Below are 57,671 nucleotides of genomic sequence, written 5' to 3'. Positions count from 1 at the left end.
CCATAGTTAGAGCACCGTCTTCAAACTCATAATTATCATTAAAAGACGATGCTTTTAGTGATAATTCAATTTCTGATGCCGCTAAAGCTTCAGGAGAAATCAATTCGTCTATACCAAATTTAGTAAATCCTACCTCTTCCTTATGGTTAATAAACTCTGTATTTGATATTCTTGCAATGGTGCGTTTAGATCCTAATTGCTTAGCCAACACACAGGTTGTAATATTTGTAGTTTCAGAAGCAGTAACAGCTATTAATAAATCACTATTATATACACGTGCTTCTTTCAATATAGCTATAGAAGTAGCGTCTCCCCTAATAACTTTAATATCTAAATGGTTATCGGCGTAAGATAAACTTTCCTTATTAGTGTCTATTAATGTAATCTCTTGAGATTCATAAGACAATAACTTAGCTAAATGAAATCCAACTTCACCAGCTCCAGCAATAATTATTTTCATGTGTTTATTTCAATTGCTTTTTATTTTATCACATGCAACTTCCTTATAATAATCTCAATGAGATAAATAAATTTCAATCATGGAAGTTTCATCATTTACTTATCATAAAAAGTAAAACAAATATAGTATAAAATACATATTGCTACATGAAATAGACTCATATAATTATTTAGATTCCTATAGTGTAATGCTTTTTTAAAAGTTTATATTTGTGCAAAATTTATAGATTTGTCAAAAATTAAGCCCTACAAAAACAGCGATTTAGGTAAAAAAGAACAAGTTACAAAGATGTTCGACACCATTTCTGGAGATTACGATGGTTTAAACCGCGTTATTTCTTTTGGAATTGATATTAAATGGCGAAGGAAAGTAGTTAAAATAGTTAAAGAAAATAGTCCTGAAACTATTTTAGATATTGCTACAGGAACTGGTGATTTAGCTATTAATTTAGCTGAAACTAATGCTAGCAAGATTATTGGTTTAGACATTAGTAGTGGTATGTTAGAGATTGGTAAAGAAAAAATTAAAAAGAAAGGTTTAGAATCAAAAATAGAAATGATTTTAGGGGATAGTGAAAATATGCCTTTCAAAGACCATACTTTTGATGCTGTTACAGTTTCTTTTGGAGTTCGTAATTTTGAAACCTTAGAAAATGGGCTAAAAGAGATTTATAGAGTACTAAAACCAAATGGTACTTTTGTTATTTTAGAAACATCTATTCCTACCAAATCACCTTATAAACAAGGCTATAAATTTTACACCAAAAACATTTTACCTCTTATAGGAAAACTATTTTCAAAAGACAGAAGTGCTTATAAATATTTATGCGAATCTGCATCTCTTTTTCCTTATGGAGAAGCATTAAACAATATTTTACGTAAAACTGGGTTTATTAATGTTGAAGATTTGCCACAAACTTTTGGTGTAGCAACAATTTATAAATCATCTAAGTAATTATATGAAACGCTTTTTTGCATTACTATCATTTTTATTGATCATTCAAACATCCAATGCTCAACTTTTTAAAAGAGAAAAAGTAACCTATGACGCAAATCAAGGACGAGGAACAACTGATAACGATTTGTTTCGTTGGGGATACTATTTAGGATTTAACAATTTTGATTTCAATTTTGATTATAATGAAGATTTACGTGATATCTATGTAAAACGAAGCCCTGGTTTTAATGTAGGTTTGATAGGGAACTTAAGAATAAATGGTTTTTTGGATTTACGTTTAGAACCTGGATTAGTTATTACAACTAGAGAATTAAATTATAGTGAAAGCCATTTTGAAGATGCTATTACTGTAAGAAAATCAGATTTAATAAGAGAGGTTAAATCAACTTATGTACATATTCCTTTATTATTAAAAGTTTCTACCAAGCGTATTAACAATTTTAAACCTTTTATTGTTGGTGGTTTTTCTACAGCTTTAAATTTATCTAGTAATCAAGATAACCCTGAGGATAATAAAAATGCTCAATTTAGGACTAAAAAGAATCCTTTGTTTTATGAGCTTGGTTTTGGTATTGACTTCTATCTTTATAATTTCAAATTTACGCCTTCTATACGTGGTGTTTTTGGTCTTAATGACGAACTTGTAAGAGATAATGATCCTAATAGTCCTTGGACTAGTAATATTTCTAGTATGAAAACTCGTGGCGTTTTTATAAACTTTACGTTTCAGTAGTTTTTATTAGAGTAAATATAAAAGTCATCTTTAGTAGAAAAATGAAGATTTAATTAATAACTTCATATTTTATGGATATACCAGAATTTCTGTATCATTATTACGAAATAGAACAAGGTCCTTTTAAAAATATTACTCAAAATAAATTTGAAAAAGCTCAAGACATTCAAAATAGGATTTCAACTGGATTCAATAGTAAAAGACCTTCAAATTATATAGATTTAAGATTCTCATTAGAAAAAAGATTAAAAAAAGGGTTTATAGATAAAGGAGGTAAACCCAAAAGAGATGACCCTTTTTATTTTACTTTAGGAAAATGTAATTGGATGAAATCTTGTTTTGAAAATCCAGGCACTATAAAAATCCCTTTATCAAATTTTAATTCAAAACAGATTAGTTTTACTTACCCTGACAGTATGGTGTCTTTTCAAATTTATGATGAACCTAAACTTTCTTTATATAAAAAAGCATCTAATGGACAGATATACCTATTGAATGAAATAAGTGATTTATTAGACAAATACGGGCTTCCATCCGAAGAAAAATGGCAATCTCAAGAAAACATGAAATACGACAGATATATTGAAGCACAAGTATGGGACGATTTTTTAATTGATAAATACCAACAAAAACCTTAAAAACCAGAATATTATTAACTAAAAACCCTAGCTAAATACATCTACCTGTTTTTATCGTCTCTTAAATTCACTCAATAAAATAGCTGTTGCAGTTGCCACATTTAAACTTTCAGTAGCTTGTAAAACTCCAAATCTAGGAATAGATACTTTTTCATTGATAATAGCTTCCACTTCTTTTGACACACCGTTTGCCTCATTACCCATAACTAAAACACCTTCTTGTTTTAGTTCTTTGGTGTATACTTTTTCCCCTTCCATAAAAGCACCATATACAGGAACTCTAACATCCTTTAAAAATGTAACCAAATCAACATAGCTTATATTAACTCTTGTGATAGATCCCATGGTAGCCTGTATAACTTTAGGATTAAAACAATCTACTGTTTCTTTACTACATATTAAATTCTTAATACCAAACCAATCACAAAGTCTAATAATAGTTCCTAAATTACCTGGATCTCTTACTGCATCAAGAGCAACAATAAGCCCATTATAATCGATGTATTTTTCTTTTGGTACTTTAAAAATAGCTAATGCTTTATTAGGCGTTGTTAAAAAACTAATACGCTTTAAATCTAATTCAGAAATTATAACTTCATCTTTGGCATCAATATTGAATGATTCTGTAGTATATAATGCGTGAAGCTCCCATTTAGAAAGCAGCAATTCTTTTATTGTTTTAACACCTTCAACAACAAAAAGGCCATGTTGTAGCCTAAATTTTTTCTGCTTTAAACTCGTTATTAATTTAATTTGGCTTTTAGAGAGCATACTGTGTTTTTAATTTTTTATAAAGAAAAAGAAAATATTAGTAAGATTCGCCTATACATAAATCATTTAAATATTTTTTTCAACGTAAATAGCGTATTTTTGAAACTACTAATCATAATCTCATTATTTATTTCTTTTAACAAAATTAATTTTGTTAAACTATAACTTAAATTAACTGTAATTTCATTTGAAACAACAACTTTCAAAAATACTATTTTTAATATTTATTACAAGATTCGTAATTTCTTGTGATACTGTAAAAAGAGTTGCCGACAATGAATATTTACTTACTAAAAACTCAGTAATAATTAATGATAAAAAAGACAATACTGAGGCGATAAATAATCTAATATATCAAAAACCAAATAGTAAAATCCCTCTTTTTGGTACACCGTTACGTTTACATTTATATAATACAGCTCGCCCTAATAGGGATTCTCTTTTTGAAGTTTGGTTGGATAAGAAACCTAAACGAAGAGAACGTTTCACCAAAAGATATTCAAAAAAACAAGTTGATAAATTAAAAAAATCTGTTCTAGCATTTAATAATTGGTTAAGAAAAACAGGGGAAACTCCTGTCATTTTAGATGAAGAAAAAGCTAAAAAATCCATAAAACGCCTTCAAGATTACCATATAAATAATGGATGGTTTGATGTTAAATCAACTTATAGCATCTCAAAAAAAGACGATAAACGTGCCGAAATTGAATATCAAGTTGAAACAGGCAAACCCTTTATTATTGATTCTATAACAGAAACAATTAAATCACCTGTAATAGATTCTATATATCAAAATATAAAAAAAGACGCCTTAATATTAACCAACCAGCAGTATAGAACTTCAAACTTTGAACAAGAACGGAAGAGAATATCAAATAAACTACGAAACTCTGGGGTCTATCACTTCAACCAAGACTACATATCTATGGTCATGGATAGTATTGGCACTGATAAAAAGTTTAATGTAGATATTAAAATTCAAGATAGAGCCATAAGAACTCAAGACTCTATAAAACATGAGCCTTTTAAAGTTTATACCATAAAAGATGTTAATATCATTACAGATTACACCTTCGAAAATAGAGGTAAGCCATTTCTAGACTCCATTATATATAATGGCTACAAACTCTATAGTTATAATAAAATACAATATAGACCCGAAGCCTTAACTGATGCTATCTTTATAAATCCTGGATCTATTTTTAAAGATATAGACCGCACTAGAACATACAGACACCTTAATGAATTACGTACCTTCAAGTATCCTAACATCGAATATATAGAAAACCCAGATAACACCCTTACCGATACTATTAGACTAACCCCTTTAAAAAAATTCAGTTTAGGATTTAGCGCTGATGTTTCTCAAAGTAACATTCAATCTGTCGGATTTTCATTAAACCCAAGCTTGCTTATTAGAAACATTTTTAGAGGTGCAGAAACTTTTGAAATATCTGCGATTGGGTCTATAGGTGCTTCAAAAGATAAAAATAACCCTGACGACCCTTTCTTTGATATTAATGAATATGGGATAGATTTTAAGTTAACAATTCCTAGATTATTTTCTCCATTTAATACTGAGAATATTGTTCCTAAATACATGTCTCCTTCTACGCAAATTAGCTTAGCTACTACAAGTCAAACCAACATAGGTTTAGATAAGCAAACCTTTAGTGGTACATTTAATTATAATTGGTACCCTAATAAAAGAGTAAGTAATAGATTAGATTTATTCAACATACAATATGTTAGAAATTTAAATACAAACAATTATTTTGGCATATACCAAAACTCATATAGAGCATTAAACCAAATAGCTAAAGATGTTAATTATATTGATTCAGATGGTGATTTAGAAAAAACTAATCTAACCAACTCATTTATAAATGATGCATTAAATAATAGCTTTGCTACAGGAGTAAACAGCACACAATTACGAACAATTAACAATATTAATGAGCGAAGAGAAAGATTAACAGAAGACAATCTAATTTTGTCTTCTAGCTTTAATTTTATAAATGATGAGCGCACAAATTTATTTGATGAAGACTTTTCAATTTTTCGTTTTAAATTAGAGCTAGCAGGAAATTTACTAGCAAGCTCTTCTAAATTATTAGGCTTAAAAAAGAATAATGATGATCGTTATGAGCTTTTAAATGTAGCTTACTCTCAATTTGTAAAAACAGAATTTGATTATACAAAACATTGGGATTTAGGTAATAAAAATATACTAGCTCTAAGAAGTTTCTTGGGTATTGCCATCCCCTATGGTAATTCTAACAGCATACCTTTCTCTAAAAGTTTTTTTGCAGGAGGTCCCAACGATAATAGAGCTTGGTCTGCATATAGTCTTGGACCAGGGAGCTCTGAGACAACTAATGAATTTAATGAGGCTAACCTGAAATTTTCATTAAGTATAGAACAACGCTTTAATATATTAGGCGATTTAAATGGGGCTATTTTTGTTGATTCTGGTAATATTTGGAATGTATTAGACAATGTTGAGGATGAAAACGCAACATTTACCAATTTTGATTCTTTAAAAGATATAGCCATTGGTTCGGGGGTAGGTTTGCGTTACGATTTCAGCTTTTTTGTGTTTAGGTTTGATATTGGTTTTAAAACCTACGATCCTTTTTACAGAGAACAAAATAGATGGTTTAATGATTATAATTTTTCGAATGCAGTATATAACATTGGTATAAACTATCCTTTTTAATTAATCTATCTACTTTGTTTTACGAAAGATAACTCCCTGTAACACCAAGCTAAGTATGTTAAAACTTATTTTTTAATCATAACTTTACTATAACGTTTTAGTATCCTATAATGTTTTCAAATCCCCAAACAACAACTAATTATTCAAAAATTGATTACTTTTGATACCTTAATATTCACAAATTAATTAAAAATGGGACACAATATAAAACCTGGAGTTGCTACAGGTCAAGAAGTACAAGCTATATTTAACCTTGCCAAAGAAAAAGGATTTGCATTACCAGCTGTTAACGTAATAGGTTCTGATACCATTAATGGTGTATTAGAAACAGCAGCGTCATTAAACGCACCTGTTATTATTCAGTTTTCTAATGGTGGAGCACAATTTAATGCAGGTAAAGGGCTTAGCAATGATGGACAAAAAGCTGCTATTGCAGGTGCCGTTGCGGGAGCTAAACATGTACACACTTTAGCAGAAGCTTATGGTGTTCCAGTTATTTTACATACAGACCACTGTGCTAAGAAATTATTACCTTGGATAGACGGTTTACTTGATGCCAGTGAAAAACATTTTGCTGAAACAGGAAAATCACTTTTTAGTTCTCACATGATTGATCTTTCTGAGGAGCCTATTGAAGAAAACATTGAAATATGTAAAACCTATTTAGAGCGTATGAGTAAAATGGGTATGACATTAGAAATAGAATTAGGTATTACAGGTGGTGAAGAAGATGGAGTAGATAATAGTGATGTAGATGATTCAAAATTATACACACAACCAGAAGAAGTAGCTTACGCTTACGAAGAATTAAGTAAAGTAAGTCCTCAATTTACTATTGCAGCTGCATTTGGTAATGTACATGGGGTATACAAACCAGGAAACGTAAAATTAACACCGAAAATCTTAAAGAACTCTCAAGAGTATATTTCTAAAAAATATGGTGTAGGTGAAAACCATATTGATTTTGTATTCCACGGTGGGTCTGGATCTACAGTAGAAGAAATACGAGAAAGTATTAGCTATGGTGCAATAAAAATGAATATTGATACTGATTTACAATATGCATTCATGACTGGTATTCGTGATTACATGGGTGAAAAATCTGAATATTTAAAAGCTCAAATAGGAAACCCTGAAGGGGAAGATGTACCAAACAAAAAATTCTATGATCCAAGAGTTTGGTTACGTGAAGGTGAAAAAACATTTGTAGAACGTTTAAAAAAGGCGTTTGAAGACTTAAATAATGTAAATACTTTATAGAATAAAAGTATTTTTTATTATAAATTTTTATTAAAGACTCTACGATACGTAGAGTCTTTTTTATTTTAACATCACTAATAATCAATACAGTAACATTTTATAAAGATTTAAAAAAACAAAAAATACTGTGGCATTACCTCAAAATTAAAAAAAGGCTTAATTTTGTAACCAGACTTTTATTTTTAGTTTACTTTTATTAGCAGTAATCTTATAAATAATTATTAGGCTAATTACAGTCGAAAGATTGTAACCAATAATATAATGAACAATGCTTTATTAAGCATTGTGAACCTAACTAAAATGTTAAAAGATTTTCTTGTATAAGAAAACACAAAATTATAAATCACTATGGCTTGGTTTAAAAGAAAAACAAAAGGTATAACAACCACTACCGAAGAGAAAAAAGACACACCAAAAGGATTGTGGTATAAATCTCCAACAGGCAAGATTGTTGATGCAGAAGAATTAGAAAAAAACTTCTACGTAAGTCCTGAAGATGGCTACCATGTTAGAATAGGAAGTAAAGAATATTTTGAAATACTTTTTGATGATAATAAATTCAAAGAATTAGATGCTAACTTAGAATCTAAAGATCCTTTAAAATTTGTAGACACAAAAAAATACCCTGAGCGTTTAAAAGCAGCTCAAGCTAAAACCAATTTAAAAGATGCGGTACGTACAGCTGTTGGTAAATCTAAAGGAAAAGATTTAGTTGTAGCCTGTATGGATTTTGCTTTTATTGGCGGATCTATGGGAAGTGTTGTTGGTGAAAAAATTGCAAGAGCAGCAGATTATTCGTTAAAAAAGAAAATACCATTAATGGTTATTTCTAAATCTGGTGGCGCTCGTATGATGGAAGCTGCATTATCTTTAATGCAATTAGCAAAAACATCTGTAAAACTAGCACAATTAGCAGATGCTCAAATTCCGTATATTTCGTTATGTACAGATCCTACAACTGGAGGAACAACAGCATCATTTGCTATGCTTGGTGATATTAATATCGCAGAGCCTGGAGCTTTAATTGGTTTTGCTGGACCAAGAATTGTAAGAGATACTACTGGTAAAGAGTTACCTGAAGGTTTCCAAACCTCAGAATTTTTATTAGAACACGGTTTCCTTGATTTTATAACATTGCGTAAAGACCTTAAAGACAAAGTAAATCAATATGTTGATTTAATTTCAAATCAACCATTGCGAGCATAATATTAAAAGCAACTTATTAGTCGCTTTTTCTTTTTATATAGATTTTATTGAAAATCATTAAAAATTACTATATTTGCCGCTCGAAAGAAAGGCTTTCGTGTACATAACAATCATTTACAATAATATTAGAATGTATTTAACAAAAGAAGCAAAAGAAGAACTTTTTGCAAAACACGGTAAAGACGCTAAGAACACAGGTTCAGCTGAGGGGCAAATTGCATTATTTACTGCAAGAATTAATCACTTAACAGAACACTTAAAAAAGAATCGTAAAGATTTTAACACAGAGCGCTCTCTAGTAAAGTTAGTAGGTAAAAGAAGAAGCTTACTAGATTACTTAACTAAGAAAGATGTCTTAAGATATCGTGCCATAGTAAAAGAATTAGGATTAAGAAAATAATTTAAAAAGAGGCTTTTATAGCCTCTTTTTTGTTTTGCGTTAGGGATTGAGGTATTGTTGAAGCTCCTCGCAGAGAGCGACTACCGAAAGCCCGACCTTTAGGTAACGCCAATAATATATAAAGTATAACTCGAGCGTAAGAGTTTAAATTACGCATTGAAGAAGCTAATTATAGTTTTTCATTGGTCACACACAACAACTACACAACAACACAACGACCATTGTTTAATTAGAATTAAAAAAAATTTATGATTCCAAAAGTTTTTAGAGAGGTCATAGACCTAGGAGACGGTAGAGAAATTTCTATCGAAACTGGAAAATTAGCAAAACAAGCTCATGGTAGTGTTGTAGTGCAATCTGGAAAATGTATGTTATTATGTACTGTGGTTTCCAATTACAAACAAGCTGATGTAGATTTCCTACCTTTAACGGTAGATTATCGTGAAAAATTTGCATCAGCAGGACGTTACCCTGGAGGTTTCTTTAAAAGAGAAGCTAGACCTAGTGATGGCGAAGTATTAACGATGCGTTTAGTAGATCGTGTATTACGTCCATTATTCCCAAAAGATTACCATAGTGAAACTCAAGTTATGATTCAATTAATGTCTCATGATCCTGAAGTTATGCCAGATGCTATGGCTGGATTAGCTGCTTCTGCGGCTATACAATTATCAGATTTCCCATTTGAATGTCCTATCTCTGAAGCTAGAGTTGGTAGAATTAATGGTGAGTTTGTAATCAACCCAACACGTGCGCAATTAGAAGAATCTGATATTGACATGATGATTGGTGCTTCTGCCGATTCTGTAATGATGGTAGAAGGTGAAATGGATGAGATTTCTGAAGAAGAAATGACTGAGGCTATTAAATTTGCACACGAGGCTATTAAAGTACAATGTGCTGCTCAAGTTGCATTAGCTGAAGCCTTTGGTAAAAAAGAAGTGCGTGAATACGAACCAGAAAGAGCTGATGAAGATTTAGCTAAAAAAATACACGATATGGCATACGATAAAGTGTATGCTGTTGCAAAAGCTGGTTCTTCTAAACATGAAAGAGGTGCTGCATTTGCTGAAATTAAAGAAGAGATTAAAGCTACTTTTTCTGAAGAGGAACAAGAAGATTTTGGTGGATTAATTTCTAAATATTATAGCAAAGCTGAAAAAGCTGCTGTTAGAGATTTAACATTAAATGAAGGCTTACGTTTAGATGGACGTAAAACGGATGAGATTAGACCAATTTGGTGTGAGGTAGATTACCTTCCATCTACGCATGGCTCTTCTATATTTACACGTGGAGAAACTCAAGCTTTAGCTACTGTAACTTTAGGTACTAGTAGAGAGGCTAACCAAATAGATATGCCATCTTACGAAGGTGAAGAGCGTTTCTATTTACACTACAACTTCCCTCCTTTTTCAACTGGAGAGGCAAGACCTATTCGTGGAACTTCTCGTCGTGAGGTAGGACACGGTAACTTAGCGCAACGTGCTTTAAAAGGTATGGTGCCAAAAGATTGCCCATATACTGTACGTGTGGTTTCAGAGATATTAGAATCTAATGGTTCTTCTTCTATGGCTACAGTTTGTGCTGGTACTATGGCCATGATGGATGCTGGTGTAAAATTAACAAAACCTGTTTCTGGTATTGCTATGGGATTAATTTCTGATGCAGATTCTGGAAACTATGCTGTTTTATCTGATATTTTAGGTGATGAAGATCACTTAGGAGATATGGACTTTAAAGTAACAGGTACTGTAGATGGTATTACAGCTTGCCAAATGGATATTAAAGTAAAAGGATTATCTTATGAAATCCTTGTAAATGCTTTAAAACAAGCACGCGATGGTCGTTTACATATCTTAGAAAAATTAACAGATACTATTGCTACGCCTGCTGAAGATGTGAAACCTCACTCTCCAAAAATGATTACTAGAAGAATTCCTAACGAATTTATTGGTGCTTTAATTGGTCCTGGTGGAAAAGTAATTCAAGAATTACAAAAAGAAACTGGAACAACCATCGTTATTAATGAAGATCCCGTTACAGAAGAAGGTATTGTTGAAATTTTAGGTGTAGGTAGTGAAGGTATTGATGCTGTACAAACAAAAATAGATTCTTTATTATTTAAGCCTCAAGTTGGCAGCATTTACGAAGTAAAAGTGATTAAGATGCTTGACTTTGGTGCAGTTGTAGAATATACTGATGCTCCTGGAAACGAAGTATTATTACACGTTAGTGAATTAGCTTGGGAACGTACTGAAAATGTATCTGATGTTGTAAACATGGGTGACGTTTTTGATGTGAAATACTTTGGTATAGATTCTAGAACACGTAAAGAAAAAGTATCTAGAAAAGCAATCTTACCAAAACCTGAGGGCTATGTAGCAAGACCACCAAGAGAAAATAATGATCGTGGTGGACGTGATAACAGAGGTAGAGATAATCGCGGACGTGATAACCGTCGTGACGATAGAAAACCTAGAGAGAATAAAAAAGAAGATTAAATTCTTTTTATATCATATTAAAACCCGATAGATTTAAAATCTATCGGGTTTTTGTTTTATACTCAAATTCTACTATTAAAGAGTTTGGTGTTGCAGAAATAAAAAGATAAAAAAATATTAATAAAAATAAGTAAGGAGTAATAATTTTAATAAAACTAAACCATTAATATATAATGAAAAAACGAATGGAATTAAGAAAAAATAATTTCTTATAATATATAGCAGGACGATAAGTTTTAATATAAAAACGTATTAAAACTTCATCTTCTATTCTGGTTAATTTATCTTAAAATAAAACCTATTGGAATAATAAATTTGAAAATCAAAAGAACTTAATAATAAAGTTCCTTTTAAATCGTAAACCTTAATTTTTTATCCAATTAATTTATTCTCATTAGTAATGGTAATAAATCATCGCTTAAATTAATTTGGAGATAGTAATCTCTATTCATTAATAAGTAGGATTTTACAATTGATTCTCTTATCAACCACGCACCTACATCTCCGTATGAATCTATATTTTTTTAAAATACTTTAATCCATAAGAAATAACTCTACGGACTACTTGTTTCTACTTTATTAAAAATTTACCATTAAGCCTTAGTTATTAACTCCACTTGAATTCTATTTTATTTATCATCAGCTTTAATTCTAAAAAATCTAAAATGTAACTATCCTCGTAAACTATGTAAATCAATTACTAAATAGATTTCATGAAAACAGAAAAGATTATTTCTAAACAGCAAACAAAAACTAACACAAATATCTCCAATAATATTTTTTATTTAATTAATTCTTTTTTTCATAGTAAATATATTTCATTAAAAAAGCCAAAAGACTTATGGGGAGGAATAGTTTTATTATGCACTTTTCTACTAATGATTGATGCCGCTTATTTAGCTTATATATTACGAAATGACTTTAGCAAGTTTAATATAGAACGTATGAACTCTACTTTAGGATTAACGTTTATAGTCATAGCTGGAATATTATCTTTATTTAAAGTTAGTTTTTTTATTTACACGTTATATAGATACATTAAATACAAACCTGTAGCATCGGTAAAAGATAAAGAGTTACCAACTTGTACAGTAATAGTTCCTGCATATAACGAAGGTAAACAAGTTTGGGATACTTTAATGAGTTTAGTAGATAGTGATTATCCAAAAGAAAAACTACAATTAATCGCTATTGACGATGGTAGTGCGGACGATACTTGGAAATGGATGCAAAATGCAAAAAAAAGCTTAGGTAACCGTTTATCAATATATCAGCAACCTGAAAATCAGGGGAAACGTCATGCTTTATATCGTGGTTTCAATCTAGGTAAAGGCGACATATTTATAACGGTAGACAGTGATTCTATTGTAAAATCAGATACTTTAAGAAATTTAGTAAGTCCTTTTATTTCCAATAAACAATGCGGAGCTGTAGCTGGAAATATTAGAGTTTTAAATACAAAAAAAGGCTTACTTCCTAAAATGCTTAATGTAAGTTTTGCTTTAAGTTTTGATTTTGTACGTTCTGCAGAAAGTAGCCTTAATTCTGTACTTTGTACTCCTGGTGCTCTAGCTGCATACAAAAGTGACGCTGTTTTTGCTTGCCTGCCTGAATGGATAAATCAAACCTTTATGGGGCATCCATCTGACATTGGTGAAGATCGTGCTTTAACGAATATGATTTTAAAACAAGGCTACCATGTATTATTTCAAAGAAATGCTTACGCATATACCAATGTTCCAGAAAAATATCGTGGTTTATATAAAATGTTTATTCGATGGAGCCGAAGTAATGTTCGTGAAAATATAGAGATGTCCAAATACGTTTTCAAGAATTTCAAAAAAGACACTAAAATTGGAACACGACTTTTATTTATAAGTCAATCATTAGAAATAATAATGAGCTACCCCTTCTTATTATTTATGATATTCTTCGTTTTAACACATCCTTTACTTTTTATAAGTTCGACTATTGTGAGTATATTAATACTTTCAACTTTCCCTGCTATATTTTATGCCAAACATTATAACTTGTCAGAATCTTTTTGGGCATATACATATAGTATCTTATACACATTTTCTTTATTTTGGATTACACCTTATGCCATTGCTACAGCTAATAAAAGAGGTTGGTTAACACGCGATTTACCAGAAATAAAATAATCCCAATTTAATTTTCGTTTATATTTAAGCCGCTTCGAAGTAAATTTGAAGTGGTTTTTATTTTCAATAACTAATATCTTTTCAACCAATTAAAGTGTTTTTCTATGATATCTTGTTTGTTTTCATTAACATACTCTATGAGTGATTTTGCTATGGTTGACATATTCTTTGAACTCAGCCAAATCAAATTCCAATTGGTTACAATAGGTAAACCTTTTACTGGTATAATCTGCAAATCACCAATAGTAATAGCGTTTTTTATACCAATTAAAGGCATTATAGAATATCCCAATCCTGAAATTACAGCTTGTTTTAAAGCTTCGTTAGATGTTAATTCCATCTTTTTGTAGGTAGATATCTTCTTAGAATCTATAAACTGTTCCATTGCCAAACGTGTTGCAGATCCTTGTTCTCTATATATAAGCGGTAACTTTTGAAACTCTGTTTGATCTAAATATTTTCCTTTGTATTTATAATCTTTTCCTCCAACCATAAACAACTCATTTTTCATAAGTTCAATACTATTGATTTTTAATTTTTTTGGCATAGTTGAAACCATAGCAAAATCGACTTCATTATTTTCTAAAGCCTTAATTACTGACGCTTTATTAGTAACATCCATAACCAAATCAACTCCTCTATGTTTATTTATAAAATCTGATATAAAATAGGGCATTACGTATTTAGCTGTAGAAACAATAGCAACTTTTAATTTACCTGCTAATTCTCCTTGATAAGACAAGGCTTTATAATCTATAGCTTTAACTTCTTCCATAATCTTTCCAGCTGCTTGAGCTACTTCTTCACCAAATTCTGTGATATAAATGCGTCTTCCTACAACTTCAAATAATGGAATTTTAAACTGTTCTTGAAACTTCTTTAATTGTATAGATACTGCTGGTTGAGTTAAATACAAAGCTTCAGAAGCCTTTGTTACACTTTGTAATTCTGTTATTTTTAAAAAAATCTCTAATTGATGCAATGTATAATTCATAAACAATACTTATATATTTCATAATAAATATAAATAAAAATATATGAAATATAAATATAAACTTTGCACAAAATTATAAACCAACTAACAATCTCATTTTATATGGATTTACATTTACTAGCAGATAATCTTACTAATCCTGCCTTACTCTTTTTCTTTCTTGGAATAATTGCTGTGCAATTAAAAAGTGATTTAAAAATCCCTGAAAATTCATCAAAATTCATATCCCTTTATTTATTATTAGCTATTGGCTTTAAAGGAGGGCAAGAACTCTCTCACAGTGTTTTCACCTTGGAAATAATATGGTCATTATTATTTGGTCTTTTTTTAGCTTTAATTGTTCCTATTTACACCTATTATATTCTTCGAAAAAAATTTAGTATCGAAAACTCCGGAGCCATTGCTGCTTCTTATGGATCGGTAAGTGCTGTAACGTTTATCACAACTATAGCATTTCTAGAAATGCAACAAATTCCATTTAATGGTCATATGGTTGCTGTTATGGCGCTAATGGAAGCACCATCTATAATGATTGGATTATTATTGATTATGATTTCAAAAGGAAATAAAGGCAAGTCTGATGTTCCTATTAAAACAGTATTACAACATTCTTTATTTAACGGAAGTGTTCTATTAATTATAGGAAGTCTAATTATTGGTTTTTTAGCAAGTGATGCTCAAGCAGAAGGTATCAAACCTTTTACTACAGACATTTTTAAAGGCTTTCTAGCTGTATTCTTACTAGACATGGGAATTACCAGTGGAAAAAAACTATCAGACCTTATAAAGAAAGGCTGGTTTGCTTTAATATTTTCTATAGTGATCCCTGTTATAAATGGCTCACTTGTAGCAATAATTAGTGGGTCTTTTATTGATAATACAGGAAATAGATTATTATTTGCAATACTCGCAGCAAGCGCCTCTTATATTGCTGTACCAGCAGCAATGAAAATAGCCGCACCTAAAGCAAATCCTAGTCTCTATATACCTATGGCGCTAGCGATTACATTCCCTTTTAATATTACATTAGGTATGCCACTATATTTATTCATCATTCAAAATACATATTAAAAATAAAGGAATCAAAACCAAAGTATAAATAAAACAAAATAATCATGGAAACAATTTTAAAATCATCAAAAGACAACAAAATCGTAAAACAAAACATCAAACTTGTAGATGGCCTTTTTACCCCTTCTGATGCATCAGACATAGTAAACTCTGTTTTAGATGTAAAAATAAATCATCATAAATTAAAAAGGCTCTCAATAACTGAAGGTAATTCCAAAGATCTATGCGAATACGACAATGGTAGAATAACTGAGCTTATTGATGCCAAACTTGATGCTAAATCATTTTTTAGCGATGCTAAGTTAAAAGGGAAAAAATTAAAAATTGAAGGCACTATTTCTATATCAATTCAAGATTAAAAACCATTCATATAGATTAATAACTAAGCTTCATAATTACGAGATTATGAAGCTTTTTTACTAGATAGGTAAACAAATTTTAAATATTTAGTAAAATTAGTAACTAAAATCATCTCAAAATGTGACTTTTAAAAGTTATTAGGGTCTAAAAACTAGAAAACAAAAAATAATTTAAAACTTTTTTGTAACATTATTAGACATATATACGTATAACCATTGAATGCCCTTAATATTCACTAACAAAATTACAGGAGAACATTAAATGAGACAACTTAAAATTACGAAGCAGGTAACCAATAGAGAAACCGCTTCGTTAGATAAATACTTACAGGAAATTGGAAAGGTAGACTTAATTACCGCAGATGAAGAAGTTGAATTAGCTCAACGTATTAAGGCTGGTGATCAAATCGCTTTAGAAAAATTAACAAAAGCTAATTTACGTTTTGTTGTATCGGTAGCTAAACAGTATCAAAATCAAGGTTTAACGTTACCAGATTTAATTAATGAAGGGAACTTAGGTTTAATAAAAGCTGCACAACGTTTTGATGAAACACGTGGTTTTAAATTTATATCTTATGCTGTTTGGTGGATTCGTCAGTCAATTTTACAAGCTTTAGCAGAACAATCTCGTATTGTACGCTTACCTCTAAATAAAATTGGCTCTATAAATAAAATTAATAAAACATTTGCCTTTTTAGAGCAAAGTCATGAACGCCCTCCAAGTGCAGAAGAAATAGCCAAAGAGCTTGACATGACTATCAATGATGTTAAAGAATCGATGAAAAACTCAGGACGTCATGTAAGTATGGATGCGCCTTTAGTTGAAGGTGAAGATTCTAACTTATACGATGTACTAAATAGTGGTGAATCTCCAAACCCTGATAGAGAATTATTACACGAATCTTTACGTACTGAAATTGAACGTGCTTTAGAAACATTAACACCTCGTGAAGCAGATGTAATTCGCTTATACTTTGGCTTAGGAAACCAACACCCAATGACTCTTGAAGAAATTGGTGAAACATTTGATTTAACACGTGAGCGTGTAAGACAAATTAAAGAAAAAGCTATAAGAAGATTAAAACACACTTCTAGAAGTAAAATATTAAAAACTTATTTAGGTTAGTAATTTATTATTAATAATTACGACTAAATTACAGTAGCAAACAGTTACTCATAACTGTTCGTTTTTTGATTGATGAAAGAACCCTCGGCTGATTACCGAGGGTTTATTTTTTCTATTCGCAAATAGCTTTCCAAAGAAAAAGACTTTAGTATCTTTGCAAAAAATTAAAATTAATTATGTCTTCTAAATTAATAGCTCCCTCAGTTCTTGCAGCAGATTTTGCAAACCTTCAACGTGATATAGAAATGGTTAACAATAGTGAAGCAGATTGGTTTCATATTGATATTATGGATGGCGTATTTGTTCCAAACATATCATTTGGAATGCCTGTTTTAAAAGCCATTACTGAACATGCTAAAAAGACTATTGATGTACATTTAATGATTGTTGATCCTGACAGATATATAAAAACTTTTGCTGAATTAGGTAGTGATGTACTTACTGTCCATTATGAAGCTTGTACTCATTTACACAGAACATTACAGGCTATTAAAGCTGAAGGAATGAAAGCTGGAGTAGCTCTTAACCCGCATACAAACATTAATCTTTTAGAAGATACTATTAATGATCTTGATTTAGTATGTATTATGAGTGTTAATCCTGGTTTTGGTGGACAAAATTTTATAGAAAACACATACAATAAAGTAAAACAACTAAAAGAATTAATAGTACGCAAAGGTGCAAATACTCAAATTGAAATTGATGGTGGCGTTACCGATAAAAATGCTAAACGATTAGTAGATGCTGGTGCAGATGTATTAGTTGCTGGAAGTTATGTCTTTAAGAGTAGTAACCAACTAGAAACTGTGAAAGGTTTAAAAGCAATTGCTAATTCATAATTCATTTATCTGTTATTATTTATGGGTTTAAAGGTGAAGCATCTAAAAACTCCCATTCCATTTGATGATGATTATCTGTTTGAATCCATGCTTTAGTTTTAAATAACCAATAACGACCAGTGCCTGTTGTTTTTAAATGATCTGCTTCAGTCGTTTGGTCAAATAATAATTCGGCCTTACCGGTAAGCTGAAGTGTTCGTTTTTTTTCAAAATCAATAAATAATAAACCAGCATTTTTATTCTCTAGGATGTTGCCTAAAGTATTATACATCTTGTTCCCTTTATAATCGGGGATCTTTAAAGTATTGTCATCTAAAACCTCAACAAAACCTTCCTTCCCGCCTCTATGAGATGCATCTAAGCTATTAGTGCTATCTACTGTGCCTACAAATAGTGTATCAGATTTAGTTATCCAATCTATATGTAACTGAGATAATGATTCTCCTGATTTAATTGAAGGCGCATTAGCTTCTAGTATTTTTGATACTGCGGATAATCTTCGCTGTATGTATTTTGGACAATTAGGGTAAGCTTCTTCAATATTTAACCCTATACCTATAGCATTAGTAATTACTTTTCCATTAATACGATATCTACGTCTTGAACTAAATTCAATAAAAAGAGAACCTACATTTGGGTTCTCTTTTATATTATCGTAAAAAATATCTGTATCTGAACTTGTTATTTTTTTACTTCTAAAAAATAGATTTGTTAAATCTGGAACTTCAACAAAACCAATTTCTCCTACTAAGAGCGAAATCCACACATTGTTATTAATATCCATGCTACTAATAATACAAGAATTCTGATTTTCTATAAATGCTGAAGCTCCTGGAATGATTGCATTATTAATCATTCTACCTGCTCTATCAGCTATTTTTTGTTCTCCAAATTTTTCTTGTATCTTGAGTTCTCCCTTATGATATGTATGTCCCATTGTTCTTAATTTTTTAAAAAATGAGAATCGAATACCCTTCTTTTTGAAGCTTGACCATGCTTGGTAAACCTGCCGTACCTGGGATGTTATTTCCTGTAATCAAATCTAAACCTGATGGATTTGCTCCCCAAACCTCAGAACATGCTGCAGAAACGCCCTCAATTTTATCTTCAATAAGTTTATAAATCTTATGACCTGGATGTGCTTCGTTTTGAAGTTGTTCTGGCCATCTTGTTGCCGTACCATGAAATAATATTTTCACATCTTCTCCTGCTGTTTTAAAATCATATGCTGCTGCTAACCCATTTAATAATCTTCCAGTAGCTTCATCAGTTCCAATCTTTGGATCTGAAAGTATAATAATTGCTGTTTTACTCATTTTAAAATATTTATAGTTATTTACCGAATATTCGGTATAATTAATAATTAAATTTTTTTACTCTATATACAAGTTTCTTAAATCCTTTAATGCTTCTTGAAAAGGTATTAAACTTGACATTGCCTTTGTAACAACTAAACTCCCCTGTATTAAAACTAAACTTTTATTAGCCTTACTTTTTGCTTCTTTTTTAGTAGACCCGAAATCAATACCTAACAAAGTAAATGCATCTATCCATATATTCATACTAAATTTTATTTGGTCACCAAACAATTCTAACCCAGAATCCATAGATAATACTCTTAGAATACAGGAATTTTTTCCTCCATCATATACTTCATTAATATTTTCTAAAACAGTATTTAAACGTATATCAGCAGAAACATTTTTGTCAGCCAAAACTTGATATATATTATTAGTTATACCTTCCGTTATATAAGCCAAAACTGCACTTCCAATTTCTTTTTTTCCATTGGGGAAACGGTGATATAAACTTGCTTTTTTTAAACCAGAAGCGTTTGCCAAATCATTCAAACTTGCCCCTTCATATCCATTAAAACGAAATACCGAAATCATATTTTCTAGTAAAACATGATCTGCAACTTTTTGTGGTCTCATAATTCAAAAATATAAAATAAATTCAAATATACCAAACGTTCGGTAATTAATTTGTAAAAAAACTAATAACAAGCAAAATTAAAATTTAGCATCTGCTTTACTTTAGAATAAATTTCAGGGAATTCAGCTTTAAAATCATTAGGTGTCTCAATGAAATTTTCAATAATAACAGCCAAAAATTCAAATTGATTTGTGAAGGCATATGCTCTAAAATAATCTGATGCTATTAACTCTTTTCTTAAAGATTCATTTGTAGATAATAATTGAGACAATTCTTTAAAAGAATTATTAAAAATAATTGAGCTTACATCTCTTTTATCCTTACTGTTGAGATGTATAGCATGTGTGAATTCGTGAATTCCTAAATTTAAATTGTCTTTATCATCATGAAAACCTAGCTTAAAATCTTCCCATGATAATACTAATGTTTTTAATCCTGGATTAAATTCTCCTTTATGAAAAGCTTTATTAGTGTTAGAATAAAATACTTTGGGATACACAATAATTTTTGAAATAAAACCTATATAAAAATTGCGAAAACCAAATGTAAGCATAACTGCTGTTGATGCAATTAAAACCTTGACTTCATCTGTTAAAGAAACATTTTCTCTTCCAATAAATTCTTTATCCTCAATAAACAACGATACTCGATGTTCAAAATACTTTTTCTCTTTCTTAGTAAGTCTTTTATAAAATGAAAATTGATTTTTTAAAATACTTTTTTGTTCTAAATTAAGTTCTTTTAAATAAAAATAAAAATGATTATACAAAGGCTTTTTATACATTAGCACATACCCTCTTTCTATTACTTTAAAAATAAAAAAAAGAAGTATAACTAATAAAACTCCAAAGATTATTTTGTTTTTTATATTAAAATCTTCAAAAATAAGAATAGTCAAATTAAAGGTTATTAGTTAATTTAGGATAAAAATACGTTAATTATATAACTCGAAATAAAAACTTATAAAATAAAAAATCCAGCGAATTTAAAATTCACTGGATTTTAATTTGTTACAAATAAATATTAATTTTTTAAATTAATATTTATTGTTTTAAAGCTTAAAGAATCTCTTAGTAGAAACTATATTTCCTTCTTGGAAAACTTTTGCTACATAAATACCTTTAACTAAACTACCAACAGTTATAGAGCTAGCATTTTTCACAGACAAGATATTTTGCCCTAAAAGATTATAAATCTCTATTTTTTCAATAACTTTAGGTGTATTTACATTTAATACATCATTTGCTGGACTAGGGAATAATTTAAGACTTGCATCATCCTTAGTTATATCGCTAGATGATAATGTTGGAGTAAAAGAAATTTCATCTATAAATATACTACCAGTAATTGCAACTGCACTACCAGTAGTAACATCTCTAAATTGGAAATCAAGCCCTGTTACCGTTCCAGTCCAATCTGGAGAATTATCAGCAGCATCTGTAATTAAAAAATTATAGGTTTTATAATCTGTATCTCCAGCTGTGAAATCTGGTTCCATTAATAACCAAAAATTACCTGAATCTCGAGCTCTTAATCTTAATGATGTTGCGTTAGATGTATTTTTCATAACAATTTTCATATATACATTTGTACCAGCATCAATATCTCCAGTTTGATCAATTCTAGGGAAATTTCCTGACAAAGGAACAAACTCCATTACAGATCTTCCAGATTCTGTAGTAGCCGCTACCGTATTAGAGCTAAATGCTACAAATCCATCAAGACCACTATCAAAAGTATAAGATTGGGCATTTAATTGAGTGCTTAACCCAGCAAAAATAAGTAAAGCAAAAGCGCTTTTAAGTAATTTTTTTTTCATAATATTAGTTAAATTTTAGTTTATTAACGGAATAAATGTATGAAAAAATAGTTAAAATCATATAGTTTTAACTATTTTTTTAACTATTCTTGAATTTATTGCTTAATTATTTGTTTTGTTGAAATAAGATTATCTTCTTGATAAATTTTGGCAATATATACTCCTTTTAATAAACTAGCTACATTTAGTGTTTTACTATTTTTATTAGCTAATACTTTTTGTCCTAAAAGATTATAAATCTCAATTTTTTCAATAGTATTTGTACTAATTACATTTAATTGCTCATTTACTGGACTAGGAAATATTTTAATGCTTACATCTTCTTTAATTACGTCATTAGATGATAATGTTGGAGTAAATGAAATTTCATCTATAACGATTGATGTTCCTGTAATTGGCATTCGCTGACCAGGTATTCTAAATTGAAAAAAAACATTTGATAGATCGCCAGTCCACTCAGAATTTTTTATTTCAAGCGTATACGTTTTTAATTCAGATGTATTAGTATCTAGAGTTATAGGAACTGACCATATAGCTCTAGGAGTACTCTGAATTTTCAACCTTAAATTTGTTACGTCTGTATTATTTTGCAATCTAATAGATAAAAATTTATTATTAGTTGCATCTATAATACCTGATTGGTCAACTCGCATAGAAGTAGGTACAAGATCACTTGGGTCTGGCATGTTAAAAATCATCACCCCATCTGTGCCTACCATATCAGCTTGCTCGACCGTACTAAATTCCGTGTGAATTACGAAGCCTTCTACATTATTAGCTTCTGAAAACTTATAAGTTTGTGCTGTCATTGTGTTGGAGCCAATAATAGCAGATAAAAAAATGATTTTTTTTAATAATTTAGTTTTTTTCATGTTTATTTTAAATTGTTAGTTTCTCAAATCTAACATATATAACTACTAACAGAAAAAAATAAATGTTATTAAAAACATAAAATAATACGACATCAACAAAAATTCATTTATTTGTAATTAAAATCCCTAAATTAACTGTTATTTTCTTGCAAATAATCCATTATTCAACAAGTAAACCAAATTATAGTTTTTTGTTATTCGTAACCACAAAGAAATTCGAAACTCTAAACCTAAGAGTCGAAATTTAAAATTATTTATATAAAACCTGATATCAGGTTTTGACAAAGTCTTATAATATACTAATTAGAAACTCCAGAATATTCTTAAAAACTTGAATTCGATTAATATTTAGTAGATTTTTTGTAGTAAAAAAGGTCGGCTTTTATCAAATTAAAGCATTTAAATTCATTTTTTTTATCTAAAAATCTATTTAAGATATTCTACTCTAAAATTACAGAAACATTTTTATCCTATTGATGAATTTTGTAAAGAATATAACCAAATAATTGACACCCCATTTTAGGTAATCCTATTCCAAATTTATCTTCTTTTAGATTCTTATAATATATCCTTACCATGCTAATTAAAATAATCATTTCGTTCATAAATGATGTCTCTTCGAATGAAAAGCAAGTGATAAATTTCAAAAAAACTTTCAAATAAAGATGTTTTAGCCAGAATAAGCATTATTAGAAACTGAAAGTCAAGCTAATATAATCGTATTAAATTACCTACAAAATTCATGAAATATTTTGTTTTTTTTTGAAAGAAAAAACCTATTATTGAAGCAAAAAAAACCTACTTAAATAATCAAAAAAAAACAATGAATTCGAGAACAAAACTCCATCTAGCACAACAAGAAATTTATTATGGTCAAATGATGGATCCTACAAGTCCTTTACACAATACAGGTGGCTATTCTGTTTTTAAAGGCGATTTAGATACTAACTTATTTAAAAGTATAGTCTATGAATTATCCAACTATTTTGATGTATTTTCTATTCGATTTGACCTTTCCAAAGATAAACCGTCTATTTATTTAGACAATCAGGTTAAAAAAATAACTTTACAAGAAATAGATTTTTCTTTACAAGAGAACCCTAAAAAAACAGCTAAGAGTTGGATACAAAAACAATTTGATACTGCTTTTGACTTGCAGCAAGAAGAATTGTATAAGTTTGCTCTTATTAAAATAGCTAAAAATGAATACTGGTGGCTACATTATTTCCATCATATAATCATAGATGGATTTGGTTTTACTATAATGATTAATCATGTTACAGAAGAATATGATAAAATATCTAAAGGAGGTCAACAATCTAACTTAATATACCCTTCTTATTTTAAAGCCATACAAAAGAATATTGAGTATTCAGAGTCAAGTCAATATACTAAAGATGATACTTATTGGAAAGAAAAATATGCTATTGTTCCTAAATCCATTGTTAAAAACAAAAAAGAAAATTCTGTAGAAGGTGGAGAAAGGTTCTCTTTATCTGTATCTCCATTAGACAGAGCTTTATTTGATAGGTTAACAGAACAAACAAAAGCAAGTCTGTCACAATTTACAATAGCTGCTCTCTTACTATACTTAGGTAAAACAACAGACCAAAAAACATTTAGCTTAGGAACCCCTATTCACAATAGAGGCAGCAGGGAAGATCGAAAAACATTAGGCATGTTTGCCGCAGTACTAGCATATAAAGGAGAGTATAATCCAGACCAAGTACTATCAGATTGTATTGCCGAGATCAAACGATCCCAACGTATGGATTTTAGACATCGACAATATCCTATTTCACACCTTAATAGGTCGCTTAAATTATTATCAGAAAATCGTCAACATATATTTGATGTTATTATAAACTATGAGCCCTTAGCATTTTCTGAGTCAATGGCTTCAGGGATTGACATAGAAATAAAACACATGACAAGCACTTCTGGTTTACAAAACCCTTTGTCTATACGTTGGTGCGATTATGGAAAAGAATATCCTTTAGAGTTAAAGGTCGACTATATGACGACACACTTTAATAAAGAAGAAATACAGCTTCTTATCAATAGACTCCTCTTTATCATTAGACAATTTGAATTTGATTTAGAAAAACCTCTAAAAGATATTTCAATTCTTCCTAAAGAAGAAGAATACCAATTGCTATCGTTTTTTAATAACACTAAGACTTATTACCCATCTAATCAAACTGTAATAGACCTATTTAGTAAACAGGTTGCAAACACCCCTGACGCTATTGCACTAGTCTTCAATAACAAAAAATTAACTTATAAAGAACTGGATGAACGTTCTAATCAACTGGCGAGGTATCTAATCATTATAGGAGTTACAAAAGAAAACTTAATTCCTATATGCATAGAGCGATCAATGGAGATGGTTATTGGTGTTCTAGGCATATTAAAAGCAGGAGGAGCATATGTTCCAATTGATCCAGCTTATCCACAACAACGTATTGATTTTATACTGGAAGACATCAAAGCAAAGATTATCATTACACAAACCAATCTTATCCATCTTTTTGAAGAACACAAGACCATAAAAAATAGCATCTGTATAGATACTCTAGTCATTGACAAATTATCTAAAGCAGCAATAGGAATTTCTATACTCCCAAACCAATTAATCTATATCATCTATACTTCTGGCACTACTGGAGTTCCTAAAGGCGTTTTATGCGAGCATAAAGGCATACTAAACCTAGCATTAACTCAAATTAGAGAGTTTGGACTATCTCCAAATGATTGTACCCTACAATTTGCTTCCATTTCTTTTGATGCTTTTGGGTTTGAACTTTATGCAAGTTTACTTTCAGGCGGACGTATTGTTATAGTTTCTGAAGACATGATCCATTCAAAAGAAGAAATGGAAAAAATATTAAACAAAAATCAAGTGACTATAGCAACATTACCGCCTTCTTATCAGCAAATAATGAGTGACTCTTTAATAGGCCTTAATACTATTGTTTCTGCTGGAGAACCCTTACATGTTTCTACAACAAAGAAATTACTGTCTAAAGGGATAAAAGTAATCAATGGGTATGGCCCTACAGAAAATAGTGTATGTTCTACACTTTCTCTTACTCCTTTGCATAATGATGGCTTAGTTACTATTGGGAAACCATTATCGAATACACAAGCTTATATCTTAGATGCCGATTTGCAACTTGTTCCCATAAGTGTTATTGGAGAGTTATGTGTTAGTGGTTTACAACTAGCCAGAGGATACCTTAACCGTGAGGCATTAACCCTAGAAAAATTTGTAGCACACCCGTTTAAGGAAGGCGAAGTATTATATAAAACTGGAGATTTGGCTAGATGGTTACCCGATGGAAATATAGAGTTTATTGGGAGAAAAGACAATCAAGTAAAAATTCGTGGATACCGTATTGAACTGGGAGAAATTGAAGCAGCACTTAATCAATTAGAAGTAGTACAACAATCGGTAGTGCTAGCACAAGAAGATCAAAAAGGCAGTAAACAACTGGTCGTTTATCTTACAGCAAAAGAACAACTGGATACTAACATTATTCAAAACACATTAAAAGAGCAATTACCCGAATATATGGTACCTAAACTGTATATGCAATTAGATGAACTACCACTAACCACCAACGGTAAAATCGACAAAAAGGCCTTGCCTACCACAGATGGGAATACCCCAAAAACAGAAAATTATGTAGCTCCATCTACTCCTGATGAAAAGTTAATGACAAAAATCTGGCAAGATCTACTAGGAATTGAAAAAGTAGGCGTATTTGATAATTTTTTTGAATTAGGTGGAGATTCAATTAAAGCCATTCAGCTTGTAAGTTTAAGTAATGCTAATGGTATACATTTTAAAGTTAAAGATTTATTTAACTATCAAAATATTTTTGGTATTGTTTCTCATTTACAAAAAGAAAAAGAAGTACTACGAGAAACCGGTATTTTAGAAGGAGAAGTAACCTTACACCCTATCCAACAACAATTTTTTGAAAAACAATTTCAAGAATATAATCATTACAACCAATCCGCTTTACTTAAAGTTTCAAAACTAGTTCCCAAAGATTCTTTAGAAAAAGTTTTATCAATATTTTCAAATCATCACGATGCATTACGTTTTCGCTATCAATATGAAGAAAACTCTCAATTTCCTATACAAACGTATGGGACTTACAATCCAATACTAATTGAAGAACAAGTTTCTTCTGTTATGGAAATCACAGCAATATGCTCAAAACATCAAGCCTCTCTTAATATTATTGATGGAGACTTAATGCGTTTTGTTTGGATTCGTACTCCAGATGAAGAAGACACGCACCGTTTACTTATTGTCATCCATCATCTAGCAATAGATGGAGTATCTTGGCGAATTCTTTTAGAAGATCTAACAGCACTTTTAACAGCTCAAACCAATGGAAAAACAATTTCATTACCTAAAAAAGGAAGTTCATATCGACAATGGATCACTAAATTATCTGAATATGCATCTTCTGCTACCTTGACAGTGGAATTAGATTATTGGAAAAAAGTATTGTCTCATCACATAACAATCCCTTCCGATTTTACTTGTAATAACGAAGTTACCTATAAAGAAACCAAACACCATAAAGTGATTTTAAAACCATCAATAACTCGTTTATTAATGCAAGAAACTCATCGCTCTTATGGAACAGAGATTAATGACCTTCTGTTAAGCGCATTATCTTTAGCCTTAAGAGACTGGGTACCAAAAAACAAAATAGTGATAGCACTAGAAGGACATGGAAGAGAAGAATTATTTACAGATGTCGATTTAAATAGAACAATAGGATGGTTTACAAGTCTATACCCAGTATGTCTGCATATTGCAGATCAAGAAGATGAGTTAGGAGATCTTATTGCTACTACCAAAGATATGTTACGAGGCGTACCTAATAAAGGAATTGGGTATGGTGTTTTACGTTATTTATCTCCGTTAGAAAAAAACCGATCTGCTTTATCGTTACCTTTCGAAGATATTATTTTTAATTATCTAGGTAGTTTTGATAAACAAATTGATTCTGCACAAGAACGCTTATTTGATTTAGCTAATGAGAAAACAGGTTCTAATATAGGTTTATCTAATAAAAACCCAAACAAGTTAGCTATAAATAGTCTTGTTTTAAAAGATTCCTTAGAAATCAACTGGAGTTATCATGAAGAACGCTATAGCGAAGAAACAATACATAAACTAGCAGATGCTTACATAGATGCATTGCATACTATAGTAACCCATTGTCAATCTATTGAAGAGCCAATAAAAACAATAAGTGATTATAACTTACCTGCAAGTGTTTCTTATAAAAAGTTACAACAGTTTCAATCCTTAGCTATTCATCCTAGTACAGTTTCAGACATTTACCCATTAAGTCCTTTACAAGAAGGCTTGTTATTTCACAGTTTATATCATGAAGACCCGTCTGCATACGTCGTACAGTTTCAATGTGACTTAGTAGGTTATTTTTCAACATCCTCTTTTCTCAAAAGTTGGTCACACCTAATGGAACAGCATACTATTTTACGAACAGCTATTTTTACAGATCATCTAGAAATTCCTGTACAATGTGTATATAAAAAACTAGAAGCCCCTATTAGTGTATTAGACTATCGTCATTTTTCTAAAGAAACACTATCTAGTGAAATAACAGCTTTTATAGAGGAAGATAAACAAACATTTCAACTCGACAAAGGTCCTTTATTTAAAATTTCATTATTAAAATTAGAAGATAACCGAACCCGTATGGTATTTACCAATCATCATATTTTATGGGACGGCTGGTCGTTTGCAAAACTTATGACCAATTTTATGGAGTACTATCAACTTTTAGAAAACAAGGCTTCTTTACCTTCCATTAATATGGATAATTATGGTGACCATATCCGCCATCTTATGCAAAAAAACAAAACAGAAGGTTTATCTTACTGGAAAGCATATACATCTTCACTAGTTACTCCCACTTATTTACCATTTCTAAAAGACACTTCTATACGTAATAAAGTTTTAGGGAACTCAGAGCAACTATGTGCTTTACCTTTAAAAATTAGTAAGGAGATAAATAGCTTTGCAGAAGCGCATCGCATTACAGTAAATACATTTGTACAAGGAGTTTGGAGCTACCTTTTATCAAAATATACGGGTCAACAAGATGTAGCTTTTGGAACTGCTGTATCTGGACGGGATTCTGATATTTCTGGGATAGAAAATAAAATAGGTCTTTATATTAATACCATTCCTGTATGTACTCGTATAGATGAGAATCAAAAAGTTGTGAATTGGTTGCAAGAACTTCAAGAAGCACATACAATTGGAAGAGAAGAGTATAGCTATCTTTCATTAAGTGAAATAGAGTCACAATCTACTATAGACGGATCGTTATTTGATAGTCTAGTTGTATTTGAGAACTATCCTGTAAACCAAATGTCTTCTGCAGAAGAAATAGGCTTCTCTATAGAAAACATGACCGCTACAGAACATACCAACTATACACTTTCTTTAAGTATTTTTAATACATCTGAAGGGCTTTCTTTTAAAATCATGTATAATAATGAAGTTATAACAAACGATATGGTTTCCATGATTTTAGAGCACATACAGGAAGTTATGAAAAACATAGTAAATGGTATTGAAAATATAGGAGAATTAACATATCTAGCCCAAGAAGAAGAACACCAATTGTTGAATCTTTTTAACGACACCAAAGTGGATTACCCTACTAATCAAACAATAATAGATATGTTTAATCATCAAGCTACTAAAACGCCTGATGCTATTGCTGTTGTATTCAACAAAACACAGTTTACCTATAAAGAATTAGATGAACGCTCCAACCAATTAGCTAAATATTTAATAACCAAATATAAAGTTGAACCTAACAGTATTGTAGGTATTTGTATGGATCGATCTGTTGATATGATTATTTCTATTTTAGCGATTTTAAAAACACGAAGTGCCTATGTTTCTTTAGATCCTAATTATCCCAAACAACGTCTTCAAAGTATTATTAAAGAATCTCAATTAAATAATATATTAAGCACTTCTAAATCTAACTTAGAAACTTTTATTAATCTAGATACGATCAGTATAATCGATATAAATAATGTATCTACAAACAAAATAGATGTAGCTCCTCTTAACTTAAAATACCATTCAGAAGACTCTGTTTATGTGCTTTTCACATCTGGTTCTACAGGAGTTCCTAAAGGAGTAACTATGGGCAATAAAGCTTTAGTTAATTTATTACAATGGCAAGAAAGTCAATTTATAGACCACTTAGAACGCTCTGTATTACAATTTGCTAGTATTAATTTTGATGTGAGTTTTCAAGAAATATTTAGTACACTTTGTTTTGGTCAAAAATTAGTTTTAGTAACAGAACAAGAACGCAAAGACACGATTATGCTTCTAGAAAAGATCTCTACTAATCACATTACGCATGTATTTGTTCCATTTGTTGTATTGGAAAGTTTAGCATTATCTGCTAAAGTTCAATCAATATATCCAAGTTCATTAAAGGAGATCATTACTGCTGGTGAGCAATTACAGGTAAGTACAGAAATTAGGAACTTTATAAACAATTGTGGGTGTCAATTGATCAATCAATATGGTCCTTCAGAAACCCACGTTGTTAGTAGTTATAAAATTTCAGATATAAAAACAGCGCCTTACCTACCTCCTATAGGTACGCCTATTCATAATTCAGAACTCTACATTTTAAATCATAAACTTTCACTTGTTCCTATTGGCGTAGTTGGAGAATTATGTGTAGCTGGAGATGCTTTAGCAAAAGGTTACCTCAACCAAGAAGCATTGACTAAAGAAAAATTTATAGCGCATCCTTTAAAAAATGGTGAACGCTTATATAAAACAGGAGATTTAGCAAAATGGCTTCCAGATGGAAACATTGAATTTATTGGTAGAAAAGATGACCAAGTAAAAATACGAGGATACCGTATTGAATTGGGAGAAATTGAATCAACTTTAGATCAATTTGATGAGATACAGCAATCTGTAGTACTCGCACGAGAAGATCAAAAAGAGAACAAACAACTTGTAGCTTACCTTGTTTCAAAAAATAAACTGAACACTAAGGATATACAAAATGCATTACAAGAACAGTTACCCGAATACATGATACCTAAGGTATATGTTATCTTAGATAAACTACCAATAACCTCTAATGGCAAGATCGACAAAAAAGCATTACCTGTTCCTGACAAAGATGCCTACCATACCGAGGATTATGTGGCTCCATCGACATTAACAGAACTAGAATTAACAAAAATCTGGCAGGAGTTCTTGGAAATCGATAAAATTAGCGTTTATGATAATTTCTTCGAACTAGGCGGAAATTCTTTATCTGCAATTCGATTAATTTCTATAATAAAGCAAAAATTCCAACAAGAAGTTAAGGTTCAACAACTTTTTCAGTATCCTACAATACACGTTTTTAGTAACTTAATAGATAATAAAGAAGCATTTAGAATACCTTCCGGTCTTGTTAGAATTAGTAAAGAAAAGGAAGACAAAGAGAAAAAAATATTCTGTGCGCCAGGTGCTGGTGGTAATATTGTTTCTTTTTATGAATTTGCTAATTTATTGCAAGAAGAATATACACTATATGGATTTCAAGCTTACGGGTTAGATGATATAACTACTGCACATAATAGTATTGAGGAAATTGCTACTCAAAATATTATAGATATGCAACAAATAGATCCTTCTGGTCCTTATCGATTAGCAGGGTATTCTATGGGAGCAAATGTGGCTCACGAAATGGTGCTTCAATTACAAGAAAAAGGGTATGAAGTAACAGAAATCATGTCTTTTGATGGTATGCCTTATGCTTCTATTATAAATGACAACCCCCAAAGGCAACTTTCTACTTCTTTTTCAAAAAACATGATTGAGATACTTGATATAATGGCTAATGCTTTTTTACATCAAACAGAAGTAACTTTTACAATCACAGAACGAGAACTGGAATCTAAAACATATAATGAGCAACTGGATTGTGTTTATAATGAATTAGCGCAATTGGGGTTTGAAGTAATGAATAAATCAGATTTTAAAAAATTTATAAATATATTTTTACATCAACATAAAATCTGGAACTCCTATACTCCAATCCTGGGCGAAAAATACAAAGTACCAGTAACCTTGTTCAAAGCTAAAGAAGAAATCCTAACAGCCGGAGCTAGTTATGGTTGGGAACAAGTAACTCATGGAGAAATAACTGTATATAATACAACAGGAAGCCATATGACGTTGTTAAACCTTCCTCATGTTAAAAATATTTCTAAAGTTATTAAAGCATCTAATGATAAAGAAATGATGATGTCCTATTAAAAAGACATCTCAAAATTAATTGATCTAATAATTAGATCAATTAATAGCCTGTGATATGATATATCACAGGCTATTTTATTTTTTTAAATAGCTGCCATATAAATATAAGTGTTTTTTAATTCTTGTTTAAAATTAACTAATGAAGGGACACCTTTAGCAGTAATTATACTTCGTAAATGAGTCATTAAACCAAATCTAGCTTCATCTTGAAAATATAGGTTAATATCTGTGTACCTATCTTTATTTAGACTTAATTTAATTTGTTTTAAGCAATCAGGTAAGTTTTAAAAAATCAGTCACAGCTTCTTGTGATTTTTTTATGTGTGATTTTCTAGGTTGTTTTATTTTAGTGCCAAAAAAATCAATCATATAATCCCTTAAAGTATTGTATTTATATTCAATACCATAGGTCTCTTTTACCCATTGAACCGCTTGTACATAACTCAAGAACCCTTGTTCTTGGTCATTAAGCCGCTCTGATAAACCATCATGGACTTCTTCTGTGATTTTACGTTTCATACGAAAAATAAAACCATAAATATTATAATTACGTCCGCCTATACGGTCTGTAGGTTATAAATAAAACTGGTCTCATTTAACTTATCAAAAAGATAAACAGACGTGAGACCAGAAAGACCAGCACCTACTATAATATATTTAGCTGTGTTTTATTTTGTCATTTTTTTATTCCATTAAATGTGTTCCGTGTACTACAGCTGCACCAGCGCGTAAAGCAGCTGCTACAAAAGTTGTTTCTGCTAATTCTTCTGGTGTTGCTCCAGCTTCTATGGCGTGTTTTTTATGTATTTCAAGACAATAAGGGCATTGCGTAGTGAGCGCTACAGCAAGTGCTATTAATTCTTTATACTTTTTTGGGATTGCTCCATCTGCAAGTGCAGCTTCATCTAATGCTTGAAAAGCTTTCATTCCAGCCTCAGCATTTTTTCCTAATGCGCCTAACTTTTTTAGGCTATTCATATCGTACATGATCTATATTTTATAAAGAGCAGGTAAGCCTATATCAAAAAGAATGGCTTTAGGTGAAGTGTTTACCTGCATTCTAGTTATTTTAATTTTCTCTTAATTTCTTCCAGCCATGACACCACCATCGGTATCCCATATAGCTCCAGTTACCCATCCCGCTTTATCAGATAATAAATAAGCTATAGTATTAGCAACATCTTGTGCTTGTCCATTACGACCTATTGGGTGAAAAGCATCAAATCCTTTCAATCCTTCTTGCGCTTCAGTTCTTCCACCAAAAACGCTATAGTAAACAGGAGTTTCAACTACTGCTGGAGATACTGCATTTACACGTATTTTATGATCTGCAAGTTCCATAGCAAGATGTTGTGTTAACGAATGTAAACCTGCTTTTTGCATAGAGTATGCAGAAGATGGCGTCGCTTTAACAGCTTGTTTCGCCCACATAGAACCTACATTTACAATAGCTCCACCTTTAGTTTTACTCATTTTTTTAGCCGCCGCTTGGGTAATAAAAAAGAATCCTCTATTAAGGTCTTGGTAAGAATCATAATCTGCAGTAGTATGATCTAAAAATGCTTTAGGGCCAAAAATACCTGATGCGTTAACCAAATAATCAAGGTTATCAAAGCTATTAATTGTTGCATTTAATTCTTCTACTTGTGCAGCGTTTGTAATATCTACTTTGTGTGTGTGCAAATTACCATTTGCTTCGCTTCTAAAAGCTTCTAGTTTTGAATCGTTAGTTCCTACAACATGTACTTCACAACCTTGTTTTAATAACATTTCCGCAGCTGCTCTTCCTATACCGCTACTTCCTCCTACAATTAATGCTCTTTTACTCATAATTATCTCTTTTAATGTTTATTTAAATTAATAACACAAAAGTACTAGAAATGGAATTTCATAAATAGTAGAAAAAAGAGAATGAATGGTAATTAAAGGAAATTAAATGAATAAATAATAAAATTTTAAACCTTTATTGTATTGACATCAAGTAACTTAAATAAATATAACGAATCAGGTAAAACAAAAATGCTTTAAACATTTAGTTTAAAGCGTTTTGAGTATAATCGTGAGCCCAAGCGGTACCATCTGATCGAGTGTACTCACTTTTTATACAAACTTTGTATGTTAGTTTTGTCTCACTCATATTCTGTGGGACAATTTGTGGGATAAAATCATAGTAATACCAATTATAATTTAAAACAAGCCTTAAAAGTTTTTATATAAAATTCAGATTTTACAATGTTGATTATATTATTGTTAATTTGTGTTTTTACAGTTTGATTTAACCAATGTTTAAGCTCTTTGATATTTTCAAATGTTCTGTTTTTAAATCGTTCTTTTAAATATTGCCATACTTTTTCGCAAGGATTTAATTTCGGGGTATATGGAGGTATTCTAATAAGCTTAATATTGTCTGAGATATTTATATTTTTAGTAGAATAAAAACCTGCATTGTCAATGATCAGAACCTTTAATTCTTCGGGTCTAAAAAAAGATAACGCTTTAAGATAAGCTTCAAAAATTAGGGAATCAACGCCTTCTACTTCCCCAGGTAAAATGACTCCCATCAATTGGAGAATAGCTTCCGTACAAATATGTATTTTTAAAAGCTTGCTGGTAACTCACTATAGGTTTTGCACCTTTAGCGGTAAGAGCAGTACCTACATGAGTCATCAGTCCAAATCGACTTTCATCTTGAAAGTAAAGGTTAAACGATTTATAATCTTTATTAAATCTTAATTTTTCTAAGACATTAGGGAGTTTTTTTTAAGACTACTAGAGCCTTGTTCGCCTTTTTTGTAATGTGATTTTCTGGGATGCTTTTTCTTGGTTTTAAAATGACGTATTAAATAAGCTCTCATAGTTTGGTAGTGAATGGTTTGACCATGATGCTGCTTAACCCAATCAACAGCATGCCAATAGCCCAAAAGTGGGTTGTTAGGATCGTTCACTTTGGCTTCAAGAGCCTTATGTAGCAATTCACTTATAACTCCTTTATAGTTGCCGCCACTTTGTAATGTGGTCTGTGGTCAAGGATTCTAAACCAAATGCTTTATACTATTTTATCCAACTCTTTAAGGTGGAATGTCCTATATCTAAATATGCCACTAAATCTATTTGACGATTGATTGTTCCCTTTTTCAAGTGTATAAGACTTTGGATACGCTGGCGAACCTTGAAGTTATTTGACTCCTTAAATGCTATTTCTAAAACCTCAATGCTTTCTTCTACCTCTATTTTTGATAGCATTCCCATAGCAGAAAGACACGTAAAATTAAGCTTGTTTTAAAATATAATTGGTATAATACAAATTATTACGCATACTCCTTTTTTTTTTACAGATTATCTACAAAATGGAACAGACGTAACATTTACAAGTCTTTTAACCTATAAATGCTACGCCTATTTAATCTACTTTTTTGTTATTCGTGACCGCGAAGGGATTCGAACCCCCAACCCTCAGAGCCGAAATCTGATATTCTATCCAGTTGAACTACGCAGCCATTTCAGTATACTAAACTAGTATAGTACACACACTAATTATTATAAATTAATAATACTAAGATAATTTAGCTTTCACAATATTAGAAATGGTTTTTCCATCTGCACGACCAGCAAGTTCTTGACTGACAAGTCCCATAACTTTACCCATATCTTTCATACCTTCTGCACCAACTTTTTCAATAGTTATTACAACAAATTTCTCAATTTCTTCTTCAGTCAAAGCCTCTGGTAAAAACTGCGCAATAACATCTGCTTCTGCTAATTCTGGAGTTGCTAAATCTTCGCGTCCTTGCTCAATATAAATTGCTGCACTATCTCTACGTTGCTTTACTTGTTTTTGAAGTATTTTAATCTCTTGATCTTCATTCAAGTTCTCTTTTGCTCCAGTTTCTGTCTGTGCTAATAAAATTGCAGATTTCACAGCTCTTAAAGCTGTTAATGCTGTTTGATCTTTAGCTTTCATAGCTTCTTTTAAAGCTGACATAACATCTTGTTGTAAACCCATTTTCTTATTTTATTAGTACGCGAAGATAAAAAATTTAGAAAGCATAAAGTTAGATATACTAACAAAAAAAGAAAAAGTTTATCTTCTTTTAAAAGATTTAATGAAAAATAAAAACCTGAAAAACTGAGGGATGCTTTTCAGGTCAATAAATTAAGGACGGTTAGTAAACTATTCCTAATCTACGTTATCGTGCAAAAATGAATTATTACTTCTTAATTGGATATCATCATTATCATCTAAACCAATACTTGTTCTTGAAAGATCTGTTTCAGATGAATGTTTAGCTGCATTTAAATCTACTCCTTGACGCTTATAAGCCGGAACCTTTTCTATATCATCAATTTTAGCGTTATTAAATTTATAGTTAAAATCCTTCATTTTTCGCCTACGTTCTTCTGCACGCTCTTTAAGTAGCCCAGAAATAGGGCTATTCATTGGGTCTACTTCTTCATTTACTTCTTCACCTTCAGTGTTTTCTTCTAAAACCTTCTTTTCAAATACAATATCTTGATCTACTTCTTCTAAACCTTCTTTAGAAGCTGATTGTTTTTTATTACCTGAAACCTCTATTTCTTTATAATCATCAAGTGTATAACGAATGCTCTCTTCATGATTAGTATCAGCTACCGGAATAACTTCAACATAATCATTTACAGGTATTTCTTTAATATCCTCTTCTTTTAACTGATGTGATATTGTAGGTTCTACGCACTCTTCAATAGTATCTTCTTCATGTGAAAGTGGTAAATCAAATGTTAGCGTTATTTGTTTTTCATCTTCAATATAATCTGAATCTACTTCAACATTAGTCTCTGTTATATTATCAATATCACTAGACTTCTTCTTAGCAATAGGATTTATAATAAAATCTTCCTCCTCCTCTATACTAGGCGTCACTTCATTATATATAACACTAATATTTTTTATTATTTCGGATGTTGGTATTAAATCTATTTCCTGTCTAGCAGATCCTAACTTTTGTTTTTTAATAATACTTTTTTCAAAATTACTAAGTTCATCTTCCTCTAAATCTAAAGTATGACGAACAACAGGCACTTCTTTTTCCTCTGCTAACTCAACTATAGGTGCTATTATCAAAGGCTCTTCTTTTTCTTTAGCATCTTCTACTTCTTGCTCTTCATTAAGAGAATGAACTACTTTTTTAGTTTCTGTATTAGAAATTTCGTCTTGTTGCTCTATATTAAAACCCGTAGCTATAATGGTTACCGCAATAGATTCTTCTAAAGTTTCATCTTCACCAACCCCCATAATAATGTTAGCACCATGACCTGCTTCATTTTGAATATGATCATTAATCTCACCTATTTCATCAATAGTAATTTCATGAGACCCTGAAACTATAAGCAGCAATACATTTTTGGCTCCAGTAATTTTGTTATCGTTTAATAATGGTGAATCTAATGCCTTACGAATCGCATCTTGTGCACGATTTTGTCCTGATGCTAACGCAGACCCCATAATAGCTGTACCACTATTACTTAATACCGTTTTAGCATCACGTAAATCTATGTTTTGTGTGTAATGATGTGTTATAACTTCAGCAATACCACGAGCAGCGGTAGATAAGACTTCATCAGCTTTAGAGAATCCTGCTTTAAAACCAAGATTTCCATAAACCTCACGAAGTTTATTATTATTTATCACTATTAAAGAGTCTACTACATTTCTTAGTTTTTCTATACCTTTTTGAGATTGTTCTATACGCATTTTGCCTTCAAACTGAAAAGGCATAGTAACAATACCAACAGTTAAAATGTCTAAATCTTTAGCCATTTTAGCTATAATTGGAGCTGCACCTGTACCTGTACCACCTCCCATTCCTGCTGTAATGAAAACCATTTTAGTATTAGTATCAAGCATTTGAGAAATATCCTCAAAACTTTCTACTGCAGATTGCTCACCTATATCTGGGTTTGCACCTGCTCCTAACCCTTCAGTTAGATTTAAACCTAATTGAATTTTGTTAGGTACGCCTGTGTTTTGAAGCGCTTGTGCATCTGTATTACAGACATAGAAATCTACACCTTTAATACCTTGTTGAAACATGTGATTAATGGCATTACTACCACCACCACCGACTCCAATAACTTTAATGACATTTGATTGATTCTTGGGTAAATCAAATGCGATACTTTCGAATTTTTCTTTGCTGCTCATAAATTCTGTTTTACCGGGGATTTTATACTTTTAATTTTAATTCAATGGAACTCTTCTACTCTGCGTTATCTAAAAAATCTTTGACACGCTCTGTTAACTTATCTAAAAAAGAACGACGTTCTTTTACTGGTTTTTCTATAGTATTATCATCAATAGGCATTTCTTCCGTACTTTCAACGCCTTTTATTTCGGTTTCTTGTTCTTCCTCTATCTTTTTTCTTTGTTGGCGTTTTAAACCATCTAACACTAAACCAACTGCCGTTGCAAATAGTGGACTTGTAATATCATTATCACTATCTCCTGCTAAATGTTCATTAGGATATCCTATTCTGGTATCCATACCTGTTATATACTCTACTAACTGCTTTAAATGCTTTAATTGGCTACCACCACCTGTTAAAACGATACCTGCAATTAGTTTCTTCTTTTGTTCTTCGTGTCCATAATTCTTAATCTCAACGTATACTTGTTCTATAATTTCAACTACACGTGCATGGATTATTTTAGACAGATTTTTTAACGTTATTTCTTTTGGCTCTCTACCTCTTAATCCTGGGATAGATACTATTTCATTATCCTTATTCTCTCCTGGCCATGCCGAACCAAACTTTATTTTTAATAATTCGGCTTGTTTTTCTATAATGGAACAACCTTCTTTTATATCTTCTGTAATTACATTTCCTCCAAAAGGAATTACTGCTGTATGGCGAATAATCCCATCACGGAAAATAGCTAGATCTGTTGTACCTCCACCTATATCTATTAACGCTACGCCTGCTTCTTTTTCTTCTTGACTCAATACAGCATTTGCGGAAGCTAAAGGTTCTAATGTGATGCCCTCTAAACTTAAACCAGCACTTTGTACGCAACGCCCAATATTTCTAATTGAAGAAACTTGACCAACTACCACATGAAAATTTGCTTCTAAGCGACCTCCATACATTCCTATAGGCTCCTTTATTTCTGCTTGTCCATCAATCTTGTATTCTTGAGGTAAAACATGAATAATCTCTTCTCCTGGTAGCATAACCAATTTATGAACCTGATTTATAAGTCTATCAATATCATCATCATCAATTACTGTTTCAGAATTTGATCTTGTTATATAATCACTATGTTGTAGGCTACGAATATGTTGTCCGGCAATACCAACTGTAACGTCATCAATTTTCATATCTGCAGCAAGTTCCGCTTCCTGAATGGCTTGTTGAATAGATTGAATAGTTTGGGTTATATTGTTTACAACACCACGGTGTACACCTAAACTTTTAGATTTACCAATGCCTAAAATTTCAACTTTGCCGTATTCGTTTTTACGACCAATCATGGCCACAATTTTTGTAGTTCCTATATCTAATCCTACTGATAAATTATGCTCCATGCTTTAAATTTTGGTACATATTACTTGGTTTTCAAACTGTAAATTGACTTTACTATAATTATTAAGCGTCTTATCTTTGAGGTTTTGCTTATAAAATGCTTTTAGATTATTAATTTTCTTATCCAAAAGATTCACATCTCCTAATTGCACTAAAAAATCACATTGTCTCAATCTTAAAAATATATCTCTATTAATACTTTTATGAATTTCTATAACATGTCTTTTTAAGAACTCATCTTCATTAATTTTATTTGCAATTTTATAAACGTCTTTTAAATTATTTTTTTCTATGTGACCTGTAACCAGTGGTACTCTTGCTGTATAATTATTAGACAACGGCATAAAAGAACCTTCGTCATCAATATAATATGATGCATTAGTGCTCACTCTAGCAATCGGCATTTTTTGTTCAATTTCAGCATTAAGTGTACCATTTACAGTTAGATACACTTCCGCAGTTTTTATCATCAGATTAGATTTGAGGGATTCTTCTAACACATTCAAATCTAAACTTTCTTTGGCTACATTTTTAACCTTACCGTAATTTTGTATTAACAATTTACTAACAGTCTCACTGGTTATGAAAAGGTTATTTTCTCCGATAAACTGCACATTTGGAGCTACAATTCTCCTTTCATTATTCCTAGCCGAAGCAAAAGCAAATAAAAAAGCAACCAAACTTAACAAAGCAAACATTTTTATATAACTCCAATTAACTTTCAAAGCTAAATTCTTTTTTTATGTGTTTAACTTCTTCTCCTATATCTCCTGCTCCAATTGTTAATATAATCTGAGCATTACTTTCACCTATTTTAGATAATAATTGTCCTTTACTAACTAACTCCTTATTTTTATTATTAACTTTATCTAATAACCAAGCTGAAGTCACCCCTTGAATTGGCAACTCTCTTGCCGGATAAATATCCAATAACAACAACTCATCGAACTGAGATAAACTATCCGCAAATTCATCTGCAAAATCTCGTGTTCTACTAAATAAATGAGGCTGAAAAATAGCTAACACCTTTTTATCTGGATACATTTCTCTAACCGCTTGATGCACTGCATTAATTTCCTCTGGATGATGCGCATAATCATCTATAAGAACTAAGCCTTCAGATTTAATATGATAAGTAAATCTACGCTTAACTCCCTTATAAGACGCTAAAGCTTTGGCGAGCTGCCGGTAAGGGCAACCATATTCTACAGCCATCGCCAAGGCTATTAAAGCATTAGACAGGTTATGTCTACCAGGTAGGTTAAATTGTATGTTTTCAAGTACAGTTTTTGGTGTTTTCACATCAAAAACATAAGTTCCGTTTTCTATTTTTATATTTTGGACAGTATAATTTGAGTCATCCTCTATACCATACGTGATACCTTTTAATGGCAATCCATTTTTAATAAATAATTTCCCATTAGGTTTTATTCTTTTTGAAAAATCTTCAAATGTCTTTTTTAATTCTGAAGCGTCACCATAAATATCTAAATGATCCGCATCCATTGAAGTGATACAAGCTATATCTGGAGACAGTGTTAAAAATGAACGATCAAACTCATCTGCTTCCACCACTGAAACTTCTGCTCCATTGAGAATTAAATTAGAATTATAATTTTCACTAATACCTCCTAAAAAGGCTGTCATCTCTATTTCACATTCACGCATTAAATGCCCAAGTATACTTGTAGTCGTTGTTTTACCATGAGTTCCAGCAACTGCTAAACAAAACGTGTTTTCTGTTATTAATCCTAAAACCTCAGAACGCTTTAAAACATGATAACCATTAGCTCTAAAGTAGACTAGCTCAGTATGATTTCCAGAAACTGCTGGCGTATAAACAACTAATGTGTTTTCTGAATTCAAAAAACGCTTATCTATATTTTCAACTGAATCTTCAAAATGAATAGCCATACCTAGTTCTATCAAACTCTCAGTTATTTCTGTTTGAGTTTTATCGTAACCAGCAACATATTTATTGTTTGCATGAAAATAACGCGCTATTGCACTCATGCCTATACCGCCAATACCAACAAAATAGATATTATGTATACTATTTAAATTCATTTCTTTTCTTTAAGAAGCTTTACTACTTCATCTACTATATCTTTAGTTGCATTTGTTAATGCTAACTTTTTTATATTTTCTCCCAACGCCTTCTGTTTTTCTGGCGACACCATAAGTTGTGTAAACTTATTTTCAAAATCAACATCCAAATCAACCTCTTTGATAATCATAGCAGCATTATTACTTACTATTGCCATCGCATTTTTTGTCTGATGATCTTCTGCTACATTTGGAGAAGGAATAAAGACAACCGGCTTTCCTGCAATACAAAGTTCTGAAACCGAACTTGCTCCAGCTCTAGATATAATTACATCTGCAGCTGCATACGCAAAATCCATTCTATTCAAAAACTGAAATACCTGTACATTTTTAGTATTATTGTAAATCTTATATTGCTCATAATATAGTTTACCACATTGCCAAATCACTTGAATGTTTTGGGTATCTAAAAAATCTAATTCTTTTTCAATTAATTGATTAATTCTTCTAGAACCTAAACTCCCTCCTAAAATCAACAAGGTCGACTTAGCTTCTTTTAATTTAAAAAAGCTTTTAGCCTCTTCTCTTTTCCCTTCAATATCTAACAAATCTTGACGTACTGGATTTCCAGTTTTTTTTATTTTACTTTTAGGAAAAAACCGTTCCAAACCATCATAAGCCACACATATTTTTTGTGCTTTTTTTGATAACAACTTGTTAGTTATCCCTGGATATGAGTTTTGCTCCTGTATCAAACTCGGTATACCTTTAGCTGCAGCCACATGCAATAACGGACCACTAGCAAAACCACCTGTACCTATTGCTACATTAGGCTTAAAAGACTTTACTATTTTACGTGCATTCCAAAGACTACTAATTAATTTAAATGGAAATGCTAAATTTTTAAATGTTATTTTTCGTTGAATTCCAGAAATCCAGAGCCCTTTTATTTTATACCCTGATTGCGGAACCTTTTCCATTTCCATTCTATCTTTTGCTCCTACAAATAAAAACTCAGCTTCAGGAAAGCGAGATTTTAACTCGTTAGCTATCGCAATCGCAGGATAAATATGACCTCCTGTACCTCCTCCCGAAAGAATAATTTTATATGTTTCGTCTTCTATCACTAATTTACTAACCTTTTTACTTATACTATTCCTAATATCTAATACGTTAAAAAAGCTCCATAGAGCTATATTGTCTCACTTAAAACTTCAAGTGGATCATCTTCATTTATTTCCTGTTCTTTTATCTCATCACGCTTCGCACTCACACTCAATATTATACCTAAAGCCAAACACGTCATCCATATCGAAGTCCCTCCACTACTTATTAACGGTAATGTTTGTCCAGTCACAGGAAAAAGTTCTACTGCGACCGCCATATTAATTAATGCTTGAAATACAATAGGCAACCCTACACCCAACACTAAAAGCTTACCAAATATAGTATCCGATTTTTGAGCTACAATTACAATTCTAAACAACAACCACATATACAAAATCATAATTAAAAAGCCTCCCAACAAACCATACTCCTCAATAACAATAGCGAAAATAAAATCTGAAGATGATTGTGGTAAAAAATTCTTCTGACGGCTTTTTCCTGGTCCCATTCCCCATATTTCACCAGAAGCTATAGCTATTTTTGCTTTTTCAATTTGATAATCTGCCTCTGTATCTTCATTATTAGAATAGTTTTTTATTCTGTTTTCCCAGGTAACTACTTTCACATTTAAAGGTCCTGTCGTCAATTTTGCTATCATAACAAAAAGCACCAAACACACTAAACCCGAGCCTAATATAACTCCCAAATACCGTATTGGATACCCTCCTAAAAAGACCAATATCAACACCATTAAAAATATTATTGCTGCAGTCGAGAAATTTGAAGGTAATATAAGTGCTAGTACTAAAAAAACAGGCATCCAAAGAGGTAAAATAGATTCCTTAAAGGCAATAACTTTATCTTTTACTTTTGACATATACCTAGCGACATACACCATAATAACAACTGCCGCTAAGGTTGATGTTTGAAATGACATGCCAACTATCGGGATTCTTATCCACCTACTAGCATTTGCCCCTTGAATAGTTGTTCCTTGCATCATAGTAAGTCCCAATAAAACAAGTACTATTGGGATCATTACTAACGACAACCCTCTAAAATATCTATATGGTATTTTATGAACACCATACATAATTACAAACCCTAAAAACAGATGCATGAAGTGCTTTATAAAAAAAGCAAACGTATTTCCCGTTCCTCCTTTATAAGCTAAATTACTAGCAGCACTATACACTGGTAAAAACGATAATATTGCCAATAGCGTCACTATTGCCCAAATTAATCTATCTCCTTTTACGTTTTTAAATATTGCTTGCATTTTCCCCATTCGCCGCTATGCGACACCCCCTCTTAAGAGGGGGAATTATTATTTTATTAATATTACACCTTTGCAAAACATGAATTTTTACCTTGAAGCCTACTAAAACTATATTAACTAAAAATCCAAAATTACATCTTAATTATAAATTTCTTACTGCATTTTTAAATTGACGCCCTCTATCTTCGTAGTTTTCAAATAAATCAAAACTTGCACATGCAGGAGACAACAATACATTATCACCAGCGTCTGCCACTTTGTAAGCTATTTTAACTGCTTCATCCATATATTGAGTTTCAACTATAACATCAACCATATTGCCAAAAGTTTTTACAAGCTTCTCATTATCTGCGCCCAAACAAATAATAGCTTTAACCTTTTCATTTACAAAAGAAAATAACTCTTCATAATTATTTCCCTTATCCACACCTCCAACAATCCAAACGGTAGGCGCATCCATACTCTCTAAAGCATAATATGTTGCATTCACGTTTGTCGCCTTAGAATCGTTTATATATTGTACTTTATTAATTTTAAGTACTTGCTCTAAACGATGTTCAACACCTTGAAAATTCTCCAAACTTTCTCTAATAGTTTGTTTTCTTATTTTAAGCAAATGCGCTACGGCAGAAGCTGCCATGGCATTTTTAACATTGTGCTTACCTTCTAATTTAATATTTGATGTTGGCATAATTATCTGGTTGTTATTAATTGTTATTTTTATATTTTCCTTATCTAAATACACACCATTTTCAATAGGTTTTTCTAATGAAAATGGTAACAATGTAGACTGAACAGGATACTTTTTCAAATGATTAACTATCACTTCATCATCAGCATCATAAATCAAATAATCTTCTTTTGTTTGATTCATAGCTATTCTAAATTTTGATACGATATAATTCTCAAATTGATAGTCATATCTATCTAAATGATCTGGTGTAATATTAGTAATCACAGCAATATGCGGTCTAAAGTCTGTAATATCATCTAACTGAAAACTACTAATCTCTAACACATAATTATCGTAATCTTTATCTAAAATCTGTTTTGCAAAACTATCTCCTATATTTCCTGCTAACCCTACATTCAACTCTTGTTTTAAAAGATGATGTGTTAATGTTGCGGTGGTTGTTTTACCATTACTTCCCGTAATTCCAATTACCGTAGCATTGGTAAACCTAGAAGCAAATTCAATTTCAGAAACGACAGTAATTCCTTGTTCGTGAATTTGTTTTACCAAAGGCACTTTATCTGGAATCCCTGGGCTTTTCATTACAATATTTGCATTTAGAATTTTAGATTCTGTATGCTTTTCATCTTCCCACTCAATCTCATTATGTATAAGAACTTCTTTATATTTTTCTTTTATTTTTCCTTTATCTGAAACAAAAACGTCATACCCTTTCTCTTTCCCTAAAAGCGCAGTACCAACTCCACTTTCTCCTCCTCCTAGTATTACCAATCGCTGCTTCTTCATTTCATTTTCATTTTTTGAAATCCTATTTCAAGGGAATATCAAATTCAGTTACCTAATTTTTAATGTCACTATTGACAGAATAGCTAGCAGTATACCAACAATCCAAAAACGTGTTACTATTTTACTTTCGTGATATCCCGATTTTTGATAATGGTGATGTAATGGTGACATTTTAAAAATACGCCTTCCCTCCCCATGCTTTTTCTTAGTATATTTAAACCAGCTTACCTGCATGACTACTGATAAATTTTCAGCTAAAAATATTCCACATAACACTGGAATCAACCATTCTTTTCGTACTGCAATAGCAATCACAGCTATAATTCCTCCTATTGTTAAACTCCCAGTATCTCCCATAAATACTTGAGCAGGAAAAGTATTGTACCATAAAAAACCGATTAGTGCTCCTACAAAAGCAGCTATATATATTGTAATTTCCTCAACCCTTGGGATATACATAATATTTAGGTATTCTGAAAAAATAATATTACCCGACACCCATGCAAAAATTCCTAATGTTAACACTATTATTGCTGAAGTTCCCGCTGCCAAGCCATCTATTCCATCTGTTAAATTAGCCCCATTTGAAACTGCTGTTATAATAAAAATAGTAACCAGAATAAAAATTATCCAAGCATATTTTTCTAAATTTGGATTTATCCAAGTAAGAACCTTAGCATAATCAATCTCATTTCCCTTAACAAAAGGAATTGTTGTTTTTGTTGACTTGACTTCTTTTTTAAACAATTTTGATGGTGAAATATTGGGGTTTTCAGCCAAAAGCACCTCTTGCTCCGCAACAGGAAGCTTTTCTTTCATAGTTACATCTTGATGAAAATATAAAGTTGCTCCAACTATAATACCAAGACCAACTTGCCCTAAAACTTTAAAGCGTCCTTTTAAACCTTCTTTATCATTTTTAAACTTTTTGATATAATCATCCAAAAATCCAATAGCTCCCATCCAAAACGTGGTTACTATTAAAAGGATGATGTAAATATTTTCTAATTTGGCTAATAAAAAAACAGGAATTAATGTAGCCAAAATAATAATGATTCCACCCATGGTAGGCGTACCTGCTTTTTCTTTTTGCCCATCTAAACCTAAATCTCTTATCGTCTCTCCTACTTGCTGTTTTAATAAAAAACGTATAATTCTTTTACCATAAATAGTAGAAATCAATAACGACAAAATCATAGCCAAAGCCGCCCTAAAGGTTATAAAACTAAAAAGTGTCGCTCCTGGAAACTGAAACTGTTTTTCTAAATATTCAAATAAGTAATACAGCATTATATCGATTGTTTTTTAGTACTCATTATAAACTCTCCTCTTTCAAACTTCTTTACATTAAACTACTTCTCTAATTGTTTCAAAAATTCTTGTACTATTTTAAAATCATTAAATTCAAAACGCTCTCCTTTAATTTCTTGATAGGTTTCGTGACCTTTTCCTGCTATTAAGATAATATCATTAGCTTGAGCCATCTGACATGCTGTTTTAATAGCCTGCTTTCGATCTTCTATCGTTAATATTTTTTTATAATTTTGGGGTTCTACTCCTTTTTCTATATCATTAAGAATATCTTCTGGTTTTTCACTTCTAGGGTTATCACTTGTAAAAATAACTTTTGTGCTCAACGCTGTCGCTATATGCCCCATTTTTGAACGCTTAGCTTTATCTCTGTCCCCTCCACAGCCTACAACCGTTATAAGCTCTTCATTTTTAGTTCTAATACTATTTATAGTTTCCAGTACATTTTTTAAAGCATCCGGCGTATGCGCATAATCAACAATTGCCGTAATTTTCTTTTTTGAAATTAAATATTCAAAACGCCCGCTAACACTATCCAAATCACTTATTAAACGCAATATTTCTACTTTTTCAAGTCCTAATAATTCAGCTGTAGCATATATTGCCAATACGTTATAAGCATTAAAATTCCCTATAAGCTTAGTCCAAACTTCATTATCATTAACTTTTAGTAACAATCCTCCAAATTGATTTTCTAATATTTGAGACTTATAATCTGCATATGCTTTTAGAGCGTAAGTGTTTTTTTTAGCCTTTGTGTTTTGTAACATCACCAAACCATTCTTATCATCCACATTAACAAGTGCAAAGGCATTACTGGAAAGCCCATCGAAAAACTTTTTTTTCACATCTCTGTATTCAGCAAATGTTTTATGGTAATCTAAATGATCATGTGTTAGATTTGTAAATATTCCACCTTCAAAATCTAAACCTTCTGTTCTATATTGATGAATACCATGAGAACTCACTTCCATAAAGCAAAATTCTACACCTACAGCATTCATTTCTTTTAAATATTTATTAATAGTTAATGAATCTGGCGTTGTATGTGTTGCTTTATACTCCGTATCATCAACCATAACTTTTACAGTTGACAACAATCCTACTTTATATCCTGCCTTTTTAAATAATTGATATAATAAACTTGCAATTGTAGTTTTACCATTAGTTCCTGTAACACCAACAAGCTTTAAATTACTTGATGGCACTTGATAAAAATTTGAAGCTATAATAGCTAAAGCTCTATTGGAGTTATCGACTTCAATATATGTAATCCCTTCAATAATATTTTCAGGAAAAGCTTCACAAACAATGCTATTAGCTCCATTTTTAATTGCTGTATCAATATAATTATGCCCATCTGTTACATAACCACGAATAGCTACAAATAAACCCCCTTGATTTATTTTGCGGGAATCAAAATCTACAACAGCTATATCTACACTTGTATCTCCAACTACAGCGTTTATTGTCACCTTGTACAATATGTCTTTTAATACCATCATGAAGCTTTTAATACTACTATTTGATTCTTTTTCAACTTTACATTCTTATTAACAGATTGTTCTTTTACAATACCTGTACCATCTAATTCCACTTTAACATCTACAAGCATATTCTCTAAAAGCACCACAGCGTCCATAGCAGGCATTCCTATTAAATTTGGCATAATAGTTTTATAAATTTCAGACATTTCATAAAATTTATCATACTCCTTTTCAACCGATTCTACTTTAACATTTAATGACTTTATTTCATTCACTAAAGGTGTGTCTGTAAATATTTTTTGAGCTACTCTCTTAAATACTGGTCCCGAAACATCTGCTCCATAAAATCCTACTTTTGTGCTTGGCTTATGAATAACCACAATACATGAATACTTAGGATTTTCAACAGGAAAATAACCTGCAAAAGACGATACATATCTTGGATTATCTTTCCAATCTTTCATCCAATATTCAGTTCTTGCTGTACCTGTTTTTCCTGCCATAGAAAAAGTTTCAGAGTACAGTTTTTTACCTGTCCCTCTAACCACTATATTTTTTAAAACTTCTTTTATTTTATTCAAAGTTTCATCTGTACAAATCTTTTCTACTATAACTTTTTTATCAAAGGACTCAATTTCTTTATCAAATTCTTTTACTGCTTTTAAAAACCTTGGTTTTACAAGTTCTCCATTATTAGCTATAGCGTTATAAAAAGCTAAAGTTTGAAGAGGTGTTAACTCCAAATTGTAACCATAAGCCATAGATGGCAATGCGTTTCTACTCCAATTCTTTTTTCCTGGTTCTGGAATATCCGGTTCCCCTTCTCCTATAATTGAAACCCCTAAAGGTTTATTTAATTTCCATTGTTTAATTTTGCTGAGAAACTTTTCTGGGTTTGCAGAATAATGTTCATCAATAATTGTCGCTAAACCAATATTTGACGACACCTCCAATGCTTTAGCGGCAGATATCTCACCATAACCTCCCCAGTGCGAATCATTAATATCTCTGCCATAAAATCGCTTTCTTCCGTTCCCTGTATCAACCACAGTAGAGGTATCAATAACCTTATCTTCTAAAGCCGCCATAAATGCTATAACCTTAAATGTAGATCCTGGCTCATGACTTTCTCCTACAGCATAATTTAACTTTTCATAGTATTTTCCAGAACGAGTTCTCCCTAAATTTGATATCGCTCTAACTTCCCCTGTTTTAACCTCCATAACAACTACAGAACCATGCTCAGCTTTATATAATTCTAATTGCTTTAAAAGTGAGTGATGCGCAATATCCTGTATGTTAACATCAATGGTTGTATACACATCATACCCATCTTTTGGCTCAATTTCATTTGCATCATTTAAAGGCTTCCATTGTCCTTTTCCTATTTGTTGTTTTTTTCTTTGACCATCTACTCCTCGCAAGTATCTTATCCCAAAAGCGCCATCAATCCCTGGTCGCGTTATATTCCCATCCTCATCAACACGCTCATAACCAATAGTTCTCTGCGCAATGCCTCCCATAGGGTGCTCTCGTTTTGTTGTTTGCTCTACTATTAATCCTCCCTTAAAAGCACCAAGCTCTAACAATGGAAAGTTTCTTAATCTTATATAATCTGAATATCCTATATCTCTAGCTAATAAAAAATATCTGTTTTTATGAGCTCTTGCTCTTCTTATCTGTTTTTCAAGCTGACTCGATGATTTACCTGAATATTTCGAAAGTGAATCACACAAAGGCTTTATATATTTTTCAAACCTATTATTTGATGGTGTTAACGCATCTAAACGAATATCATACTTAGGAATTGATGTTGCTAATAGATTACCATTAATAGAATAAACATTACCTCTGTTTGCTGGTATAACAACATCTTCCACAACACGTTCACTAGCTAAAGCCCGATATTTATCTCCTTGTAAAAACTGAATACTAAGCAACTTAAAAACCACTGCAATCCCAAAGATGAACATGCATCCAGCTACAAAGTACAATCGATTCAATATGCCTTTTTCGTTTACTGCCAAGGTTTCGTTTTAATTTTGTTTTTTTACTTTTATTTTTTTTGGTGGAATTACAGATGGAGACAAACCTCTTTCTTTCATAACACCAATAACGTGCGATTCCATTTTAAGCTTCATTAACCTAGAACGACCATCTACAAAAGCAGATCGCATTTCTTTAACTTCATTTTTTAACCGTGCTATTTTATATACTTTTTTATCTGCACTATGCGAACTAGCAATCATAACAATAGCAAGACCCGATACAAATAAAATAAACCTCCAACTTCTAAATGAATCATCACTAACCAAAAAAGTTCCCTTTAATATGTTATAGATGTTTTTTTTCATTGCCATCATTTCCTTAAGCTTCTTATTTCCTAAATGAGCTCTCTATAATAATCCTTAAAGCTTTTCAGCTACTCGAAGCTTTGCACTTCTTGCTCGATTATTTGTTTTTATTTCTTCTGCTGAAGGCACTATTAATCCATTTACTTTTTTTAATGGAACCTCAAAATTCCCATACATATCACGCTCTGGCTCACCTTCAAACATTCCATTTCTAATAAATCGTTTTACCAACCTATCTTCTAATGAGTGATATGATATAAAACTTAACCGCCCTCCTTTATTCAAAAGCTCTGGTGTTTGTTGTAAAAATTCTTTTAAAACTTCTATTTCTTGATTAACCTCTATCCTAATAGCTTGATAAATTTGAGCCAACACTTTATTCTCATGCCGTGGCGGTAAAAATTTTTTCAATACCGTTTTCAATTGCTCACTCCTTATAATTGGCTCTGTTTTTCTATACTCAATAATTAATTTTGCCATTCCTGGTGCAGCACGCAACTCTCCATACTGCAAAAAAACTTGCTTAAGTTGTTCTTCATCATATTCATTAACCACATGAAACGCCGACAATTTATTCTGCTGATTCATACGCATATCTAATTCTGCTTCAAAACGCGTAGAAAACCCTCTTTCAGCCACATCAAACTGATGAGATGACACCCCAAAATCTGCTAAAATACCATCAACCTGCTTCACGCCATGAAATCTCAAAAAGCGTTTTACATATCTAAAGTTTTCATGAATAAGCGTAAACCTAGAGTCATCTAGTGCATTTTCAAGAGCGTCTAAATCTTGATCAAAAGCAAACAATCTACCTTTATCACTTAATCGTTTCAATATCTCTTTACTGTGCCCCCCTCCTCCAAAGGTCACATCAACATAAACTCCATCTGGATTTATATTCAAACCCCCAACGGTTTCTTCTAATAATACTGGATTATGATATTCCATAGTCTTCTTCATCTTGTCCCATAACTTCTTCTGCTAAATCAGCAAAATCCACTGCGGTATCGTTTATAACCTCCTCATACAAATCTTTATCCCAAATCTCTATAATATTAATAGCCGAAGCCACTACTATATTCTTTGAAATATTAGCAAAAACAGTTAAGTCCTTAGGAATCAACAAACGCCCATTAACATCAACTTCAACCATTTTAGCTCCTGCTGTAAACCTTCTAATAAAGTCGTTATTCTTCTTTTTAAATTTATTAAGTTTGTTCATTTTCCCCATCAAAATTTGCCATTCAGCCATTGGATAAAGCTCCAAACATTTTTGAAACACCGATCTACGTAGTACAAACCCTTCTTCTAAAACAGAAGACAGTTGTTTTTTTATTACAACAGGCATCATTAATCTGCCTTTTGCATCAACTTTACAATCGTATGTCCCTGTTAATGAGCTCAAATGAAGTTCGTTAGAATTAAAACGTTAAACATTCAAATATATTGAAAAATTTACCACTTTTTACCACATTACCCCACTTTGTTAATAAATTTTTGACTAAAAGATCTTTTTAATCGATGTATATCCTCTAAATTGAGTATCAATAGAAATTATAACTTAAGAACAAACTTCTTTCTAAACTTTTGCATTGTTAATATCTCTGTTTTAAATTTTTACTTTGAGAATGAATTATTATAGTAGAAATATGAATGAAATAACTATATTTGTTTTTAATGAATGACTAATCTGATTAATGACGCATCTTTTAAAAAAAGAAAAAAATTATAGTTACATTGAAGCGGGTGAAGGCACCCCTATTATTGTACTACACGGTCTTATGGGAGGCTTAAGTAATTTTGATTCTGTAACCAATTATTTTAGTTCTAATGGATATAAAATTATTATTCCAGAATTGCCCATATATACTAAATCATTACTAAAAACTAATGTAAAAAGTTTTGCTAATTATCTACATGATTTTATTGAATTTAAAGGATATAGCGAAGTTATTTTATTAGGAAACTCACTTGGAGGTCATATTGGTTTATACCACACAAAGTTGTATCCAGAAAAAGTAAAAGCTCTTATTATAACTGGTAGCTCAGGACTTTATGAAAGCGCTATGGGGGGTGGTTATACTAAACGTAGCGATTATGAAGTTATAAAAAAGAAAGCTCAAGACGTTTTTTACGACCCAAAAGTTGCTACTAAAGAAATAGTTGACGAAGTCTATGAAACCGTAAACGATCGAAACAAGCTTATAAAAACATTAGCCATTGCTAAAAGTGCTATTAGACATAATATGGCTAAAGATTTACCTAATATGCATACTCCTACTTGTATTATTTGGGGTAAAAATGACAATGTTACACCTCCTGAAGTTGCTGAAGAGTTTAATGAACTTTTGCCTAATTCCGACTTATTTTGGATTGACAAATGTGGACATGCTCCAATGATGGAACATCAAGAAGAGTTTAACAAAGTGCTAAATGATTGGTTACAAAGTAAAGGGTTTTAAATAAATTCCCCCTTATTAAGTTTTAAATAAACTACAAGAACGAAGTTCAACTAATGAGATTCTCGATTTCTTGAGAATGATAAAATATGAAAATTAAATCTGCTGAATTTGTAATGAGCAATTCTGATGTTGCTAAATGCCCAAAAAGCAGACTGCCTGAGTATGCTTTTATTGGTAGAAGTAACGTAGGTAAGTCTTCACTTATCAACATGCTTACTAGTAGAAAAAGTTTAGCAAAAACATCTGGAAGGCCAGGAAAAACACAACTTATTAATCATTTTTTAATTAATAAAAACTGGCATCTAGTAGATTTACCTGGTTATGGATATGCTCGTGTTTCTAAAAGCTCTAAAAAAGTATTTCAAAAATTTATAACTCAATATTTTGGATTACGCGAACAACTTGTTACTGCTTTTGTTTTAGTAGATATTAGACACGAACCCCAACCTATAGACTTAGAGTTTATGCAATGGCTAGGAGAAAACAGTATTCCCTTTTCAATCATTTTCACAAAAGCAGACAAACTTAAACCTAAAGCTATTGAAAATCATGTGGAAAACTACAAAGCTGTTCTTCTAGAAACTTGGGAAGACATGCCTAATTATTTTATTACCTCTTCTTCTAAAGACATTGGTAAAGATGATGTTTTAGAATATATTGATGGATTGAATAATAATATGGATATAAGTGCAAACTAACTCTTTAAAAGACTCTTAAACCTATAATACTAATTATACACTTAACTTTTCACATCCAATGCATCACGCAAAGCATCTCCTATAAGCATAAATGCCATAACCAAACTCATAATACAAAGCCCTGGAATAATAGCCAAATAAGGTTTTCCTAAAATGATATAATTGTAGTGATCTTTAATCATAGCTCCCCAACTTGCCATTGGTGGTTGCGCACCAATACCCAGAAAACTAAGTCCGCTTTCTATTAAAATAGCTGCTGCAAAATTAGCTGCAGAAATCACAATAACTGGAGCCATTATATTTGGCAAAATATGCTTGGTAATTATTCTAAAATCATTAAAACCTAGCGCTCTAGCAGCTGTAACATATTGCATTTCTTTAGCACTAATTATTTGCCCACGCACCACTCTAGCCACCTCAACCCACATAGTAAGCCCTACAGCAATAAATACTTGCCAAAACCCTTTACCTAAAGCTAAGGTTATTGCTATAACTAACAACAGCGTTGGTATAGACCAAGTCACATTAATAATCCACATAATAACAGCATCAACTTTACCTCCAAAATACCCTGCTAGGCTCCCCATAAAAATGCCGATTACAAGCGAAATAAAAACAGCAACAAAACCAATAAAAAAGGAAATTCTTGCTCCTACCAAAACCCTACTCAACAAATCCCTCCCATACTTGTCGGTACCAAATAGAAAAGACTTTTCTTTTATAAAATCTTTAGGAGAATGATTAAGAAGTAAATCTGTTTTAATTGTTTTTTCTGTTCCTTTCAATCCGTCTGAAGCATATTCTTTATAAGTTAAAATACTATTTTCAATACGATATTCTGAAATTGGAATTTCGGTATTTACATTCTTTTTCCCGAAAAATATTTTATCAAAAACACCTTGATTAGTTTTTAATTGAGATGGCATGATAAGCATTTGCACCTTAAAACCTGGCTTTTTGGAATGAATTGCTAAATGCATTTGGTTTGCATATTGCGAATTATCTGGAGCAAGAACATATGCAAATACAGATATAACTCCAACCAAAACAATAAAATAAAAACTAAAAACGCCCCAAAAATTTCTTTTAAACTTCTGGAGCGCTAATTGTTTTAGTGAGTTTGATTTATGACTCATAAATAAATTAATCTCTTACTTTAGTCGCTGCTACTTTTTTAATAGAATAAGAGGTTTTTAAATCTTCTAAGACATTAATTGCTTCTTCTACATAAACATCTTGATTTAAGTTTTCATGCCAACGTTTACGTTTCTCTTTTAAATCTGTAGTATCCTTTGTAAAAAGTGATTTTTCGTAACTATGAGAATCAAATATTAAACTCGTTTTATATTCTGAAATAGCATCAAATTGTTTAGCATCTTCAAGGTTAAACTTTAATTGTGCTTTATACTCTTCATAATTCAAAGAATAAACAGTTTCATCAATTTTAGTTTTTATCCATTTTGCTCTTTTCTCAATAAGCTTTAATTGCTCATTATTACGCATTCTTTCTTTACTCTTACTAATTGTTCTTTCGTAGTCAAAATAATTTTTCCATGGTGTATATTCTGCTGCCGAAATTTCATCCCATGGCAATGGGTTTTCTTTATCTTTTTCTCCTACATCTATAAAGCTAAATTTACCTGGTACGTTTACATCACTTTTAACGCCTTCTAACTGAACCGATCCTCCATTTATTCTATAATATTTTTGAGTTGTCAAAGCCAAAGCTCCTAAATCTGTAGAGGTGCTACTTCTTAACATCTTATTTAAGCTAATAACATTTTGCACTGTACCTTTTCCATAAGTTTGTTTTCCTCCTATAATAATAGCTCGTTTATAATCTTGCATTGCTGCCGACATAATTTCTGAAGCAGATGCTGATATTTCATTAACTAAAATAACCAATGGACCATCCCATGCAATTGACTTATCTTTATCCTTTAAAACTTCTTTTCTTTCTCCAGAAGATCTTACCTGTACAACTGGCCCTTCTTTAATAAATAAACCTGCCATTTCTACTACAGCTGGTAAAGATCCGCCTCCATTATCACGTAAATCAAGAACTAAACCTTCCATTCCTTCTGTTTTTAAATGCTCAATTTCTTTCTTTACATCTTTTGCTGCATTTATATTTTCATAATCTCTAAAATCTGCGTAAAAGGCTGGCAAATTAATAACACCAAATTTTCTATTATCCTTATTTACTATAGATGACTTTGCATAAGTCTCAACCAACTCTACTACATCTCTGGTAATAACGATATCTTTTATAGTACCGTCAACTTTTTTAACCGTTAATGTAACTTTAGTTCCTTTTGGGCCTTTAATATATTTTATAGCATCATTAATGCTCATTCCAACAATATCAATAGGGTATTTTTCTTTTTCTTGTTTTACTTTTATTATTAAATCTTCGACCTCAAGTTCCTTTCCTCTCCATGCTGGTCCACCAGAAATAAGCCCTACTACTTTAATATAATCCATTCTTTTTTGTAATCTAGCTCCGATCCCTTCCAATTTACCAGACATACGTTGGTCAAAATCTTCTTTACCTTTTGGTGCCAAATAATATGTATGGGGATCAAACTCTTCAACTATAGTATTAACATATCCTGCAAACCAATCTTCTCTTTTTAAATCATCTATATTATCGTTATAATAAACATTTATCGACTTAAGTGTCGACTCTCTAGACTCTTTTTCTATTTGCTCTTCAGTTTTCTCAACATATGTCGGATCTTTCTCTTTAGCCAATTTCTCTTGATCATATAATTCATCATAATTTGAAAGTGTTGAAAACTTAAGTTGACGTCTCCAACGATCCTTCATTTGCTTAGGGCTTCTTACATACCTGCTTTTTTCATAATCGGTATCAAAAACTTCTTGCAAAGTATAATCGAAAGGCTGAGACAACACTTCCTTATAAATAATTTTCGCTTCTTCTATACGCTTTAAAAGGCGTTCATTAACAACATTAAAAAATGTGATATCTGTAACTTTTAATTGATTATCTAAAGCATACTTATATTTCTCAAATTCTTTATAATCTGAGTCATAAAAATACCTTTTAGCTGGATCTAACAAGTTTATATAATCTAAAAACAACTCTTCTGAAAACTCATCATCTAAATCTATTGGGTTATAATGTCCTTGATCTAGTACAAAAGTGATTATTTGAATTAATAATTTATCTTTATCTGGGTTACTGAATTTTTTTGAAGTAAAACTACAAGACGCAAACGCAAGCAGTAGCAATAGTAATAAAACTTTATAATTCCTTTTCATAATATTTCTCATCTGTTAAAATTTGATTGCCTATAAAAAAAGCACGACATATTCTCCACTAAAGTAAAGAAAAAACCATGCCGTAATAAGCATTTTTTGGTATTTTTTTGTTAAACTAAAGAAATTAGCTATTTCCTAACGAAAATATGTATTTTAGCAATGCTTTATTTAAGAATATAAATGACAGAAAAACCACTTATACTAGTAACTAACGACGATGGAATTAATGCACCGGGTATCAGGACTTTAATTAGAATTATGAATACTTTTGGAGAGGTTGTTGTTGTTGCTCCAGATAGTCCACAAAGCGGAATGGGTCATGCAATTACATTAAATTCTACGTTGTACGCCAAACAAGTTTACATTGATGATGGTCCTCAAAAAGAATATAGCTGTTCTGGCACTCCTGCTGACTGTGT

Annotated in this window: 48 protein-coding genes and 1 tRNA gene (2 of these 49 running past the window's edge); 17 read left to right on the top strand and 32 right to left on the bottom strand. The window is 31.3% G+C overall.

Going from position 1 to position 57,671, the window contains the following annotated elements; genetic code table 11:
• Positions 1 to 460, bottom strand: the 5' portion of a protein-coding gene (trkA, locus tag A8C32_RS13275; protein ID WP_069830914.1) for a Trk system potassium transporter TrkA. The gene continues 890 nt to the left of window position 1, outside the view; only the first 460 of its 1,350 coding nucleotides appear in the window; it begins with the start codon at positions 458 to 460; the stop codon falls past the left edge of the window.
• 228 nt (positions 461 to 688) lie between these two features.
• Between trkA and ubiE the strand changes: the two genes are divergently transcribed.
• From ubiE to A8C32_RS13260, 3 genes are all read left to right on the top strand, one after another.
• Positions 689 to 1,414 carry a bifunctional demethylmenaquinone methyltransferase/2-methoxy-6-polyprenyl-1,4-benzoquinol methylase UbiE gene (ubiE, locus tag A8C32_RS13270; protein ID WP_069830913.1) on the top strand — a complete coding sequence of 242 codons (726 nt, stop codon included), beginning with the start codon at positions 689 to 691 and terminating at the stop codon, positions 1,412 to 1,414.
• A 4-nt stretch (positions 1,415 to 1,418) separates the two neighbouring features.
• On the top strand, positions 1,419 to 2,150 hold the full coding sequence (gene porT, locus A8C32_RS13265; RefSeq protein WP_069830912.1) for a type IX secretion/gliding motility protein PorT/SprT: 732 nt from the start codon (positions 1,419 to 1,421) through the stop codon (positions 2,148 to 2,150).
• A 71-nt stretch (positions 2,151 to 2,221) separates the two neighbouring features.
• Positions 2,222 to 2,788 carry a hypothetical protein gene (locus tag A8C32_RS13260; RefSeq protein WP_069830911.1) on the top strand — a complete coding sequence of 189 codons (567 nt, stop codon included), beginning with the start codon at positions 2,222 to 2,224 and terminating at the stop codon, positions 2,786 to 2,788.
• A 51-nt stretch (positions 2,789 to 2,839) separates the two neighbouring features.
• On the opposite strand, the gene A8C32_RS13255 is transcribed toward A8C32_RS13260, so the two are convergent.
• Positions 2,840 to 3,559 carry a TrmH family RNA methyltransferase gene (locus A8C32_RS13255; RefSeq protein WP_069830910.1) on the bottom strand — a complete coding sequence of 240 codons (720 nt, stop codon included), beginning with the start codon at positions 3,557 to 3,559 and terminating at the stop codon, positions 2,840 to 2,842.
• A gap of 187 nt (positions 3,560 to 3,746) precedes the next feature.
• Here A8C32_RS13255 and tamL point away from each other — a divergent pair, with 187 nt between their 5' ends.
• The 6 genes from tamL to A8C32_RS13225 all read left to right on the top strand — a co-directional run bounded on the left by tamL (position 3,747) and on the right by A8C32_RS13225 (position 13,807).
• Positions 3,747 to 6,278, top strand: a complete 2,532-nt coding sequence (tamL, locus tag A8C32_RS13250; RefSeq protein WP_069830909.1) for a translocation and assembly module lipoprotein TamL — start codon at positions 3,747 to 3,749, stop codon at positions 6,276 to 6,278.
• A 192-nt stretch (positions 6,279 to 6,470) separates the two neighbouring features.
• Positions 6,471 to 7,538, top strand: coding sequence for a class II fructose-bisphosphate aldolase (gene fbaA / locus A8C32_RS13245; protein ID WP_069830908.1), 1,068 nt, complete (start codon positions 6,471 to 6,473; stop codon positions 7,536 to 7,538).
• Between the two features lie 348 nt (positions 7,539 to 7,886).
• The gene (gene accD / locus A8C32_RS13240; RefSeq protein ID WP_069830907.1) at positions 7,887 to 8,744 is read left to right on the top strand and encodes an acetyl-CoA carboxylase, carboxyltransferase subunit beta; all 858 of its coding nucleotides are present in this window, start codon (positions 7,887 to 7,889) and stop codon (positions 8,742 to 8,744) included.
• Positions 8,745 to 8,874: 130 nt separating this feature from the next.
• Positions 8,875 to 9,144, top strand: a complete 270-nt coding sequence (gene rpsO / locus A8C32_RS13235) for a 30S ribosomal protein S15 (protein ID WP_069830906.1) — start codon at positions 8,875 to 8,877, stop codon at positions 9,142 to 9,144.
• A 248-nt stretch (positions 9,145 to 9,392) separates the two neighbouring features.
• Positions 9,393 to 11,645 carry a polyribonucleotide nucleotidyltransferase gene (locus tag A8C32_RS13230; RefSeq protein ID WP_069830905.1) on the top strand — a complete coding sequence of 751 codons (2,253 nt, stop codon included), beginning with the start codon at positions 9,393 to 9,395 and terminating at the stop codon, positions 11,643 to 11,645.
• A gap of 713 nt (positions 11,646 to 12,358) precedes the next feature.
• Positions 12,359 to 13,807 carry a glycosyltransferase family 2 protein gene (locus A8C32_RS13225; RefSeq protein WP_069830904.1) on the top strand — a complete coding sequence of 483 codons (1,449 nt, stop codon included), beginning with the start codon at positions 12,359 to 12,361 and terminating at the stop codon, positions 13,805 to 13,807.
• A gap of 70 nt (positions 13,808 to 13,877) precedes the next feature.
• On the opposite strand, the gene A8C32_RS13220 is transcribed toward A8C32_RS13225, so the two are convergent.
• Positions 13,878 to 14,801 (bottom strand): LysR family transcriptional regulator, encoded by a 924-nt coding sequence (locus tag A8C32_RS13220; RefSeq protein WP_069830903.1) that lies wholly within the window; start codon positions 14,799 to 14,801, stop codon positions 13,878 to 13,880.
• A gap of 102 nt (positions 14,802 to 14,903) precedes the next feature.
• Between A8C32_RS13220 and A8C32_RS13215 the strand changes: the two genes are divergently transcribed.
• The 4 genes from A8C32_RS13215 (at position 14,904) to rpe (ending at position 18,196) form a co-directional block, all read left to right on the top strand.
• Positions 14,904 to 15,872 (top strand): sodium-dependent bicarbonate transport family permease, encoded by a 969-nt coding sequence (locus A8C32_RS13215; RefSeq protein ID WP_069830902.1) that lies wholly within the window; start codon positions 14,904 to 14,906, stop codon positions 15,870 to 15,872.
• A 44-nt stretch (positions 15,873 to 15,916) separates the two neighbouring features.
• Positions 15,917 to 16,231 carry a hypothetical protein gene (locus A8C32_RS13210; RefSeq protein ID WP_069830901.1) on the top strand — a complete coding sequence of 105 codons (315 nt, stop codon included), beginning with the start codon at positions 15,917 to 15,919 and terminating at the stop codon, positions 16,229 to 16,231.
• Between the two features lie 262 nt (positions 16,232 to 16,493).
• On the top strand, positions 16,494 to 17,357 hold the full coding sequence (locus A8C32_RS13205) for a sigma-70 family RNA polymerase sigma factor (protein WP_034041378.1): 864 nt from the start codon (positions 16,494 to 16,496) through the stop codon (positions 17,355 to 17,357).
• A gap of 176 nt (positions 17,358 to 17,533) precedes the next feature.
• Positions 17,534 to 18,196, top strand: a complete 663-nt coding sequence (rpe, locus tag A8C32_RS13200; protein ID WP_069830900.1) for a ribulose-phosphate 3-epimerase — start codon at positions 17,534 to 17,536, stop codon at positions 18,194 to 18,196.
• A gap of 19 nt (positions 18,197 to 18,215) precedes the next feature.
• On the opposite strand, the gene A8C32_RS13195 is transcribed toward rpe, so the two are convergent.
• From A8C32_RS13195 to A8C32_RS13170, 6 genes are all read right to left on the bottom strand, one after another.
• The gene (locus A8C32_RS13195) at positions 18,216 to 19,133 is read right to left on the bottom strand and encodes a pyridoxamine 5'-phosphate oxidase family protein (RefSeq protein WP_069830899.1); all 918 of its coding nucleotides are present in this window, start codon (positions 19,131 to 19,133) and stop codon (positions 18,216 to 18,218) included.
• A 13-nt stretch (positions 19,134 to 19,146) separates the two neighbouring features.
• A complete protein-coding gene (locus A8C32_RS13190) occupies positions 19,147 to 19,512 on the bottom strand; it encodes a DsrE family protein (protein ID WP_069830898.1) in 366 nt (121 codons plus the stop codon).
• A gap of 57 nt (positions 19,513 to 19,569) precedes the next feature.
• A complete protein-coding gene (locus A8C32_RS13185) occupies positions 19,570 to 20,130 on the bottom strand; it encodes a TetR/AcrR family transcriptional regulator (protein WP_069830897.1) in 561 nt (186 codons plus the stop codon).
• 62 nt (positions 20,131 to 20,192) lie between these two features.
• Positions 20,193 to 21,029: a zinc-dependent peptidase gene (locus A8C32_RS13180; protein WP_240491744.1), complete on the bottom strand. Its 837-nt coding sequence runs from the start codon at positions 21,027 to 21,029 to the stop codon at positions 20,193 to 20,195.
• A 153-nt stretch (positions 21,030 to 21,182) separates the two neighbouring features.
• Positions 21,183 to 21,950 carry a T9SS type A sorting domain-containing protein gene (locus A8C32_RS13175; RefSeq protein ID WP_069830896.1) on the bottom strand — a complete coding sequence of 256 codons (768 nt, stop codon included), beginning with the start codon at positions 21,948 to 21,950 and terminating at the stop codon, positions 21,183 to 21,185.
• Between the two features lie 95 nt (positions 21,951 to 22,045).
• Positions 22,046 to 22,822, bottom strand: coding sequence for a T9SS type A sorting domain-containing protein (locus A8C32_RS13170; RefSeq protein ID WP_069830895.1), 777 nt, complete (start codon positions 22,820 to 22,822; stop codon positions 22,046 to 22,048).
• Positions 22,823 to 23,645: 823 nt separating this feature from the next.
• On the opposite strand from A8C32_RS13170, the gene A8C32_RS13165 reads away from it, so the two are divergent.
• The gene (locus A8C32_RS13165) at positions 23,646 to 32,180 is read left to right on the top strand and encodes a non-ribosomal peptide synthetase (protein ID WP_083253345.1); all 8,535 of its coding nucleotides are present in this window, start codon (positions 23,646 to 23,648) and stop codon (positions 32,178 to 32,180) included.
• A 273-nt stretch (positions 32,181 to 32,453) separates the two neighbouring features.
• Here the strand turns inward: A8C32_RS13165 and A8C32_RS13160 are convergent, their stop codons facing one another.
• From A8C32_RS13160 to mraZ, 21 genes are all read right to left on the bottom strand, one after another.
• On the bottom strand, positions 32,454 to 32,699 hold the full coding sequence (locus A8C32_RS13160; protein WP_069830893.1) for a winged helix-turn-helix domain-containing protein: 246 nt from the start codon (positions 32,697 to 32,699) through the stop codon (positions 32,454 to 32,456).
• 165 nt (positions 32,700 to 32,864) lie between these two features.
• Positions 32,865 to 33,158: a carboxymuconolactone decarboxylase family protein gene (locus A8C32_RS13155; RefSeq protein WP_240491743.1), complete on the bottom strand. Its 294-nt coding sequence runs from the start codon at positions 33,156 to 33,158 to the stop codon at positions 32,865 to 32,867.
• A 102-nt stretch (positions 33,159 to 33,260) separates the two neighbouring features.
• Complete coding sequence (locus A8C32_RS13150) at positions 33,261 to 34,010, bottom strand: SDR family NAD(P)-dependent oxidoreductase (protein ID WP_069830891.1); 750 nt, start codon at positions 34,008 to 34,010, stop codon at positions 33,261 to 33,263.
• A gap of 350 nt (positions 34,011 to 34,360) precedes the next feature.
• A complete protein-coding gene (locus tag A8C32_RS13145; RefSeq protein WP_240491742.1) occupies positions 34,361 to 34,741 on the bottom strand; it encodes a transposase in 381 nt (126 codons plus the stop codon).
• A 177-nt stretch (positions 34,742 to 34,918) separates the two neighbouring features.
• Positions 34,919 to 35,152 carry a hypothetical protein gene (locus A8C32_RS13140; RefSeq protein ID WP_123803427.1) on the bottom strand — a complete coding sequence of 78 codons (234 nt, stop codon included), beginning with the start codon at positions 35,150 to 35,152 and terminating at the stop codon, positions 34,919 to 34,921.
• A gap of 79 nt (positions 35,153 to 35,231) precedes the next feature.
• Positions 35,232 to 35,429 (bottom strand): hypothetical protein, encoded by a 198-nt coding sequence (locus A8C32_RS13135; RefSeq protein ID WP_069830889.1) that lies wholly within the window; start codon positions 35,427 to 35,429, stop codon positions 35,232 to 35,234.
• Positions 35,430 to 35,603: 174 nt separating this feature from the next.
• Positions 35,604 to 35,677: transfer RNA gene (locus tag A8C32_RS13130), tRNA-Arg, on the bottom strand.
• Positions 35,678 to 35,733: 56 nt separating this feature from the next.
• On the bottom strand, positions 35,734 to 36,183 hold the full coding sequence (locus A8C32_RS13125; RefSeq protein WP_069830888.1) for a GatB/YqeY domain-containing protein: 450 nt from the start codon (positions 36,181 to 36,183) through the stop codon (positions 35,734 to 35,736).
• Between the two features lie 174 nt (positions 36,184 to 36,357).
• Positions 36,358 to 38,361, bottom strand: coding sequence for a cell division protein FtsZ (gene ftsZ / locus A8C32_RS13120; RefSeq protein WP_069830887.1), 2,004 nt, complete (start codon positions 38,359 to 38,361; stop codon positions 36,358 to 36,360).
• Positions 38,362 to 38,416: 55 nt separating this feature from the next.
• Positions 38,417 to 39,742, bottom strand: a complete 1,326-nt coding sequence (gene ftsA, locus A8C32_RS13115) for a cell division protein FtsA (RefSeq protein ID WP_069830886.1) — start codon at positions 39,740 to 39,742, stop codon at positions 38,417 to 38,419.
• 3 nt (positions 39,743 to 39,745) lie between these two features.
• Positions 39,746 to 40,465: a cell division protein FtsQ/DivIB gene (locus A8C32_RS13110; RefSeq protein ID WP_069830885.1), complete on the bottom strand. Its 720-nt coding sequence runs from the start codon at positions 40,463 to 40,465 to the stop codon at positions 39,746 to 39,748.
• A complete protein-coding gene (gene murC / locus A8C32_RS13105) occupies positions 40,455 to 41,807 on the bottom strand; it encodes a UDP-N-acetylmuramate--L-alanine ligase (protein WP_069830884.1) in 1,353 nt (450 codons plus the stop codon). Before murC ends, A8C32_RS13110 begins: the two co-directional genes overlap by 11 nt.
• Positions 41,804 to 42,913: an undecaprenyldiphospho-muramoylpentapeptide beta-N-acetylglucosaminyltransferase gene (murG, locus tag A8C32_RS13100; RefSeq protein WP_069830883.1), complete on the bottom strand. Its 1,110-nt coding sequence runs from the start codon at positions 42,911 to 42,913 to the stop codon at positions 41,804 to 41,806. The genes murC and murG overlap by 4 nt, the downstream gene beginning before the upstream one ends.
• Positions 42,914 to 42,978: 65 nt before the next feature.
• Positions 42,979 to 44,172 (bottom strand): FtsW/RodA/SpoVE family cell cycle protein, encoded by a 1,194-nt coding sequence (locus A8C32_RS13095; RefSeq protein WP_069830920.1) that lies wholly within the window; start codon positions 44,170 to 44,172, stop codon positions 42,979 to 42,981.
• Positions 44,173 to 44,314: 142 nt separating this feature from the next.
• On the bottom strand, positions 44,315 to 45,652 hold the full coding sequence (gene murD / locus A8C32_RS13090) for a UDP-N-acetylmuramoyl-L-alanine--D-glutamate ligase (protein ID WP_069830882.1): 1,338 nt from the start codon (positions 45,650 to 45,652) through the stop codon (positions 44,315 to 44,317).
• Between the two features lie 48 nt (positions 45,653 to 45,700).
• On the bottom strand, positions 45,701 to 46,942 hold the full coding sequence (gene mraY / locus A8C32_RS13085) for a phospho-N-acetylmuramoyl-pentapeptide-transferase (RefSeq protein ID WP_069830881.1): 1,242 nt from the start codon (positions 46,940 to 46,942) through the stop codon (positions 45,701 to 45,703).
• Between the two features lie 62 nt (positions 46,943 to 47,004).
• A complete protein-coding gene (locus A8C32_RS13080) occupies positions 47,005 to 48,468 on the bottom strand; it encodes a UDP-N-acetylmuramoyl-L-alanyl-D-glutamate--2,6-diaminopimelate ligase (RefSeq protein WP_069830880.1) in 1,464 nt (487 codons plus the stop codon).
• Positions 48,465 to 50,423 carry a penicillin-binding protein gene (locus A8C32_RS13075; protein WP_069830879.1) on the bottom strand — a complete coding sequence of 653 codons (1,959 nt, stop codon included), beginning with the start codon at positions 50,421 to 50,423 and terminating at the stop codon, positions 48,465 to 48,467. The genes A8C32_RS13080 and A8C32_RS13075 overlap by 4 nt, the downstream gene beginning before the upstream one ends.
• A gap of 63 nt (positions 50,424 to 50,486) precedes the next feature.
• On the bottom strand, positions 50,487 to 50,804 hold the full coding sequence (locus tag A8C32_RS13070; RefSeq protein WP_069830919.1) for an FtsL-like putative cell division protein: 318 nt from the start codon (positions 50,802 to 50,804) through the stop codon (positions 50,487 to 50,489).
• Positions 50,805 to 50,858: 54 nt separating this feature from the next.
• Positions 50,859 to 51,755, bottom strand: coding sequence for a 16S rRNA (cytosine(1402)-N(4))-methyltransferase RsmH (gene rsmH, locus A8C32_RS13065; RefSeq protein WP_069830878.1), 897 nt, complete (start codon positions 51,753 to 51,755; stop codon positions 50,859 to 50,861).
• Entirely contained in the window at positions 51,742 to 52,212 is a 471-nt protein-coding gene (gene mraZ / locus A8C32_RS13060; protein WP_069830877.1) for a division/cell wall cluster transcriptional repressor MraZ, read from the bottom strand. Before mraZ ends, rsmH begins: the two co-directional genes overlap by 14 nt.
• A 292-nt stretch (positions 52,213 to 52,504) precedes the next feature.
• Here mraZ and A8C32_RS13055 point away from each other — a divergent pair, with 292 nt between their 5' ends.
• Together A8C32_RS13055 and yihA are read left to right on the top strand one after the other, a co-directional pair.
• Positions 52,505 to 53,269 (top strand): alpha/beta fold hydrolase, encoded by a 765-nt coding sequence (locus A8C32_RS13055; protein WP_069830876.1) that lies wholly within the window; start codon positions 52,505 to 52,507, stop codon positions 53,267 to 53,269.
• 86 nt (positions 53,270 to 53,355) lie between these two features.
• Entirely contained in the window at positions 53,356 to 53,967 is a 612-nt protein-coding gene (yihA, locus tag A8C32_RS13050; protein ID WP_069830875.1) for a ribosome biogenesis GTP-binding protein YihA/YsxC, read from the top strand.
• 41 nt (positions 53,968 to 54,008) lie between these two features.
• Here the strand turns inward: yihA and A8C32_RS13045 are convergent, their stop codons facing one another.
• Positions 54,009 to 55,103, bottom strand: a complete 1,095-nt coding sequence (locus A8C32_RS13045) for an ABC transporter permease (RefSeq protein ID WP_069830874.1) — start codon at positions 55,101 to 55,103, stop codon at positions 54,009 to 54,011.
• Positions 55,104 to 55,110: 7 nt separating this feature from the next.
• Positions 55,111 to 57,252: a carboxy terminal-processing peptidase gene (locus A8C32_RS13040; RefSeq protein WP_069830873.1), complete on the bottom strand. Its 2,142-nt coding sequence runs from the start codon at positions 57,250 to 57,252 to the stop codon at positions 55,111 to 55,113.
• 180 nt (positions 57,253 to 57,432) lie between these two features.
• Here A8C32_RS13040 and surE point away from each other — a divergent pair, with 180 nt between their 5' ends.
• Positions 57,433 to 57,671 carry the beginning of a 5'/3'-nucleotidase SurE gene (gene surE, locus A8C32_RS13035; RefSeq protein WP_069830872.1) on the top strand. Its footprint extends 535 nt past the window's final position, so 239 of the gene's 774 nt are visible here — the first part of the coding sequence; it begins with the start codon at positions 57,433 to 57,435; the stop codon falls past the right edge of the window.

The sequence above is a fragment of the Flavivirga aquatica genome, assembly GCF_001747085.1.
GTDB lineage: Bacteria > Bacteroidota > Bacteroidia > Flavobacteriales > Flavobacteriaceae > Algibacter_C > Algibacter_C aquatica.
The sequence above is the reverse complement of the archived record's forward strand: the minus strand, read 5'-3'. Positions and strand labels throughout refer to the sequence as shown.

Excerpts from the sequence above, each read along its gene's own strand:
- rpsO (WP_069830906.1), top strand. The coding sequence starts at position 8,875 with ATGTATTTAACAAAAGAAGCAAAAGAAGAACTTTTTGCAAAACACGGT.
- A8C32_RS13215 (WP_069830902.1), top strand. The coding sequence starts at position 14,904 with ATGGATTTACATTTACTAGCAGATAATCTTACTAATCCTGCCTTACTC.
- porT (WP_069830912.1), top strand. The coding sequence starts at position 1,419 with ATGAAACGCTTTTTTGCATTACTATCATTTTTATTGATCATTCAAACA.
- A8C32_RS13075 (WP_069830879.1), bottom strand. The coding sequence starts at position 50,423 with ATGTTCATCTTTGGGATTGCAGTGGTTTTTAAGTTGCTTAGTATTCAG.
- fbaA (WP_069830908.1), top strand. The coding sequence starts at position 6,471 with ATGGGACACAATATAAAACCTGGAGTTGCTACAGGTCAAGAAGTACAA.
- rpe (WP_069830900.1), top strand. The coding sequence starts at position 17,534 with ATGTCTTCTAAATTAATAGCTCCCTCAGTTCTTGCAGCAGATTTTGCA.
- A8C32_RS13210 (WP_069830901.1), top strand. The coding sequence starts at position 15,917 with ATGGAAACAATTTTAAAATCATCAAAAGACAACAAAATCGTAAAACAA.
- A8C32_RS13255 (WP_069830910.1), bottom strand. The coding sequence starts at position 3,559 with ATGCTCTCTAAAAGCCAAATTAAATTAATAACGAGTTTAAAGCAGAAA.
- rsmH (WP_069830878.1), bottom strand. The coding sequence starts at position 51,755 with ATGGAATATCATAATCCAGTATTATTAGAAGAAACCGTTGGGGGTTTG.
- A8C32_RS13205 (WP_034041378.1), top strand. The coding sequence starts at position 16,494 with ATGAGACAACTTAAAATTACGAAGCAGGTAACCAATAGAGAAACCGCT.
- murC (WP_069830884.1), bottom strand. The coding sequence starts at position 41,807 with ATGAATTTAAATAGTATACATAATATCTATTTTGTTGGTATTGGCGGT.
- A8C32_RS13190 (WP_069830898.1), bottom strand. The coding sequence starts at position 19,512 with ATGAGTAAAACAGCAATTATTATACTTTCAGATCCAAAGATTGGAACT.
- A8C32_RS13040 (WP_069830873.1), bottom strand. The coding sequence starts at position 57,252 with ATGAAAAGGAATTATAAAGTTTTATTACTATTGCTACTGCTTGCGTTT.
- A8C32_RS13175 (WP_069830896.1), bottom strand. The coding sequence starts at position 21,950 with ATGAAAAAAAAATTACTTAAAAGCGCTTTTGCTTTACTTATTTTTGCT.
- ftsA (WP_069830886.1), bottom strand. The coding sequence starts at position 39,742 with ATGGAGCATAATTTATCAGTAGGATTAGATATAGGAACTACAAAAATT.
- ftsZ (WP_069830887.1), bottom strand. The coding sequence starts at position 38,361 with ATGAGCAGCAAAGAAAAATTCGAAAGTATCGCATTTGATTTACCCAAG.
- A8C32_RS13170 (WP_069830895.1), bottom strand. The coding sequence starts at position 22,822 with ATGAAAAAAACTAAATTATTAAAAAAAATCATTTTTTTATCTGCTATT.
- A8C32_RS13145 (WP_240491742.1), bottom strand. The coding sequence starts at position 34,741 with ATGGGAGTCATTTTACCTGGGGAAGTAGAAGGCGTTGATTCCCTAATT.
- A8C32_RS13160 (WP_069830893.1), bottom strand. The coding sequence starts at position 32,699 with ATGAAACGTAAAATCACAGAAGAAGTCCATGATGGTTTATCAGAGCGG.
- A8C32_RS13155 (WP_240491743.1), bottom strand. The coding sequence starts at position 33,158 with ATGAATAGCCTAAAAAAGTTAGGCGCATTAGGAAAAAATGCTGAGGCT.
- A8C32_RS13150 (WP_069830891.1), bottom strand. The coding sequence starts at position 34,010 with ATGAGTAAAAGAGCATTAATTGTAGGAGGAAGTAGCGGTATAGGAAGA.
- A8C32_RS13125 (WP_069830888.1), bottom strand. The coding sequence starts at position 36,183 with ATGGGTTTACAACAAGATGTTATGTCAGCTTTAAAAGAAGCTATGAAA.
- A8C32_RS13070 (WP_069830919.1), bottom strand. The coding sequence starts at position 50,804 with ATGAAAAAAAACATCTATAACATATTAAAGGGAACTTTTTTGGTTAGT.
- A8C32_RS13095 (WP_069830920.1), bottom strand. The coding sequence starts at position 44,172 with ATGCAAGCAATATTTAAAAACGTAAAAGGAGATAGATTAATTTGGGCA.
- A8C32_RS13045 (WP_069830874.1), bottom strand. The coding sequence starts at position 55,103 with ATGAGTCATAAATCAAACTCACTAAAACAATTAGCGCTCCAGAAGTTT.
- accD (WP_069830907.1), top strand. The coding sequence starts at position 7,887 with ATGGCTTGGTTTAAAAGAAAAACAAAAGGTATAACAACCACTACCGAA.
- A8C32_RS13220 (WP_069830903.1), bottom strand. The coding sequence starts at position 14,801 with ATGAATTATACATTGCATCAATTAGAGATTTTTTTAAAAATAACAGAA.
- murD (WP_069830882.1), bottom strand. The coding sequence starts at position 45,652 with ATGAAGAAGCAGCGATTGGTAATACTAGGAGGAGGAGAAAGTGGAGTT.
- A8C32_RS13080 (WP_069830880.1), bottom strand. The coding sequence starts at position 48,468 with ATGATGGTATTAAAAGACATATTGTACAAGGTGACAATAAACGCTGTA.
- A8C32_RS13195 (WP_069830899.1), bottom strand. The coding sequence starts at position 19,133 with ATGGGACATACATATCATAAGGGAGAACTCAAGATACAAGAAAAATTT.
- yihA (WP_069830875.1), top strand. The coding sequence starts at position 53,356 with ATGAAAATTAAATCTGCTGAATTTGTAATGAGCAATTCTGATGTTGCT.
- mraY (WP_069830881.1), bottom strand. The coding sequence starts at position 46,942 with ATGCTGTATTACTTATTTGAATATTTAGAAAAACAGTTTCAGTTTCCA.
- A8C32_RS13230 (WP_069830905.1), top strand. The coding sequence starts at position 9,393 with ATGATTCCAAAAGTTTTTAGAGAGGTCATAGACCTAGGAGACGGTAGA.
- A8C32_RS13135 (WP_069830889.1), bottom strand. The coding sequence starts at position 35,429 with ATGGGAATGCTATCAAAAATAGAGGTAGAAGAAAGCATTGAGGTTTTA.
- A8C32_RS13260 (WP_069830911.1), top strand. The coding sequence starts at position 2,222 with ATGGATATACCAGAATTTCTGTATCATTATTACGAAATAGAACAAGGT.
- A8C32_RS13055 (WP_069830876.1), top strand. The coding sequence starts at position 52,505 with ATGACGCATCTTTTAAAAAAAGAAAAAAATTATAGTTACATTGAAGCG.
- A8C32_RS13165 (WP_083253345.1), top strand. The coding sequence starts at position 23,646 with ATGAATTCGAGAACAAAACTCCATCTAGCACAACAAGAAATTTATTAT.
- A8C32_RS13185 (WP_069830897.1), bottom strand. The coding sequence starts at position 20,130 with ATGAGACCACAAAAAGTTGCAGATCATGTTTTACTAGAAAATATGATT.
- A8C32_RS13225 (WP_069830904.1), top strand. The coding sequence starts at position 12,359 with ATGAAAACAGAAAAGATTATTTCTAAACAGCAAACAAAAACTAACACA.